This window comes from Streptomyces torulosus (assembly GCF_001419765.1).
GTDB lineage: Bacteria > Actinomycetota > Actinomycetes > Streptomycetales > Streptomycetaceae > Streptomyces > Streptomyces torulosus.
This window is the reverse complement of record NZ_LIRK01000041.1, coordinates 1-47429: the sequence shown is the minus strand read 5'-3', so window position 1 is coordinate 47429 and position 47429 is coordinate 1. Positions and strand designations below refer to the sequence as shown.

The window sequence follows — 47429 nt, the reverse complement described above, 5'->3', positions numbered from 1 at the left end:
TGACGCGGGGCCTGGCGGCGGGCGACGAGACAAGTCTGGCGGCCGCGTACGAACGCTGGTCGGCGCTGGTGCACGCCCTCGCCCGGCGGAGCCTCGGCGACACCGCGGAGGCGGAGGACGTCACCCAGCAGGTGTTCCTCGGGGTATGGCGCGGGCGCCACGGGTACCGGCCCGAGCGGGGCGCGGTCGGCGCCTGGATCGTGGGCATCACCCGGCGCAGGATCGCCGACGCCCTGTCCGCGCGAACCCGTCGAGCGGACCTGGCCGCCTCCGCGGGCACCGCGCTGGTGCTCGCCGGGCGTCCGGGCCACGGCGAGGACCCCGAGGCCGTTCTCGACCGCGTACTGATCCGCTCCGAGCTGGCCCGACTGCCCGCACCGCAGCGGCGGGTCCTCCACCTGGCCTTCTACGAGGACCTCACCCAGACGCAGATCGCGGAACGCACGGGCCTGCCCCTGGGCACGGTCAAGAGCCACACCCGGCGCGGGCTGAGACGCCTGCACGGACGCCTGACCGAGGACGACCGTATGTGACCTTCACGCGACCATCCTCATTCGCTATATGAACGATGCAGACCGATCCGGCTGGTCGGCGCGCATTCCTGCATCCGGACCGCCGGCCGCACCGGAAGTACATGCGGCGGGGTCGAACGACGCACCGCCACCCCCGGTCGCTCGACCGCCTCTGACTGCTCGACGACATCTACACATAAAGGAGAAATAAGAGCAGAATGAGCGTACGCGGCCCTTTCCGCGCACCCCGTCGGACGCGGTCAGGCTGCCGAGTTCAAAGGAGTCGAGTCATGGCCAACGTCTCACACAGGAGTGACATCACCAGCCACCCTGATGTAACCGAAATGCGGGCCCGGTACGACCGCATGCTCGGTGGTCGCGATGTGGCGCTCGTCGACGGACCGGTGTTCCTGCTCGGTCTGTACTGCGCCGTTTCCCCGTGGATACTCCACTACACGACGAGCCAGCCCTCGCTGGTGCCCCACAACCTGATCGTGGGCATCGCGATCGGTTTCCTGGCCCTCGGCTTCACCGCAGCGCCGGAGAGGATGTACGGCCTGAGCTGGGCCATGTGCGCCCTCGGAGTCTGGATGATCATCGCGCCGTGGATCGTGGGCGACAGCCCCGACGCCGGTGTCGTGGTCAACAACATCATCATCGGCGCCCTCGCTCTGGTCCTCGGACTGCTGTGCGCCGGCGCATCGGCGAAGGGCGGCTCCCGCGCCTCCCGTACTCCGCCGATGTAGAACAGAAGACCCGCGAGGGGTACTGACGGCCGATCCGCCCCGGCGGGTCGGCCGTCGCCGTACGGGGAGCCGCGCGCGTGGCCGAGCGGGGGGGCCCGCGTGGGTGCCCGCGCAACGCCCTTCTCCCCGGCCGATATTCGTTCGCCCGGGGCCCACCCGCGCCCCCACACTGGCGCCCGTGAGTCGAACCGTCAGCGCCTGGGTGACCTCGGGCAGCAACTTCCTCGGGGTCACCGGTCCGTTCCCCGTCGACGTCCCCTGGTGGGCCGAGGTCGAGCAGGTCGTGCGGCACCTGGAGCGGACCCTCCACGTGCCCGTACTGGTGCTGCGTCTCCTCTCCGTCGACGGGGGCGAGGGCGGGCGGGACGGCCATGTGACCTACCACGTCGAGGCGTCCGAGCCGCCGAGGCCCGGCGCGTTGGAGCAGCGGCAGGTGGACCGAGCGCTGTGGAGCGGCGACGAGCCCCTCCGCTCACCGTGGGCACGGGCCGACGGGCTGCGGGAGTTGCTCGACTGGGCCCGGCGGACACTGTCCGACCAGGGGCGGCCGGTGACGGGGCCGGCCGAGCAGCGGCGGACCTGGAACCTGGCGGGACTGTTCCGGCTGCCCACCGGACGCGGTCCGGTCTGGCTCAAGGCCACCCCTCGTTTCGCCTCCGACGAGGGGACCGTCATCGCCGCGTTCGCCGAGGTCGCCCCGGGGCTCGTCCCCACTGTGCTCGGCGCCGCCGAAGGGCGCGTCCTGCTGGAGCACATCCCCGGCGAGGACTGCTGGAACGCCGATGCCCGCACCGTCGAGGCCGGGGTGCGCCGCTTCGTCGCAGCCCAGGCCGCACTGGCCGACAGACGGCCGCACGGACTACGGGACCGGCGCGACGCGACGCTCGCCGGTCTCGCGCGCCGCCTCCTGGACGGCACCGTCCCGCTGGAGATCAGCGCGCGGGAACGGGACACGGCACGGGAGTTGACGGACCGCTGGGACCTGCTCGCGGCCTGCGGGCTGCCCGACACACTGGTCCACGCCGACTTCCATCCCGGCAACTGGCGCGGCGACGGCGGCCCGCCCGTCATCGTGGACTTCGCCGACGCCCACTGGGGCAATCCGGTCCTGGACTGTCTGCGCCTGCACGACTATCTCCCGGAGGCCGTGCGGGCGACGGCCGTCCACACCTGGGTGGACGCCTGGCGGTCCCACGCCCCCATGAGCGACCCCGCGCGTGCGCTCGCGCTCGCCGAACCCTTGGCGCATCTGACGTACGCCGTGCGCTACCAGGAGTTCCTGGACGGCATCGAGCCCTCGGAGCGGCCGTACCACGAGGGCGACCCGGCCACGGCGATCCGGACGGCGGTGCGATGTGCCGCGCGTCCGGGCGGTTCGTGAAGAACCTGAAACCGAAACGGAGTGCACTCGCGTTCGAAGGGCACTCGCATGCCGCGGGGGTCACGACGAAGGGGCGGAGAGCAGATGGAGATCGACGGCATCATCAGTGCCATCATCATCGGCATTGTGATCGGTGTCCTGGGACGGCTGGTCGTCCCGGGCCGGCAGCGCATCGGCATCCTGCTGACGATTCTCGTCGGCATCGTCGCCGCGCTCATCGGATCCGCGATCGCCGCGGGGATCGGCGTGGCCGACACCGACGGCGTCGACTGGGTCGAGTGGCTCATCCAGATCGGACTCGCGGCACTGGGCGTCGTGGCACTGGACCGCGCCAAGGCCCGACGCTGAGGCGACGTCGGGCAAGGGCAGCGGAACCCGGCGCGACGACGCGGGCGGAACCGGGGCGGCAGCGGCATGACAGCCGCCCCGGCGCCGCCGCGCGTTGCAGCCGCCGGTGACGCATGCGCCGCAGCGGTGGGTGCCGGGGTCGGCCGTAATTCCGTTGCGGGGCGGCAGTTACCCCGGCTAGCGTGCCCCGACTCGGCAGCCGGGGTCACCCGGTTCGGCGCCCGGCCGCCGATCAGCTTCGGAGCCCTCTTGCCCCCGCGCATCACCCCGCTCGCCGACCTCTCCCCCACCCCGTCCAGTCGCCGGTTGGCCTGGCTGGCCTGCGGGACCGACGGTGAGCCCCTCGGCTCGGCCTTCCTGCGGCTGTTCACCAAGGAGGGCCAGACGCATCTGGCCGAACTCGAACTCACCGTGCACCCGACCGAGCGGCGGCGCGGTGTGGGCACGGCTCTGCTCGACGCGGCGGTCGGCGCTGCCAGGAGCGAGCGCCGCCGGACGGTCGTCGCACAGGCCCGCCAGGGCTCCCCCGGTGACACGTTCCTCGCGGCGCGCGGCTTCCGCGACGTACTGACGCTGACGTACGCCCGCCTGGACCTCGCGGACCTGGACCTCGACCACGTCCGCCGCGTCGCGGAACAGCCACGGCCCGGCTACCACCTGACCGCCTGGGCGGGTGTCGTGCCCGCCGATCTGGCCGAAACCTATGCGGCCTCTCGCCGCGCGATGGACGACATGCCGATGGGCGACACCGACTACGGGGCGGTGGTCTGGGACGTCGAGCGGCTCGTGGCGGCCGCCGAAACCATCGAGAAGCGCGGCGACTCGCTCCACACGGTCGCGGCGGTGGACTCGTCGGACGGCACGATCGTCGGTTTCTCGGAGCTCGTCCTGCCCGCCGACGGCGAGGGCGACGGGCAGCACTACGGCACGGCGGTCCTGCCCGAGCACCGGGGCCACGGGCTGGCGTTGAAGATGAAGGCGGAGGCCGTCCTCCACGCCCACAGCCTGTACCCGGGCATCGCCCTGCTCACCGACACGGCGGAGGACAACGCGCCGATGCGCCGCGTCAACGACCGGCTCGGCTACCGGCCCACACACCGGGCGGTGGAGTACCAGCTCGACCTGTGACGGACGCGGGGCGGCGTCACACCGCCGCGGCCCCGCCCACGGCGTACTCGTGCGGTGTCGTCGTCGTGAGCGGCTCGAAGCCGAGGCGGGCCAGGATCGGGCGGCTGCGGGCGAGGGCATCGACCTGGACGTAGCGGTAGCCGCGGTCGGCGGCGACCCGGGCGCGATGGGCGACGAGGGCCCGGTAGACGCCCCGGCCACGCCAGTTCTCCACCGTGCCGCCGCCCCACAGGCCGGCGAAACGGGTGCCCGGGAGCAGCTCCATGCGGGCGGCGCTCACCGGTTCGTCACCGGCGAGGGCCACGACCGCCACGACCGTGTCGGTGTCCCCGCCGAGCTGGGCGAGAAGCTGGTTCCGCATGCGGGAGCTGTCCGTGCCGAACGCCTTCTCGTGGACGTCGGCCACCATCGCCACGCCCTCGGCGTCGGTGACGGGCAGGATGCGAACGCCCTCGGGCGGGTCGACGTCGAGGGTGAGGTCGGCGACCTCGGCGACCATCAGCGTCTCTTCCGGAGCGGCGGTGAATCCGGCCGCGCGGAGTCTTCGCCCCAGGTCCACGGGCAGGTCGTGTCCGTACAGCTTCCACTCGAAGTCACGGCCGAGGCCGGAGAAGTAGCGGATCTGCTCGGCGATGGCCGCGTCGGCGCCCGCCTCGTCCAGATCGGACCAGACGACTCCGCTCCAGCCGATCTCGGAGCCGACCTGACGCACCACCCCGCCCACGCGCTCGATCCGGGCTCCGGGGCTGTCGGGGCGGGCGCCCTCGCGCATGTCCCGGTCGAACAGTGCCAGCACAGCAGCGTGATCCATACGGTCACTCCATCATCACTCGTTCGCCCTGGCAACGGGTGTCACCCGCGGAAAGGGGTGTGATTCAGACACACGACGTAGGGTGCACCCCGCGCAGTGCGTCCGAACGGTCCCGAGGAGGGCGCGTACGAACATGGTGGACGAATCCGAACTGGCCTACCTGCGGCGGTGTGTGGAGCTTGCGACGGAGGCGTTGGAGGCCGGTGACGAACCGTTCGGCTCGGTGCTCGTCGGGGCCGACGGCACGGTGCTGGCGGAGGACCACAACCGGGTGGCCGGAGGCGACCGCACCCGTCACCCGGAGTTCGAACCGGCCCGCTGGTCCGCCGCCCGGCTCACCCCCGAGGAACGGGCCGCGGCGACCGTCCACACCTCCGGAGAGCACTGCCCGATGTGCGCGGCCGCCCATGCCTGGGTGGGCCTCTGACGCATCGTGTACATCGCCTCCTCCGAGCAACTCGCCGGGTGGCTCGGCGCCTTGGGGGTGCCCGCGCCGCCCGTGCGGACCCTTCCCGTGCGGGACGTCGCGCCGGGGGTGGTGGTCGAGGGCCTGGTGCCGGAGCTGGTCGAGGAGGTGCACGCCCTGCACCGCAGGTTTCACACGGGAAAGGTGGGCGTCACCGACGACGACTGAGACGGCCGGAACGGCGACGACTGAGACGGCCGGAACGGGGCAGGCGGTCCGCGTCCGTCGTCGTTGACCGGAGAACTTCTTTCGATGCCTGAAGACGTGGCGCAGCACTCCCGTCCCGCCCCGGCGGCCCCGTCCGACCGGGTCGGACCCTCGGTGGGGCGCGGGTCGCGGGACCCGTACTTCGACAACGCGAAGTACCTCACCATCGTCCTGGTGGCGTGCGGGCACGCCTGGGAGCCGCTGACGTACGGCAGCCGGGCCGCGACGGCCGCGTATCTGACGGTCTACGCCTTCCACATGCCGGCCTTCGCCCTGGTCTCCGGCTACTTCTCGCGGAGCTTCGACATGGCGCCCGGCCGGCTGAGGCGGCTGCTGACCGGGGTGGTCCTGCCGTACGTGGTGTTCGAGACGGCGTACACGCTGTTCTACCGGTGGGCGCAGGACGATCCGGGGTATCCGCTGAGCCTACTGGACCCCTGGTACGTGATGTGGTTCCTGGTCGCGCTGTTCGTCTGGCGGGTGACCACCCCTGTGTGGCTGGCGCTGCGGCACCCGGTGCCGGTCGCGCTCGGTCTGGCGACGCTCGCGGCGGTCTCGCCGGACCTCGGCGGGGACATCTCCATCCAGCGTGTCCTGGGGTTCCTGCCGTTCTTCGTGGTGGGGCTGACCCTGCGTCCCGAGCACTTCGAGCGGCTCCGCACCCGCCGGGTGCGCCTCGGGGCGCTCGTCGTGGGCGTGGGGGCGCTCGTGGCGGCGTACGGGGTGGCCCCGTGGTTCGACGCGGGCTGGTTCTACCACCGGGGCAGCGTCACCGGGCAGGGCGCCTCCCGCTGGGCGGGGCTGCTCACCACGCCCGCGCTGTTCGGTCTGGCGGTGCTGCTGACGGCCTGCTTCCTGGCCTGGGTGCCGCGCCGTCATCTGTGGTTCACGGCGCTGGGCGCGGGCACGATGTACGGCTATCTGCTGCACGGTTTCGTGATCAAGTGGGCCCGCTTCCGGGACTGGTACGCCGCCGAGTGGCTGCACACCCCGCTCGGGGAGCTCGCGGTCACGGCCGTCGCGGTCGCCGGCATCACCCTGCTGTGCACGTCCCCCGTACGAGCCGTGCTGCGCTGCGTCGTCGAGCCGCGCATGGAGTGGGCGTTCAAGCGGCCGGCCGCGGCGGAACCGTCGGCGGCGGGGGCGGCAGCCGCGTCGGGGGCGGATGCGGCGTCTGCACCGTCCTCGGAACGGGCGACCGCCTCGGCCGCTAGCCGAGCTCCAGAGTCGTGACCCCGAAGACACGGTCGCGGGCGTACGGCCGGATCGGGCCCGTGTACATGCGGGCCGTCTCGAAGGACGGCGTCAGCCCGTACTCCTCGGCCAGGGCGACCGCCGCCGTGTTCTCCTCGGGAATGTCGACGGCGAACACCCGGCCCGCGGCCTCGGCCGCCAGGCCCGCGAGGAGCGCCCGGGCGTCCGCGGCGGTGTCCGCGAACAGCGGGCCGACGCGCAGCGCGTCCCGGCCGGGCCGGATGACGCCGTAGCCGGTGAGCCGTCCGTCGACGACCCGGGCCAGGGCCCGGTGCCCCTCGGTGGTCAGCCACCGCTCCAGGAAGCGGGGACGGTCGGCGGCGCAGCAGGCGCTGTCGTACGCGGCGACGGTCCGCGGGTCCTCGACGGGCCGGACGTCGGCGGGCACCTCCGCCCGGGGGGCCGTTCCCGTGTAGCGGAAGGTGCGGTAGGCGAACTCGAAACCGGACTGCCGGTAGTTGCCCTGCTGCGCGACCACCCCGTCCAGCCCGACAGTGCGGCCCTCGGCGTGGGCGAGGGCGGTCTTCCACGTGGTGAGGCCGTAGCCGCGGCCGCGCTGGTCGGGGCGGACGAGGTAGAAGCCGAGGAAGGCGTAGTCGGCGTCGTAGGTGACGACGGAGACGGACGACACCGGCTCCCCGTCGATCCTGCCGATGAAGAAACCGTCCGGGTCCTGGGCGAAGAAGCACGGGGCGTCCGAGAGCCCCGGGTTCCAGCCCTCCTCCCCCGCCCATGCGGCGACCACCGCCCAGTCGTCGAGCGTGGCCCGGCTGACGACGAGGTCCTGAGCCCCCGAAGTGGTCATCTGCGCGCTCCGTTCGATGAGGTCGCGAGTGCGGTGGTCGGCCGCACGCCCGCAGCATCCTGGTCGAATCCGGTGGCCGTCGCGACGCGGGATACGGACGAGATCGGTCGGCCATCGGGCTTCGCGGCGGCCGGATTCACGCGGACGGGTGAGAGGCGCCCGCCCGGGTGCCGACCGGTGTCGTCCGGTGTCGCGGCGCAGACTACGGCAGGTCAAGGCGGGCCGCCCGCCGGGAGGCGTGGGCGCGGGGGCCCGCCTATCGTGATCCGGGGGTCGTCCCCGGTCGCCCCTGGCCGGGTGCCCCTGGAGGCACGCATGCGGTCCACGCGCAGACGGCGTCCGTTCAGCGGAGCCGCGGTCATGGTGCTGGCCCTGCTGGGGGCCGGGCTGCCGGCCGCGGCGGCGGGCGCCGACGAGCAGGACGACAAGCAGCCCGACCTGTCCCGCTTCTACGACCAGAAGATCAAGTGGCGCAGATGCACGGGCGTGGAGATGCCCAAGGATCTGCGCTGCGGCAAGGTCACCGTGCCCCTCGACTACGCGCGGCCCGGGAAGGGGACGCTCGACCTGGCGTTGGCCCGCTACCGGGCGACGGGCGACTCGCGGGGCAGCCTGCTGCTGAACTTCGGTGGCCCCGGCGGCCCGGGCGTCCCCGAACTGGCCTATGGCGGCGCGGATTTCATGGCCCTCACCAAGGGCTACGACGTCGTCTCCTTCGATCCGCGCGGCGTCGGCCGCTCCTCACCCGTGAGCTGCGGCGAGGGCACCGACGAAGCCATGGAGGCGACGGACGACGGCAACGACGCGAACGACCCCCAGGTCGCGCTCAAGCAGTTGAAGAAGGCCGCCGCGGCCTGCGGCAGGCACTCCGGTCCGGTGCTGCCGCACATCGGCACGATCAACGCCTCCCGCGACCTGGACGTGATGCGCGCCGCCCTCGGTGACAAGAAGCTCAACTACCTCGGCTTCTCCTACGGGACCCGGCTCGGCGCGGTGTACGCGGCGCAGTTCCCGAAGAAGGTGGGCCGCATGGTGCTCGACGGCGTCGACACCCTCACCGAGCCGCTGGCGGAGCAGGGCCTCGTCGGCGCCCAGGGTCAGCAGACCGCGCTGGAGGACTATCTCGACGCGTGTGCCGAGCAACTGACCTGCCCGTTCGGGCAGGACGCCCGGTCGGCCCGGGAACAGGTCGTCGACCTCGTCGAGTCGCTGGACGAGTATCCCGTACCGACGGACTTCGGGCCGGAGTTCTCCGGGCAGGACCTGGTGGGCGCCATCAGCCAGGCCCTCTACAGCGAGCAGATGTGGCCCGCGCTGACGCAGGCCCTCAACATGCTCGTCCACGACGGCGACACCCGGGGCGTCGTGGCGCTCGCGGGTGGTGGCATGAGCAAGCCTCCCCGGTCCGCCACCCCGAGCCCGAGCGGCGGACTCGTCGACGAGGAGGACGTGCCGCTCGACAACGTCCCCGCCGCGCTGATGGCGATCAACTGCGCCGACGACCCCGACCGGCCCACCGCCGGCGGGATCACGGAGGAGATCGCGGACCTGCGCGCCGCGTACGAGGACGCCTCCCCGGTGTTCGGCAAGTACCGCCTCACGCAGGTGCTGATGTGCTACGGCCGCCCGAAGGGCACCGACTTCATCCGCGAGGAGGTGCGGGACGTGGACACCCCGAGGATGCTGCTGGTGGGTACCCGGGGCGACCCCGCGACGCCGTACCGCTGGACCGTGGAGACGGCGAAGCGCCTCGGCTCCTCGGCGGTCGTCCTCGACCACAAGGGGAAGGGGCACACCGGGTACGCGTCGTCGAAGTGCGTGCGCGAGACGGTCGACGAGTTCCTGCTGTACGGCTCGCTGCCCGACGACGGAAGTTCCTGCGGAGCCGACGATTGAGCATCAGGCGTGTAACACGGGCAGCTCGGCTACAACCCCGCCCGCACCTCGCGCGTCACACTGGGTGTGCGTCGCATTTCACGCGACCCGCACTCGTATGTGACCGAACCTGGGGGAATACACCGATGCGTATCCGTTCCGTCCTCACCGTCTCGACCGTGGCGACCGCCGGCGCCGCGCTGCTCCTCGCGGCCGCGCCGCAGGGTCTGGCCGCCCAGCCTGCCGCCAAGGTCCCCGTCTGCAAGGCGAAGGTCCTCAAGATCGGCGCCAAGCAGGCGAAGGACACGAGGATCGTGCACATCACGGTCAAGAACACCGGCACCCGTACCTGCACGATCGACCGCCTGCCCGTGGTCACGTTCGGCGACCTGGACGGGTCGGCCCAGCCGGTGCCGTCGGGCGAGAGCGGGCCGTACAAGCTGGTCGCCGGCAAGACTGCGTACGCGACGGTCCGTACGATCGCCGACCTCAAGGACCCCGAGGCGCGCCGCGTCGACTCGATCGGCGTGTCGGCCAACCCGAACCTCGGCGGCCGTCTGTTCACGCTGAAGCAGCTGGGCGCGACCAAGAAGGTGAAGGTCTGGGAGCCGGTGACGACCTGGTGGAAGGCGTCCCAGGCCGCCGCGGACAAGTCGCTGAAGAAGGAAGTCGGCTGACGCGCACGGCGGGCACCCGCCGCCGCTGAACGACCGAGTCGGGCCCGTCGGGCGCGCACCCTCACCGGTGTGCGGCGGCGGGCCCGACCCGTGCTCGCCGCCGGCCCGACCGCCCCTAACTCGCGCCCCGGTCCGGACTTCGGCCCGCCGCGACGGTTGACCCGAATACCCCAAATGCCCCACGCGCGAATCAGTCCTATCGTGAAGTCATGGAGCATGCCCTCAGCCCCGCGACCCTCACCGAGCTGCGCCGTCCGCGGCCCTACCCCGCCGTGTCGGTACTGACGCCGACGCATCGGCGGGAACCGGAGAACGCCCAGGATCCGGTCCGGCTCCGCAATGTGCTCGCCGAGGCGAAGAAGCAGCTGGACCACGATCCCGCGGTCACCCGTGAGCGGCGCAACGACGTCGTCGAGCAGTTGGACCGCGCGCTGGCCGAGGTGGACCTGACGCACGCCGAGGACGGTTTGGTGATCTTCGCGGCGCCGGGCGAGCACCAGGTGTGGTCACTGGCCCGGCCGGTACCGGAGCGCGTGGTGCTCGCGGACACCTTCCTGACCCGGAACCTGGTGGCCGCGCAGGCCGCTGAGCGCCCCTTCTGGGTGCTGTCGGTCTCCTCCGACCGGGTCGCGCTGTGGAACGGCGGCGGCGACCGGGTCGTGCCCGCGCGCACCGGTGGGTTCCCGCTCACCCGGGACCGCGACAACTTCGACGCGGAACGGCAGCAGCGGATCGGCGACATGCCGAGCGCCTTCCGGGACGAGGACACCCGGCACTTCCTGCGGGACGCCGACACGGCGATGAGCCGGGTGCTGCGTACGCATCCGCGGCCCCTGTACGTGACGGGCGAGACGGCGGCGCTGTCCCTCCTGGACGAGATCGGCACCGTCACCAAGGACGCCACCCACATTCCGCACGGCGGTCTGGCGCACGGCACCCCGGACGCGGTGTGGCAGGCGATCGGCCCGATGATCGAGGCCGAGAACCGCAGGAACGTCGACACGGTGGCCCGGCGGCTGGAGGCGGCCCGCGGCAGCAAGGCGTTCGCGGCCGGCGTCGACGAGGTCCGGCAGAACGCGGAGCAGGGCCGCGTCCAGCTCCTGGCCGTCGAGGAGAACTACCGGGCGACCGTCCGCGCCGACGGCGGGGTCCACCTCGTCCCGGCGGAGAGCGGCGAGCTGGACGCCCGCGAGGACATCGTGGACGAGATCGTCGAACGGTGCCTCGACACCGGGGCCGAGGTGCGGTTCGTGCCCGACGGCACCCTCGGCGACGCGCGCGGCATCGCGGGCGTCCTGCGCTACTGAGCCCGCCGCCCTGCGTTACCGAACGCGCCGCCCCGCACTACTGAGCCCGCCGTCCCGCGCCACCGGGCACGCCACCGGTCAGACACCGTCGAAGAGGGCCGTCAGGCCCCGGTCGACGGCCCGCCCGACCGGCTCGCTGCCGGAGCCGACGACGGCGAAGGTGCGCACCAGGAAGCGCCGTAGGGCGGCGGTGTCGAACCGCAGCAGGGCCATGCCGTGCGGCGAGTGCAGCTCCACGACCGTGCGGGTGCGCCCGCAGGGCCAGATGTGCACGTCCCCGGTTCCGGCTGGCCCCCGCAGCCCCTCGTCGAGCAGCTCGCGGGCGAACGTCCAGGTCACCATGGAGCCGCTGAGCGAGATGTCCGCGGGGAAGTCGAGATGCACGGCCAGCGGGTCGTCGGAGGTGTAGCGCAGCGTGGTGGGCACCGGCAGCTCGCGGTCCTCGGCCGTGACCAGGAGGACTCGTGCGGGCTGTTCCAGTGTGACGGTCATGCGCGCTCTCCGTTTCGGATCCGGGTCGGCCCTGCGCCGACATGCCTCATCGGCCTCGCGAAGGGCATTCGCGCGCCACGCTTTCCTGGATTCACCACTGTGAGCCAAGTCACCCGTTTCCCCCGTACCCGAGACCCTCACCCCCCGGCGGACGCCGGTTCTCCTCGGATGTACCGACACCGCTCCACAGGATCAAAGCGGCTCGCACAAACGACCCTCGAACACGGGCTTGAAAGCGGCTCGGAGCAGACCCGACAATCCATCAAGTCGCGTACGCTGCCTACGACTTGCCCCCTCGGGGCACGTAGCGAGATGTCGTGGCGGACCCGGTCCGCGAGGACAGCGGCATATGCCGGAAGCACCACCGTATCGTGTCTTGCCAAATCCCTTACAGCGCGTCGCGGGCTGTGCGACAGTCGTAACCGGCCCATCCGTCAGCGCTGGTCGTACCGTCCCCCCTCGGAGTACGTGATGCCGTCCCATCTCTCTGCGGATCGCCCCGCCCAGCCGCCCCGACGCGGCACGGTCGACGCGCTCATCTCGCAGACGCGCCGGCTGCGCGGCGACATGGACGCCGTACGGCGTGACGCCGCCGCCGACGGGACGGACGCCGAGGGCCGGTGGCAGCGCGCTCTGTACGACCTGGCGCTCCATCAACTGAACGATCTGGACGAGCACTTGGCCCAGCTGCGGGACGGCCCCGATGTCCCGGCGGCCGACGCGGACGACGCCGACGCTCCCGCCGAACCGGTCGCGGCCCGCCCGCGCGGGTCGCTGCTCAGCCGGGTCGGCAGCGCCGAGTGGAACCTCCTCACGGACGAGGCGAGCTGGTCCGGGGAGCTGTACGAGATCCTCGGCCGCGATCCGTCCACCCCGGCACTCACACTCGACGAGCTGCCGTCGCTGGTGCTGGAGGAGGACCGGCCGCAGCTGACGGCGATGGTGACGGACTGTCTGATCGACGCCCGGCGCATCGACGGTGAGTTCCGGATCGAGCTCCCCGACGGGGTGGTCCGCACCGTGCACATGATGGGCGAGCCCGTACTCGACGACGACGGCAGCACCGCCTCCATGTGGGCGGTGCTACGCGACGTCAGCGAACTGCGGCGCAGCCAGCGTGCGGTGAGCGACACCCGTGACTCGCTCGAACGCCGACGGCACATCGCGCGGGCCGAGCACCGGATCGCGGTCGAGCTCCAGGAGGCCGTGCTGCCGCCGTGGCGTGGCGCCCTGCGGCTCCCGCACCGGGGCCCCGAGACCCTGGACGTGGCGGCCCGCTATCTCCCCTGCTCGTCAACGGCGCTGATCGGCGGCGACTGGTACGACGCGCTCGAACTGCCCGGCGGCGACAGCCTGTTGAGCGTCGGCGACCTCACCGGCCACGGAGTGACCGTCACCTCGGGCATGGCGACGCTGATCGGCGCGGTCCGCGGGATGGCCATGGCCGGTACCGAACCGGGGCAGCTGATGGCCTGCCTCAACCAGTTACTCGACGCGGCCGGGCAACCGGCCCTCGGTAGCGCCGTGTGCTGCCGCTACCGGCCGGCGACCCGCACCCTGGTGTGGGCACAGGCGGGGCACCCCGCCCCGCTGCTGTTCCGCGACGGGACGGGGCGCGTGCTGCCGACGCCGGACGGCGTCCTGCTCGGCGCGACCTCGGGCGCCGTCTACGGGCAGGCCGAGGTGACGCTCCGACCGGGTGATCTCCTGCTCCTGCACACCGATGGGCTGGTGCCCGGGGGCATGGCAGCCGTCCAGCGGCTGCTGGACCTGGCCCCGCGGTTCGCCGAGGCGCGGACGGCCAGGGACGGTGTACGGGCGGTGGTGGAGGAGTTCGGCGAGGGCGAGCGCGAGGACGACGCCTGCGTGCTCGTCGCCAGGGTCCTCGCCTGACGTCAGGGTCCTGGCCTGACCTCAGGATCGTCGTCCGACGGGGAGAAGGGGTGACTTCCTGATGCCGAAGCGGTGACCTCCTGATGCCATGGGGTACCGCCGGCCGGCGGTCACGCCGGTGCGATGTCGCCCCTGTTCCTCGACTGCGGCTTCGGCAGGGCGAGTTTGATCTCCTCCCGAAGGTCCTGGATCTTCGGATAGCTGGAGTACTGACCGGTGAGCCGGTACATCTGACGCAGCCGGTCCCAGGTGCGTCCCGACGAGTTCGACCCCATCGACATCAGGGCCAGCCGGGCGTACCGGTTCGCCTGCTCGGGGTCGTCCGCGATGAAGCAGGCCGACGCCATGGAGAGATGGTCGAAGATCTTCGACCGTTCCCGGCCGTCGTTGCGCAGGGCCAGGGCCTTCTCCGCGTAGTGCTGGGCGTGCGCGGCCGCGCCGGGCTCGAACTCGGCGAGGGTGCGGTAGGCGAGGGCCTGCATGCCGTACAGATCCTCGTCCTTGAAGGTCTGCATCCAACTCGGCGGCGGTGTGTCGCCCTTGTCGGAGACGAAGAGGTCCTCCGCCTGCCCCAGGGTGCGGCGCATGGCCTGGCCCTTGCCCATGGACGCCTGCGCCCACGCCTCGATGGTGTGGAACATGGCCTTGGTGCGGGGCAGCACCCGCTCGCCGGAGCCGGACTGGGCTAGTTTCATGAGGTCGAGCGCCTCGTCGGGTTTGCCGAGGTGCACCAGTTGCCGGGCCGCCCGGGAGAGGGCCTCGCCGGCGCGGGGCCGGTCACCGCCCTCCCGGGCGGCGTGGGCGGCGATGATGAAGTACTTCTGGGCGGTGGGTTCGAGGCCGACGTCGTGCGACATCCATCCCGCGAGGACGGCGAGGTTTGCGGCGACGCCCCACAGACGCTGCTGGAGGTGTTCGGGGTGGCGGTAGGAGAGCATGCCTCCCACCTCGTTGAGCTGTCCCACGACAGCCTTGCGTTGCAGCCCGCCGCCACGGGCCGCGTCCCAGGCCCGGAACACCTCGACGGAGCGCTCCAGTTCCTCGATCTCCTGCGATCCGATGGGGGCGGCCTCATAGCGGTCGAACCCAGCGGGGTCGGCGTGCAGGGGGTTGTCGAGGTCGGGAGCGTCGGCCTTGAGCGTCGGGTCGGTGTGCAGCCAGTCGTGCATGGCGCTGCTGAGTGCTGATCCCGCGGTGAGCGCGACGCCCGCACCCACCAAGCCGCGTCGGTTGAGCATGAGGTCCATTCCCGTGAATTCGGTGAGGACCGCGGCAGTCCGTTCGGGCGCCCACGGCACACCGTCGGGATGCTCCGCATTCCCGCCGCCCTGCCGTTTCCCCGTACGCCCGTGCCGGACCAGACCGAGGTCCTCGATGGTCACGACACGGCCGAGACGCTCGGTGAACAGCGCCGCCAGCACCCGCGGCACGGGATCGCGCGGGATCTCTCCCATGTCGATCCACCGCCGCACCCGTGAGGTGTCGGTCGCCAGCTGCGGGTGGCCCATGGCCGCCGCCTGCCGGTTGACCAGCCTCGCGAGCTCGCCCTTCGACCAGCCGGCCAGGCCGAACAGGTCTGCGAGTCGGGTGTTGGGTTGTCCGCTCACGTCAAGCCCCCAGGTTCTCGGCTGAGTTGAATGTAGCCCGCTGTCAGTTGCTGGGGGACTATTCGCCAGGCTTCGCCAGGGTGCGCTACATGGTGTGCCACGGGCCATCCGGTGTCAGGTAGGAAAGCGCCACCCCGGCCCGGTCGCCCGACAGGCACTCCCCAGGGTGTCCCCGGTCGGCCGGGGCGGGTGGCGCGTGACATCGCAGGCACACGAAGGGATCTGTATTCGCCCATGTACGCAGCATCGTCCTCCGTGTCCGCTCCGCCCCGGCCGCTCGCACCCCGCCAGCCGGGCGGTGGCGGCCCCTATCTCGACCCCACCCGTTCCGTGGCCCCCGGACTCGGTGCCGGCCGGGCCCGGCGCGTTCCGGGGCTCGGCCCCCAACCGCTCAGCGGGAGACTCGACTTGTCCGGCCCTCAGGGCGCGCAGCTGCGCACGGCGATCGCCTCGGTGCATCGCATCTGTCCGGAGTTCGCTCCGGTCCAGGTGCTGCGCCGCAGCGGCCGCTCGGTGCTGCTCGTCGGTACGACAGGGCGCAGCACGGCCGTCGCCAAGTGTTTACTGGACCACTCCTCCATCTGGGAGGAGCGGCTCCGGCACGAAATAGCCGCTTACCGCTCGTTCGTCCGGCACCGCCCCCCGGTGCGGGTGCCGAGGTTGATCGCGGCGGACCCGGACAACTGCACCCTGGTCGTCGAGCGGATGCCGGGCCGGGTGGCCGCGCTGCAGCGGCATCCGGTGGAGGCGCCGCCGCGCGCCGACATCCGGGCGGCGCTCGGCGCGATCTGCCGGCTGAACGCGTGGCGGCCACCGGCGGGCACGTTCGACGCCCCGCTGGACTACGCGGAGCGGATCTCCCGATTCCATGAGCTGGGTCTGCTCACCGACCGGGACATGGGCGATCTGCAGAAGCTCCTGCACGGCATCGCGCACGCGGCGGGCCGTCAGGGCATGGGCCAGTTCTGCCACGGCGACGCCCTGCTGTCGAACATCCTGCTCTCACCGGCCGGTCCAGTGCTGGTGGACTGGGAGCACGCGGGGTGGTATCTGCCGGGCTACGACCTGGCGACGCTGTGGGCGGTGCTCGGGGACGCTCCCGTGGCGCGGCGTCAGATCAGTCAACTGGCGCAGTCCGCGGGCCCTGCCTCGCGGGACGCGTTCCTGGTGAATCTGATGCTCGTACTGACCCGTGAGATCCGTACCTACGAGACGGCCGTGCAGCGTTCGATGCACGACACGACCCCGGCGGCACCGGGCCCGGCCCACCCGGCTGCTGCGCCGTCCGGCGAGGAACAGCGGCTGCTGCTCAGGCGGCTGCACGACGACTGCCAGCTGGCCCGCAAGGCCGTACGGGCGGCGGTCGGCACTCGCTGAGGGGAAACGAAGGCCCGCGGCGCGCCCCGCACACCGGCGCACCGCGGGCCTTCGTCATGTCAGCCCTTGCAGTAGTTGTCGCGCTCAACCACCGCCGCGCCACGGGCAGATAGGCAGGCAGGCGGGTCTTGACTCCTGTTGTGGCTGGGGCGGATCGTGGACAGAGAGGCTGTAGCAGAGCAGTCCTGGCAGGTGATCTTTGTGCAGGCTGTCATCCGTAAGCGCACTGCCGTCACCACATGCGGCTTCCTCCTCTGCGGAGTGCTCGCCGCACCAGCGGTCGCGGATGTGGTCTCGGCCCTTACCGACCACAGCGAGCAGACCCAGGTCGACGCCGTGCGGAAGAAGCCGAAGAAGCCCCCGCGGCACTAGGAGGACACTTCACAGCAGCCACTGGTCCCGTTGCCCCGTACCCATGGTCTGGGGTGGCCGGGGCCAGCTGGTCCCTCGCACGACTCATCGCTTGCCCTTCGGCGGCGGTCATGGATGCAATGTGCGTCATGATCACGCACATGCGCTCGCCGGGGCGGAGTGAGAGGGACCCGTCGGCCGTCCGGATCGGTGTACTCGTCCCGCTGAGCCCGCCCGGCTGGGTGGAGGCGGGTCGGCACTTGCTGGCCGGCCTCGAACTCGCCGCCGACGAGGTCAACGACGGCGGTGGAATGGACGGAAGACCCCTGGTACTGCTGGTCCGGGACACCGTGGCCGATCCGCGGAGGGCCGCGGCGGCCGTGGACGAGCTGGCTCGGCTGGGTGTGGCCGCCCTGGCCGGGGAGTACCACAGCGTTGTCGCGCGCTCCGCCGCCGCGCGGGCGGACGCCCTCGGTCTGCCGTTCCTGTGCTCGTCGGCGGTCCTCGACGCGCTCACCGACCGGCCGACATATCGGGTGGCGCGCCTGTGCCCGGCCCAGTCCCACGGCTGGCGGATCTACGCCGACCACCTCCTCGACGCGGGCCACCGGCGGGTCGCCGTGGCGGCCCAGTCGAGCGTGTACTGGGCGGCCGGGACCCGCCTACTGCGCGACCACCTCGCCCCGCACGGAGGCTCCGTCGCCGAACTCGACATGGGCCTGCTCGACCCCACGGCCGTGTGCGACGAACTCGTCCGCCTGCGAACGACGGCCCTGCTGCTGCTCACGGGCCACCCGGAGCCGGCGGTGTCGATCGTCAGGGCCGTCCGCCGCGACCAGCGGCTCGCCGACGTCCTGGTCGGTGCCCCGGCCGGGCAACCGGAGCTCCCCTCGTGGGCGGCTCTGCTGGGCGGCGACGGTTCGGGGGTCCCGTTCCTGCGCTATCTGCCCGAGCGTCTCGGTGCCCTCGGCACACGTGTCGAGGCGGCCCTGCGCGAGCGGCTCGGCGAGGCCCCCTCGTTCGTCGCCTTCGAGGGCTACGACACGATCGCCGTCCTCGCCGACGTACTGCGCTCCCAGGGCACGGACCGGGCACGGATCGCCGCCTCCTGGCCGCCTGTCGTGGTCGAGGGGTCCCGGGGGGAGATCCGATTCTCCCGAACACCGGGCGTCGGTGTCTGGCAGTGGGCCTGGCCGCCGGTGCAGGTCGTCGATCGGGATCCGGCGGAGCCCGATCGCTTCCGGATCCTCCGGAACGGGTGAGCGAGAAGCGGGAGGGTGGCAAGCGAGGTCGGGGGGAGACGGCTGTCCGCCGTTCCACGCGCCACGGGCCGTCATGGCCGGTGACCGGGCCTCCGGGCGGGCATGATTGACGGATCGTCGGCCGACCGATAGCACTGGTGCACGTTCGGCCCCGCATGCCCCGCCAACGCCCCACCGTTCCAGGAGGCCGCCTTGCGAGGATCCCCCACCGACCGCAGGCCCACCACCCGTCGCAGACGTCTTCGCGGCACGGCGGTCGCCGCCACCCCGGCGGTGCTGATGCTGCCGCTGCTGGGCGCGGCCCCGCCCGAGAGCCAGTCGTCGTCCTCGGCCCGGCTGCAGGGCGCCTTCGCGGCCGCCGCCGCGGAGTACCAGGTCCCCCGCAGTGTGCTGCTGGGTGTGTCGTATCTTCAGTCCCGCTGGGACGCGCACGGCGGTGCCCCCAGCGTCACCGGTGGCTACGGCCCCATGCACCTCACGGACGCGCGTACGGCGCTGGCCGAGGCCCCGCACCACAGTGAGGGTGCGGAGGACCCGCGCGGTGACGGCTCCCGTCCGCCGCTGCGACCCGAGGCGGTCCTGCCCGAGAACGCCGAACTCCCGCCCCGGCTGCGGACCTTGCCGCGGGCGGCCGAGCTGACGGGACTGCCGGCCGAGTCACTGCGCACGGACGCCGAGGCCAATGTGGCCGGCGGCGCGGCACTGCTCGCCGCCGCGCAACGGGAGCTGGGCCGCGAGCCGAGCGCCGACCCCGCCGACTGGTACGGGGCGGTGGCGCGGTTCTCCGGCGCCGACGACCGGGCCACGGCGGCGGCGTACGCGAACGAGGTCTTCGCGGTGATCCGGGACGGCGTCCACCGGGTCACCGACGCCGGTCAGCGGGTGACGCTCCCCGCCGAGCCGCGACTGGCCCCCCACACCGGGCAGTTGACGCGGGCCGGGCTGCGCGCCGCCGCGGCGGCCGGCACCGAGTGCCCGAGGACGGTGTCGTGCGAGTGGATCCCGGCACCGTACGAGGAGTTCGGCGACAAGGACTACGGCAACCACGACCTGGCCGACCGGCCCACGTCCCAGAGCATCCGGTACATCGTCGTCCACGACACCGAGGCCACCTGGGACACCACGTTGAAGCTGGTCCAGGACCCGACGTACGTGTCCTGGCACTACTCGCTGCGCTCCACGGACGGGCACATCGCCCAGCATGTGAAGAACAAGGACGTGGCCTGGCACGCCGGCAACTGGTACGTCAACGCCAAGTCGATCGGCCTGGAGCACGAGGGTTTCCTCGCCTCGCCGGACGCCTGGTACACGGAGGCGATGTACCGGACGTCGGCACGGCTGGTGAAGTACCTGGCCGCCAAGTACCGCGTCCCGCTGGACCGCCGGCACATCCTCGGCCACGACACCGTGCCCGGCCCGACGACGGCGACGATCCCGGGCATGCACACCGACCCCGGCCCGTATTGGGACTGGCGGCACTACTTCGAGCTGCTCGGCAGGCCCTTCGGCCCGACCGCCGGACAGAACAGCCGTCTCGTCACCATCCTCCCCGACTACGCGGACAACCGGCCCGAGTTCACCGGCTGTGTGAGCGGCGGGCAGCCGTGCGCCGTGCACGGCTCCAGTGCCGTACGCCTGTACAGCGAGCCCGACACGGCCTCGCCGCTCATCAAGGACATCGGCCTGCGGCCGGACGGGAGCCCCTCCACGATCGATGTGAACGACCTCGGTTCGCGGGTCTCCACCGGCCAGCAGTACGCGGTCGCCGAGCGGCGCGGCGCGTGGACGGCGATCTGGTACCTCGGGCAGAAGGCGTGGTTCCGCAACCCGGCGGCACAGCCCACGGCGGTCGGCGCGGCCGGGCTGGTCGTGACACCCCGGAAGGATCTCGCGGAGATCCCCGTGTACGGCAGGGCCTACCCGGAGAAGGAGGCCTATCCGACGGACGTCCCGGCCCAGGCGGTGTCGCCGCTGCCGTACAAGCTCCTCAAGGGGCAGCGCTATGTGGTCGGTGACCGGCTGAAGGGCGAGTACTACTACGCCGTCTCCTTCGACACGTCCGGGCACAAGGTCGTGAGGGGGGACGACGTCTACTACGAGATCCAGTTCGGACACCGGGTGGCGTTCGTGCGGGCGGCGGACGTGCGGGTGCTGCCGGCGATCTGAGGGGTGCCTTGTAGCTCGGGGCCGGGGTTCGTCGGCGGGTGCGGGTGAGTGGGGGCCGTTCGCGCAGTTCCCCGCGCCCCTGAAAAGCGACCGGGGCTGCGCCCCGTGCTTTTCATGGGGAGGGCGGGCCGCAGGCCCGTCCCTCCATGGGCGCGGGGAACTGCGCGACAAGCCCGCCGCTCGGCTACCTGGACCAGACGTGGCGCCGGCCGGCGACCGCCCGGAAGGTCAGTTCCCCTCCGGGCAACAGGGTGCTCCGGACGGTGAGTTCGCGGTTGCGCTCGGCGGTGAGGGCGATCCGGGTCGCGGTGCCCGAGGACCACGTGATGTCGACGGTCGCGCCGCCACGGGCGCGCAGACCGCGGACGGCGCCGTGGGGCCAGGCGGCGGGCAGGGCCGGGAGGATCTCGATCACGTCGTGCTGGCTCTGCAGGAGCATCTCGACGACTCCGGAGGTGGCGCCGAAGTTCCCGTCGATCTGGAACGGGGGGTGGGTGTCCCAGAGGTTCGGCAGTGTCGACGACTTGAGCTGTTCGCCGAGCATCCGGTGGGCGTGGTCGCCGTCGCGGAGCCGCGCCCAGAAGTTGATCTTCCAGGCCTTGGACCAGCCGGTGCCGCCGTCGCCGCGCGCCGTGAGGGAGACCTTCGCCGCCTCGGCCCAGGCGCTGCCGGGTTCGATCTGGCGGCCGGGGTGGAGGGCGAACAGATGGGAGACGTGGCGGTGTTCGTCGTCCGGGTCGTCGAGGTCGGCCTTCCACTCCTGGAGCTGACCCCAGGAGCCGATGCGGAGCCCGGGGTCCAACCGCCGCCGGGTGTAGGCGAGTTGCTCGCGGAAGGCGGGGCTGTCGTCGAGGACGCGGGCGGCTTCCAGGGTGTTGGTGAACAGGTCGTGCACGATCTGCTGGGACATGGCCGAGCCCGCCGTGAAGTCGCCGTGCTCCGGGGAGTAGCTGGGCGTCACGACGAGGGTGCCGTCGCGGGGGTCGGTGCGCAGGTTGTCCAGCCAGAACTCGGCGACCTCCTTCATCACCGGGTACGCGGTGGAGCGCAGATACCGAGTGGAGCCCCCGAAGCGGTAGTGCTCGTACATCTGCTGGGTGAGCCAGGCGGCGGCCTCGGGGAACCAGAAGGCGGTCGCCCAGTCGTGCACACCGGTGAAGCCGTACGGGTTGGTCTCGTTGTGGACGACCCAGCCGCGTGACCCGAACATCTCCCGCGCGGTGCGTCGGCCGGGCGCGCGCAGCGCTTCGACGAAGCGGTCGTAGGGGGCCGTCGTCTCGGCGAGGTTGGCGGCCTCGGCGGGCCAGTAGTTCATCTGGATGTTGATGTTGGTGTGGTAGTCCGCCGACCAGGGCGGGCTGGTGCTGTTGTTCCAGACGCCTTGGAGGTTCGCGGGGAGGGATCCCGCGCGCGAGGAGGCGATGAGGAGGTAACGGCCGTACTGGAAGTACAGGGCTTCGAGGGCGCGGTCGGCGGGGGTCGTGCCACCGGTGTACGCCGCGAGCTGTTCGTTCGTGGGCGTGTCCGGTGCCTCGCCGCCGATGTCGAGTGCCACACGGTCGAAGAGGGCGCGGTGGTCGCGGACATGGCGGGAGCGCAGCTTCCGGTACCCCTTGCGGAACGCCTCGTCGACCGTGCTGGTGACGGTGGTGTGCGGGTCGTCGCCGCGGTAGTCCGGGTAGGTGTCGGCGTGGTCGGTGCCCGCCGCGAGGACGAACCAGACGCTGTCGGCGTCGGTGACGGTGAGCGTGCCGTCGGGGTTCGCGGTGAGGGTGCCGCCCGTGTGGGCGACACGGATCTGCGCTTCGAACTTCAGCCCGTTGTCGGCGAGTTCACCGCGCACGGTGATCCGGTCGCTGGTGGCGGTAGCGGTGAAGTCGGAGCGGGGCGAGGTGTGGCGCAGGGTGAGGGTGATGCCTCCGGTGAGGCGGCCGACGAGGACACCGTCGGGGTGGGAGGCGAAGAACTCCCGTGTGTGGCGCCGCTGTCGGTGCGTGTACGTCACGCTCGCCACCGCTTCGCTCAGGTCGAGGCCGCGGCGGTAGTCGGCCGGGACGGTGTCGGGGGCTCCGGGCAGGTCGAGGCGGAGGTCGCCGAACGTCTGGTGGTGGCCGTAGCCGACGCGCCGCTGGCCGAGTCGTGCGGTGACGGCGTCGGGGGCGACCTTCGTCTCGGCGTCGATGCGGTCCTGGACGGCGGAGATCGCGCCGGGGCGGGGCTCGGTCCAGTTGCCGTGGTCGTAGCCCTGGGCGGAGCCGGGGCCGCCGGTCCAGAGGGTCTTCTCGTTGAACTGGAGCCGCTCGGAGGCGAGCGTGCCGAAGACGGTGGCGCCGAGGGCGCCGCCGCCGATGGGCAGGGCCTCGCGCTCCCAGTCGGCGGCGGGGGCGGTGTACCAGAGCGTGAGGGGCGTCTGTCGTGGTGCCCGCGCCTCGTGCGGGGCCTGCTGTGACTCGGCCCCCGATCCGGACACATCGGAGGAATCAGTGGCGCTTGCGGACTGCCCTAAGGGTCCTGCGGCCAGGGCGAGTGCGCTCGCACCGGCCAAGGCGGTCCTCAGGGTCTCTCTGCGGGAGATCTCTGGGGGCATGCACCGGACCGTAATGGTCCGATCACTCGGTCAACAAGAGGCATGACAAAACCCGCGGACGGCGTGTCCGCGGGTCGGTGGGGCCCGGCCGGGGGTCAGCCCTGCTGGAACAGCTCGGCGGGGAGCGGCTTCAGCAGCGCGTACAGGTCGTCGGTGATGGGGCGGTCCCAGGCGGCGATGGTCACCAGGACGTTGTCGCTGCGGTCGAACTGGACGCAGGAGATCCGGGACTCGGAGAGCTTGAGGCGGCGGACGATCAGGAGGTTGTCGCCCTGCATCACCGGCATGTCCTCGGTGCCGACGACGGTGATGTCCTCCTCGTTCTCCAGCGCCAGCAGCAGCTGGGCCACCTCGAAGGGGATCTCACCGTCGGCGACCTCGCGGGCCGGGGAGCCTTCCGGGAGGTTGCCGATGATCATCGCGGGGCCGCGGCCGCCGTACAGGTCGTAGCGCAGGAAGACACCCTGGCAACTTCCGTCGGGTGCGGGCAGCAGACCCGCGCCGAGATTGCCCGGCCAGTCGCCCGGGTCCATGGCCAGTACGTCGAATTCGGGCCCGGCAGGGGTGGCACTGCGGCGGCGGAGGAAGGACATGCCGCCATGGTACGTGTCCGAAGGTGGTCGCTGCCGGGTGGGCGAGGCGATTCCCGGGACGGAGGGGAAGGTGCTCGTCACCGTCCGGTGGACGCCTTGTGGCGCTCGTGGTGGCGGGCCACCCGGGCCCGGTTGCCGCAGGCCGGTTTGCACCACTCCTGGCGGGGGTGCTCCTTCAGGAAGTAGCGCACGCAGCGGGGTGCGTGGCAGGCCCGAAGCCGCTGCCGTTCGGGGCTCGCGAGGAAGGCGATGGCGGCCCGGGCGAGGGCCGCGGTGAGCGGGTCGCCGCCGGTCGCGGGCTCCTGGCGCAGGACGGGGTCGGCGCTCGGGGACCAGGTCAGCACCGGGACGGTCGGGGCCTGGGCCGCGGCCCGGTTGAGGTGCTCCAGGGCTTCGGGGAGGGGCAGCAGCCGGGCGGCGTCGGCCGGGCTGGGCTCGGCGGGGCTGACGGCACGGGCGAACAGGGCGCGGACGGCCCCCCGGAGATCGCGTACGGCGGCGAGGGCGGTCTCGTCGGCGGTGAGGCCGGCGGCGCCCGGCAGGAGATCGGCGTGGGCGCGGACCCAGCTGGCGAGCCCGGCGGGCTCGGCCAGGTCGTCGGCCACACCGCCGTCGCCGTCGTGGCGCACGGTGAGGGCGAGGTCGAGGGCGAGCCGCGCGTCCGCGCTGATCGAGTACTCCATGACGTTAATGATAGGCGAGTCGGCATCCATTAGATGGAGTCGGCGTCCCGATTCCCTCCACTAGCCCCCGCGCAAGGCGTGCACGCCGCACGGCGATGTCACCGCGGCTGGTGTTGCTCCTCGGGCTCGGCCGGGTGATGCGCCGTCACGGCGCCGGCCGGCGTCACGACGGAGCCGGTTCGCGCGGGCTCCGAGGCGGCCGGGGTGGAGGCGGTGGGGCGGCGGTCCAGCCAGAGCAGCAGGAGACCGAGTGTGCAGGCGAGCGCCGACCAGTAGACGTAGCGGTAGTTCGTCGCCGGCATGATGGGCAGGTATCCGAGCACGTAGGCCATCGAGCTGACGCCCAGCGCCCGGATGGGCAGGGAGAACCGCCCCCTGCCGGGGCGGACGGTGAGGAAGAGGGCGACGGCGAGCCAGAACCAGCCCCGGAAGAGCGGCCGGAGATCCGCGCCCATGCCCCCGATGTACGCGCCGAGGCCGGCCGCCAGCCGGGGGTGGGCGACCTCGATGCCGAGGTCGTTGGGGAAGACCCCTGCCTGGTACGGGTAGCCGGTCTCGAAGAGCAGCCCGGTGAAGAGCCGCAGCCGGTACTGGAGATAGCCGGGGGCGTGGGAGCCCATCTCGCTCAGCCACAGGGAGGTGATGCCGTCCGCGTCCCTGGCCATCCCGTCCGGCCGACGTTCGTAGCAGGCCCAGTACGCGTCAGAGAGGGCACCGACGCTGCGGCACTTCTCGGCGGCCGCGACCAGGCGGTTCCGGAGGTCCGGCGGGACGTCCGCCGACCGCAGTTCCTCCACGGTCAGGACGTGGACCAGGTCGTCGAGCATGATCTGCGCGCCCTGTCGCGTCTCCACGGGATGGGCGATCCGGGAGATCGCGACGGCGGGCACGACGAGCGCGGCCACGAGCGCCGCCACGCACAGCGCCCAGATGCGGCGGCCGGGTGCGCGCCACAGCGCGAGAACCAGCAGGACGAACAGGGGGATCGCCGCGAGGAACACGTTCTTGCGGACGAGCATGGCGTAGGCGAGGAAGAGCACGCCCAGCCCGAACAGACCCCAGCGCATGGCGGGGGGCACGTCGCGCCCCCGCAGCCGCAGTCCCACGAACGCCACCGCGCACGCGGCGAGCAGTGCGGCGGCCGCGTGGACGTCCTTCCACACCACGCCGACGAAGGTCAGTACGGGAGGAGTCAGCCCGATGCCGAGGACGGCGAGCGAACCGGCGCGGCTCGCGGTCAGGTCCCAGACACACCAGGCGACCACCCACAGCGCGCCCCAGAAGACGACGGACTGGAGGACGGCCATGGACGAGGGCGTACCGGTGACGGCGATGAGCGCACGCCACACCAGGCTCAGGACGGGCGGGTGCCAGTCGGTGAGCGGTGTCCTGCCCATCGCCTGCCGGAGCTGCTCGATGCTGTCGGGACTCATGTACCCCGGGGCGAACACGACGGTCGTGCCCAGGCAGCACACCACGGCGACAGCGGCCAGCCCCCAGCTCCAGAGCTTTTCACCCTGAAACCACGTATTTCGTCCCATGCGGCGGATGCTAACAGCGGCGACGGGACCGTACGGATCAGGGCGCGACGAAGACGTAGCGCCGGTAGGCGAAGAAGCGGAACAGGGTGGCGAGGACCCAGCCGAAGACGCGCGCGACGTTGTCGCTGAGCACCGAGTCCAGGCCGAGCAGATGCCGTGAGGCGTAGACCGTGCCCGCCGTGATGGCGACGCCGACGAGGTTCGCCAGCAGGAAGAGGGCCAACTCCTGGGTCAGCTTCTCGCGATGCCGGTGGCGGTAGGTCCAGTAGCGGTTCCCCGCCCAGCTGAGGAGCGCGGCGGCACCCGTCGCGAGGACGGACGCCTGGACGGGCAGCTCCCGCATCACCCCGCCCTCGGAGCCGCCGGGCAGCCCGAACACCAGCAGGTTGTAGCCGCCGTTGTCCACGACGAAGGCCAGCGCTCCGACCACCCCGAACTTGGTGACCTCGCGCCAGACACCCCTGACGGCGTCACGCGCACGGAGCGCCACAGACGCGAGGACCGACACCCCGCGAGAGTAACGACACGGCGCGCCCCCGCTCCCTGGACGCGCCCATATCGCATGATTTCCACCTCATGTGTCGCCGATTCGGACAGGGAGTGGACATGCCACCGACCATCGCGTGTGTCGTGCCGTGTCACAACGAGGAGGCGGCCGTCGGGAAGGTGGTGCGCGACTTGAGGGCCACGCTCCCGGAGGCGGACATCTATGTGTACGACAACGCCTCGACCGACCGGACCGTGGAGGTCGCCCGTGAGGCGGGCGCGATCGTCCGGGAGGAACGGCGCAAGGGGAAGGGCAATGTCATCCGGCGCGCCTTCGCCGATGTCGACGCCGACGCCCTGCTCATCATCGACGGTGACGACACCTATGACGCGTCCCGGGCGCGGGACCTGGTGGACCTGCTCTTCGAGGGACCGTACGACCAGGTGGTCGGGGCACGCCGGGAGACGGCCAGCGCCGCCTACCGGGCGGGGCACGCGTTCGGCAACAGACTGCTCACGGGCGTCGTGGGGTCCCTGTTCGGCAATGACGTGACGGACATGCTGAGCGGGTACCGCGTCTTCTCACGCCGCTTCGTGAAGTCCTTCCCGGCGCTCGCCCGCCAGTTCGAGACCGAGACCGAGATGACCATCCACGCGCTCCATCTCCGGCTTCCCACGGCGGAGCTGGAGGTCGACTACCGGGTCAGGCCCGCCGGGAGCGAGAGCAAACTGCGCACCTTCCGGGACGGCTGGCACATCCTGCGGGTCATCCTCGATCTGGCGCGGCGGGAGCGGCCCTCGCTCGTCCACACCGCGGTCGCGGGGCTGCTGGCTCTCGTCTCGGTCGTCCTCGGCATCCCCGTCATCGCCGACTTCATCCGCACGGGCACGGTCCCGCGCATCCCCACGGCGATCCTCGCCGCGGCGGTCATGACGATCGCGGCGCTCGTCCTCCTGGTCGGGTACATCCTGGAATCGCTCATGCACATGCGTCAGGAGCAGTCCCGGCTCGTGCATCTCGCGTACGCGGCGCCGACCCGCTCGCCGCGCTACACCACGCATCACTTGGGGACCGGCCGGGTCCGCGTGCGGAACGTCTCCGGTGGCCTGTGACCCGCCCGGGCCACGACCGCCCCGGCCGACGAGAGTCGGGGGCGGGCAGGTCGGTGAGCGGCTCGGGCGCCCACCGACGGCCGTCGCCGGGGCGGTTCTAGGTCAGGTCGAACTCGCCCTCCCTGGCCCCCGACACGAAGGCACCCCACTCCGCGGGGGTGAAGATCAGTGAAGGGCTCTCGGGGCGGCGGCTGTTGCGCATGGCGATGAAGCCTTCGACGAAGGCGATCTGGACGTCTCCCCGCCCTCGGCTGCTGGACCGCCAGTCCGCGTTGCTCAGGTCGAGCTCCGCCGGCTTGTGCCAGCCGTCGAGCGATCGCTGCTGCTCCATGGTGCTCTCGGCCACGTCCGTGCTCCTCCCGGTTCGTCGTCCGCCCGCCAGACTAGCGATCGGTCCCCGCCGCGGACAGGCCACGTGAGGAGGAGGTTCAGGAGGTGGGTGGCTCGGCGCCGACCAGCCACATCGCGAAGAACTGCGAACCACCGCCGTAGGCGTGCCCGAGGACCCGGCGGGCGCCGTCGACCTGGTGCTCCCCGGCGAGGCCCCGTACCTGGAGCGCCGCCTCCGCGAAGCGGATCATCCCGGAGGCGCCGATGGGGTTGGTGGACAGCACCCCGCCGGACATGTCGACGGGGAGGTCGCCGTCCAGTTCGGTGACGCCCGACTCGGTGAGCTTCCAGCCCTCCCCCTCGGCGGCGAAGCCGAGGTTCTCCAGCCACATCGGCTCGTACCAGGAGAACGGCACGTACATCTCCACCGCGTCGATGTCCCGGCGCGGATCGGCGATGCCCGCCTGCCGGTACACGTCGGCGGCGCAGTCGCGGCCCGCGCGAGGCGACACGCAGTCCTTGCCCGCGAACAGGGTCGGCTCGCTGCGCATCGCCCCGCCGTGCATCCACGCGGCGGGCCGCGGCGCGCGGGCGGCCCCCGCGCGGTCGGTGAGGACCATCGCGCAGGCCCCGTCGGAGGACGGGCAGGTCTCCGAGTAGCGGATCGGGTCCCACAGCATGGGTGACGCCTGGACCTTCTCCAGCGTGATGTCGTGCTCGTGGAGGTGCGCGTACGGGTTCTTCAGGGCGTTGCGGCGGTTCTTGTACGCGACGAGGGAACCGACGGTGTCGGGGGCGCCGCTGCGCCGCATGTACGCGCGGACGTGCGGGGCGAAGAAGCCGCCGGCGCCGGCCAACAGCGGCTGCTGGAAGGGGATCGGCAGGGACAGGCCCCACATGGCGTTGGACTCGGACTGCTTCTCGAACGCCAGCGTGAGGACGGTGCCGTGGACGCGGGCGGCGACCAGGCTCGCGGCGACCAGCGCGGTCGATCCGCCGACGGAACCCGCCGTGTGCACCCGCATCATGGGTTTGCCGACCGCGCCGAGCGCGTCGGCGAGGTACAGCTCGGGCATCATGACGCCCTCGAAGAAGTCGGGCGCCTTGCCGATGACGACGGCGTCGATGTCGGCCCACGTCAACTCGGCGTCGTCGAGGGCGCGTCGAGCGGCCTCGCGGACGAGTCCGGCGATCGACACGTCCCTCCGGGCCGCGACGTGCTTGGTCTGGCCGACGCCTATGACGGCCACAGGCTCCTTGCTCATCGGGGATCCCCTTCGAGTACGGCGACCAGGTTCTGCTGCAGACAGGGCCCGGAGGTGGCGTGGGCGAGGGCGCGGTCGGACTCGCCCCGGTGGATGCGGGCGGCGGCCTCGCCGATGCGGATCAGTCCGGCGGCCATCACCGGGTTCGCGGCGAGGGCGCCGCCCGACGGGTTGACCCGCACGCCGTCGTCGAGTCGCAGCGCCTCGCGCAGGACGATCTCCTGGGAGCTGAACGGGGCGTGCAACTCGGCGGTGTCCACGGGGCGTTCGAAGGCTCCGGCGCGTTCGGCGGCGAGGCGGGTGGAGGGCGAGTCGGTGAGATCGCGGACGCCGATGCCGTGGGCCTCGATGCGGTGGTCGATGCCCCGGATCCACGCGGGCCGCTCGCACAGGTCACGGGCCCGCTCCCCCGCCGCGAGGATCACGGCCGCGGCCCCGTCGCCGATGGGCGGGCAGTCGCCGGTGCGCAGCGGCCGTACGAGGTACTCGCCCTGCGACACCGAGCCCCTGAGCTGGGCGTGGGGGTTGGTCTCGGCGTCGGCGCGGCTGCGGGCTCCGACCGCCGCGAGGGCCGGCTCGTCGGTGCGGCCCGCGTCGATGAGCGCCTGGGCCTGGAGGGCGGCGAGGGCGACGGAGTCGGGCCACAAGGGGGCCACGTAGTACGGGTCGAGCTGGCGGGTCAGTACGTCGCGCACGGAGCCGGGTGAGGACTTGCCGTAGGAGTAGACGAGGGCGGTGTCGGCGTCGCCCGTCTGGAGTTTCACCCATGCCTCGTACAGGGCCCAGGCGCCGTCCATCTCGACGTGCGACTCGGAGATCGGGGGCCAGGCGCCGACGCCGTCGAGGGCGAGGGTGAAGGAGAAGGCCCGGCCGGCGAGGTAGTCGCTGGACCCGGAGCAGGTGAAGCCGATGTCGGCGGTCTTCAGCCCGGTCCGTGCCAGGACCTCGTGCAGCACCGGCATGAGCATCTCCACCTCGGAGGACTCGTCGCTGGTGCGGCGGTGGTCGGTCTGGGCGAAGGCGACGACGGCGATCTCCCGGTTCACAGCAGCTCCTTGTACGTGTCGTACGCGGCGTCCGGCTCGCCGGTGGGCCGGTAGTGGTCGGGGTAGCGGCCTCCCTCCGTCCAGACGGGTTCGACGCGCAGCCCCATCCGCACCTGGTCGTAGGGGATGCCGGCGATCCGGCCGTGCAGGGCGAGGCCGGCGCCGTCCAAGGCGATGTGGGCGTAGACGTAGGGGACTTCGATGTCGAGGTTCTTCGCCTTGATGTTGACGATGCAGAACGTGGTGACCGTGCCGCCGGGGCCGACCTCGACCTGCTCGGCCGTGGCCACGCCGCAGGTGGGGCAGGCGCCCCTCGGCGGCACGTACACCTTCCGGCAGGACGGGCAGCGCTCGCCGACCATGCGGCGTCCGGCGAGGGCGTGCAGGTATCCGGTGGTGGCGCGGCCGGGCGAGTAGGTGTAGTCGAGGCGGGCCGGGGCGACGATCCCGGTCACCGCGTCGACGAACTCACCGCTGTGGCCCGTCGGTTCGGCGCGCTCTGCGTCGTACGGCTCGAAGCAGGCGATGTCGGTGATGGCGCCGGTGCGTTCCCCGGCCCACCGGACCCGGACGCGCATTCCGGTGTGCACGGCGTCGGGGCCGGGGGCGTCGAGGGCGTGCAGGAGGGCGGTGTCGGCGCCGTCGAGCCGTACGAGCACCCAGGCGAAGGGGGTGGTCAGGGGCTGTCCGCGCCGGGGGGCGTGGTTCCAGGCCCAGGTGGTGACGGTGCCGGTGGGGGCGACCTCGACGAGGTCGCGGATCTCCTCGGCGGTGACGGGGTCGTACTCGACGGGTGGGACGAGGGTCCGTCCGTCGCCGGTGCGCACGCCGAGGATCACACGTTCGCGCAGCCCGGTGAGGAAGGCGCTCTGCACGGGCCCGAGGGATCGGGTGAAGGGGAACTCGACGGTCAGGGGTGCCTTGAGGACTGCGGACATCGGCGGGGTTACTCCTTCGGAAAGGGGGCGACGCGTCCGGGACGCGGGAGTGAGACTCCACGGGGCTCCACCGGGGGTGCGAGAGGCCGGGCACTCCACGCGGCTCCACCGTGGGGCGCAGAGCGGCCGGGAGCCGCCCCCGGCGGGCCGCTCACGCCCGTTTGTAGACGGGGGGCCGTTTCTCGGCGAAGGCTCGGGCCCCTTCCTTGGCGTCGTCCGTGTCGAAGATCGGCCATCCCCGTTTCAGCTCGGCGGCCAGTCCGTCCGTCTCGCTCATCTCGGCCGTCTCGTACACGGACGCCTTGACGGCCTCCACGGCGAGCGGGCCGCACGCGTTGATCCGCTCGGCGATCTCCAGGGCCTTCCCCAGGGCGTCGCCGTCGGGCACGACCTGCCCGATCAGTCCGATGCCCGCGGCCTCGCGGGCGGAGTACGGGCGGCCGGTGAGCAGCATCTCCAGCGCGTGGGTGCGGGGGATCTGCCGCTGGAGGCGGACCGTGGAGCCGCCGATCGGGAAGAGGCCGCGCCGCACCTCGAAGAGGCCGAAGGTGGCCGACTCCCCCGCGACGCGGATGTCCGTGCCCTGGAGGATCTCGGTGCCGCCCGCGACGCAGTGGCCCTCGACGGCGGCGATCACGGGTTTGCGGGGCCGGTGATGGCGGAGCATCGCCTTCCAGTGGAGGTCGGGATCGGCCTTGAGCCGCTCCCGGTGCTGCTCGCCCTCCATGCCCCTGCCCGCGAGCGCCTTGAGGTCCATCCCGGCGCAGAAGGAGCCGCCGGAGCCGGTGAGGACGACCGAGCGGACCTCGTCGTCCGCGTCGGCGGCGAGCCAGCCGTCGTACAGGCCGACGAGCATCGACAGTGAGAGCGCGTTCTTGGCCTCGGGCCGGTTGAGCGTGAGCACCAGTGTGGCGCCTTCGCGCCGCACGGTGAGGTGTTCCGTGCCACTCATCGCTTCCTCCCGTGGGGCAGGGCGAGAACAGGTTCCGTCTGCGGAACGAGAACAGGTTGCAGGAGGCGCGGAGCCAGTACAAGAGTTTTCTGACAGTCAGTCAGATTTCTTCTGCGCGAGCCCTTCACAGTCACGGCCCCCTTTGCTCTGATGACCGGCAACCGACGGATGGCAGCCACCCGCCAGGCGCGCCCGGGGTCAGGAGGAGCACGGTGGAGTACAACCTTGCCGACCTGTTCGAGTCGGTGGTCGACGTCGTCCCGGACCGGGCGGCGCTCGCGTACCTCGACATCCCCGGTACGGGCGCGGACCGGCGGCTCACCTACGCGGAGCTGGACGCGGCGGCGAACCGGATCGGCCACCATCTGCTGGACAGCGGGCTGCGACCCGGCGAGCACGTGGGCCTGCATCTGTACAACGGCGTCGAGTACCTCCAGACCGCGCTGGGCTGCCTCAAGGCGCGGCTCGTACCGGTGAACGTCAACTACCGGTATGTCGAGGAGGAGTTGGTCTACCTCTACCGCGACGCGGATCTGACGGGCCTGGTGTTCGACGCGGAGTTCAGCGGGCGCGTGGCGAAGGCCGTGCCGCGGACGGAGAAGCTGCGGCATCTGGTGCGGGTGGGGACCCCCGCGCCGGACGCGCCCGAGCTGCCCGCGACCGACTTCGCCGACGCGGAGGCCTCCGGGTCGGCCGGGCGGGGTTTCCCGGCCCGCTCGGGCGACGATCTGTTCATCATCTACACCGGCGGCACGACGGGCATGCCCAAGGGTGTGATGTGGCGTCAGGAGGACCTGTTCTTTTCGGGGTTGGGCGGCGGGGCACCGACCGGGGAGCCTGTGAAGGCACCGCAGGAGTTGGCCGAGCGGGTCGCGGCGGGCGGTGACGGGATCACCTTCTTCCCCACCGCGCCGCTGATGCACGGCACGTCGACGCTCACGGCGTTCATCGGGTTCAACTTCGGCCAACGGGTCGTCATCCACCGCAAGTTCGTGCCCGAGGAGGTGCTGCGGACGATCGAGCGGGAGCGGGTCACCAGTGTGTCGCTGGTGGGCGACGCGATGCTGCGTCCGCTGATCGACGCGCTGAACGGCCCGATGAAGGGCACGGACTGCTCGTCGCTGTTCAGCGTGTCGTCGTCCGGCGCGATCATGTCGGAGACGGTGCGGCGGCAGTTCCAGGCCCTGGTGCCGAACGTGATGCTGCTCAACAACTTCGGCTCGTCGGAGTCCGGCTTCAACGGCACGGCGACCGACGACTCGGGGGCGGGCGACGGCTTCAGGATCCGCGTCCACGCCCGTACCCAGGTGGTGGACCCGGCGACGTACGAGCCCGTCGAGGTCGGCGTGCCGGGCCGGGTCGCCCAGCGCGGCCATGTGCCCATCGGCTACTACAACGACCCGCGGAAAACCGCCGAGACCTTCTTCGAGAAGGACGGCGAGCGCTGGGTGCTCCTCGGCGACATGGCGACCGTCGACGAGGAGGGCGTGGTCACCGTCCTCGGCCGGGGTTCACAGTGCATCAACACCGGCGGCGAGAAGGTGTACCCGGAGGAGGTCGAGCAGGCGCTCAAGGCCCACCCCGATGTGTACGACGCGCTGGTCGCCGGGGTGCCGGACGCCCGCTGGGGCAACCATGTGGCGGCCGTGGTGCAGCTCCGCGAGGGCGCGGCCCGCCCGACCCTGGAGGACATCCAGACCCACTGCCGCACCCGCCTCGCCGGGTACAAGATCCCCCGCCAGCTCGTCCTCACCGACACCATCCAGCGCTCCCCCAGCGGCAAGGCGGACTACCGATGGGCCCGGTCGGTGGCGGTGTCGGCGGACGGGTGAGAGCCCCCGGATTCTCGGCGCGGGGCCGTCCCGGCTACTTCGAGGGGCTGTCGGCCGGCTCCGGCCACGGCCCCTCGACGGCGGGACCGCAGTCGTCCGGCAGGTGTGCGACGACGAGCGCGGCGGCCTCCTCCGGGGTGGCCGTCTCGCCGAGGACGTCGGCGGACCGGGCGGCGTACACCAGGTAGCCGGTGAAGCCGGTGGCTATGTAGGGCAGGTCGCTGCGCCAGGGGAAGTCGGTGTTGCGTTGGAAGAACAGGGCGCCGTGGCTGGGGAACGGGTACAGCTGGCGGAGTCTCGGCTCGGCGAACGCCGCCTCGATCACCTCGGGACAGCCCCGGCGCGCCTCGGGGTGCCCCTCCCGCAGCATGCGCCAGGTCCGCTCCACCACCGACTCGTCACCGGCGAGGAAGGTCGTGACACGGCGCACGAACCACTCCGGGTCGTCGAGCCAGGGGAAGTGCCCGGCGCCCGGCTGGATCGAGTACTCCCCCTCGGGGAAGAGGCCGGCCGCCTGCCGCACGAGCCCCGGGGTCGGGCCGGTGTCGAGCGCGCCGCCGAGGTAGAGGACGGGGGCGGTCAGTTCGGTGAGGGCGGCTCGGGTGGCCTCGGGGTCGTACGCGCCGGCGGAGCCGTAGGCATCGGCGGCGGCGTCGTTGGTCTGCGTCACCTCGGCGGCCATGTGGGCCTCGGCGGCGGCGTCCCAGCGGCCGTAGAAGAACGGCATCATCTCGTCGTCGAAGGGGCCGCGTCCGGTCCAGGCGGCCTCGAAGTGTGGGTACGCGTCGGCGAACCAGGGCTCGTCCTCGCGGAGGCGGGCGGCCGCGAGCCGGTCCTCGACGGTCACGGGCAGGCCCAGCGCCCAGGGGGTGGCGGTGATCAGGGCCAGTCGGGAGACCCGGTGCGGGTGGCGGGCCGCGTACAGAATGGCGAGGTTGCCGCCGGCCGAGTGGGCGAGGACGTCCATGCGGTCCAGGCCCAGGTGCGCGCGCAGGGCCTCCACGTCGTCCACCTGCCGGTCGCACCGGTACGTCGCCGGGTCGGCCGGAACCGCCGAGTCGCCCGTGCCGCGCAGGTCCAGCAGGATCAGGCGACGGTTGGCGGCGAGTCCGCCCAGGTCGCCCAGGTAGGCGGAGGCGCGCATGGGGCCGCCGGGGAGGACGATCAGCGGATCGCCCTCGCCCCGCACGTGGTAGGCGAGTTCGGTTCCGTCGGGTGCGGTGAGGCGTGGCATGGAGCCGATCTTGCTGGCTGGGGCCGTGCGACGCAACGGAGTTCGAGGGGAACGGCGCGGGAGCGGGGCTCAGGGTCGCGCGTACCGGTCCCTCAGTTCCCGCTTGAGGATCTTCCCGCTCGCGTTGCGCGGCAGTTCGTCCACGAAGAGCACCTTCTTCGGTGCCTTGAAGTGCGGGAGCTTCTCCCGTGCGTGGGCGACGAGTTCGGCCTCCGTGACGTCGCCACGGGGGACGACGACCGCGGTGACGGCCTCGATCCAGTGGTCGTCGGGCAGTCCGACGACGGCGACCTCGGCGACCTGGTCATGGGTGTAGAGGGCGTCCTCGACCTGACGGGAGGCGATGAGGACGCCGCCGGAGTTGATGACGTCCTTGACGCGGTCGACGATGGTGAAGAACCCGTCGGCGTCGCGGACCGCGAGGTCACCGGAGTGGAACCAGCCGTCGCGGAACGCGGCGGCGGTCTCCTCGGGCTTGTCCCAGTAGCCCTCGCACAGCTGCGGGGACTGGTAGACGATCTCACCGGGGGTGCCGTCGGGCACGTCCGCGCCCTTGTCGTCGACGACCCTGGCCTCGACGAACATGACGGGGCGCCCGCAGGAATCCATGCGGCCCTTGTGCTCGTAGGGGCCGAGGACCATGGCGAGGGGGCCGATCTCGCTCTGGCCGAAGCAGTTGTGGAAGGCGAGCTTCGGCAGGCGTTCCTTGAGGCGCTCCAGGACGGGCACCGGCATGATGGACGCCCCGTAGTACGCCTTGCGCAGGCCGCTGAGGTCGCGGGTGTCGAAGTCGGGACGGTTCGACAGCGCGATCCACACGGTGGGCGGGGCGAAGAGGCTGTCGGCGTCGCCCGACTCGACGAGGTCGAGGATCCGGTCGCCGTCGGGCGTGTCGAGGATGGTGTTGGTGGCGCCGACGGCGAGGTAGGGCACCAGGAAGACGTGCATCTGCGCGGAGTGGTACAGCGGCAGGGAGTGCACCGGCCGGTCACCGGCGGAGAGGTCGAGGGCGGTGATGGCGCTGAGGTACTCGTGGACCAGCGCGCGGTGCGTCATCATCGCGCCCTTGGGCAGGGCGGTGGTGCCGGAGGTGTAGAGCAGCTGGACGAGGTCCTCGGCCTTCGGCTCCTCGCCGTCGTACGGCTCGGTGGCGGCGAGCCGGGCGAGCAGTGAGTCGTCCGCGTCGCGCAGCGGGAGCGTGCGGGTCGCGTCGGGGAGGTTCCCGGCGAGGTCCGGGTCGGTGAGGACGAGGGTGCTGCCGGACTGGTCGAGGAGGTACGCCAGGTCGTCGCCGGTGAGGTGCTGGTTGACCGGGACATGGACGAGGCCGGCGCGGGCGGAGGCCAGGAACGCGATCAGATAGGCGTCCGAGTTGTGGCCGTAGGCGGCGACCCGGTCGCCCGGCCCCAGTCCGGTGTCGCGCAGGGCGCGGGCGGCGCGGGAGACGGCGTCGTCCAGTTCGGCGTACGTCCAGGAGCGTTCGCCGTAGCGGATCGCGACACGGGCCGGGGTCCGCCGGGCACTGCGCCGCAGCACCCCGTCGACCGTCACATTGCGTCCAGCCGTCATGATCCGCCCCTTCGTCCACCGGTTCCCGGCGTGATCCTCGTTCGGCCGCGCGAGCGGGGTCAAGCGTGCCGCGCACATGGCCGGAATCCGGTCCGCACGGCGTGAAACGGCTCAACTCCGCTCCCTGGTACAAGAGTCAACCAGGGTGAAGATCAACGCACACCTGGACTACGTACGAACGCACTGTCAGGCTCAACCGTTTCTTCCCCCCATGACGCCGGGAGGCCCCCATGCGCACCCGTCTGAGACAGCTCGTCGTCTCGGCCGTCGCTCTGCTCACCGCCTCGGCCGCCTTACCCTCGGCCACCGCCGCTGACGGCGACCGCGGCGGTCACCATCCCTCCCACGGCGGGCTGTCCGCCGTGATCCGCTACACCGAGTACGGCATTCCGCACATCGTCGCCGAGGACTACGCGGACCTCGGCTTCGGCACCGGCTGGGCGCAGGCCGCCGACCAGGTGTGCGTACTGGCCGACGGGTTCGTGACCGTGCGCGGCGAGCGGTCGCGCCACTTCGGGCCGGACACCGCGCCCGACTTCTCGCTCTCCTCGGCGACGAGGAACCTCACGAGTGACCTGTACTTCCGGGGCGTCCGGGACACCCGCTCCGTGAAGCGGCTGCTGGAGCGGCCCGCGCCGGTCGGCCCGAGCCGTGAGGTGAAGGAGCTGATGCGCGGCTGGGCGGCCGGCTACAACGCCTGGCTGAGGAAGAACCGGATCACCGACCCCGCGTGCAGGGGCGCCGCCTGGGTGCGGCCGGTGACCACGCTCGACGTGTTCTCCCGCGCGTACGCCCTGGCCGTCCTCGGCGGCGAGGGGCGGTTCGTGGACGCCATCGCCACCGCCCAGCCGCCCGCCCCCGGAGCGGCGCCGAAGGCCGTGGCGCCGGACGGGAAGGCCGCCGCGCGGGCCGCGAGCGAGCTGTTCTCCAGCGGCGACGCCGACATGGGCTCCAACGCGGTCGCCTTCCGCGGCGACACCACGGCGAACGGGCGCGGTCTGCTGCTGGGCAACCCGCACTACCCGTGGGCCGGGGGCCGCCGCTTCTGGCAGGCGCAGCAGACGATCCCCGGCGAGCTGAACGTCTCCGGCGGTTCGCTGCTCGGCTCGCCGATCACCCAGATCGGGTTCAACGCGAAGGTGGCGTGGAGCCACACGGTCGCGACCGGCACCCCGATGAACCTGCACCAGCTGACCCTGGATCCGGCCGACCCGACGACGTACCTGGTCGACGGCAAGGCGGAACGGATGACGAAGCGGAGCGTCACCGTCGCCGTGAAGGAAGGCCGGCCGGTCACCCGCACCCAGTGGTGGACCCGGTACGGGCCCGTCGTCACCTCACTGGGCAGTGACCTCTCGCTGCCATGGACGGCCGGCACGGCGTACGCGCTGGCCGACCCGAACACGGCGAACCTGCGGTTCGCCGACACCTCCCTCGGCTTCGCCAAGGCACGTGGTACGGCCGACGTCCTGAAGGCCCTCGGCCGACACCAGGGGCTGCCCTGGGTGAACACCGTGGCCGCGGACTCCGCCGGGCACACCCTGTTCACCCAGTCCCAGGTGCTGCCCCGGATCACCGACGAGCTGGCGGCGCGCTGCTCCACGCCGCTGGGCCGGGCCACGTACCCGGCGGCCGGTGTCGCCGTCCTCGACGGCTCGCGCGGCGACTGTGCGCCCGGCAGCGATCCCGACGCCCTCCAGCCGGGGGTCTTCGGGCCGGCGAAGATGCCGACGCTCAAGGACGCCCCGTACGCGGAGAACTCCAACGACAGCGCGTGGCTGGCCAACGCGGACCGGCCGCTCACCGGCTACGAGCGGGTCTTCGGCAACCTCGGCACCCAGCGGTCGATGCGCACGCGCGGCGCGGTCGAGGACGTGGCGGCGATGGCCGGCAAGGGCGGGCTGACCGTACGGGACCTGCAGAAGCAGCAGTTCGCGAACCGGGTGCCCGCGGCCGATCTGGCCGCCGACGACGCGGCGCGGGCATGTGCCGCGCTGCCGGGCGGCACGGCGACGGGCAGTGACGGCACGGCCGTCGACGTGTCCGAGGCCTGCCGGGTCCTCGCGGCGTGGGACCGGACCGTGGACACCTCCAGCCGGGGCGCGCTGCTCTACGACCGGTTCTGGCGCAAGCTGACCCGGGCCGTGCCGAACGCGCAGCTGTGGAAGGTGCCGTTCTCGGCGGCCGACCCGGTGCGGACGCCGCACACGCTGAACACGGCCGTGCCCGGCTTCGCCACGGCGCTCGCGGACACGGTGACGGAGCTTCGGGCGGCGGGCGTCGCCCTGGACGCGAAGCTCGGGGACCACCAGTTCGTCGTCCGTGGGGACCGGCGCATCCCGGTGCACGGCGGCACGGAGTCGCTGGGCGTCTGGAACAAGATCGAGGCGCCCTGGAACGCCGCTGCCGGCGGTTATGCCGAGGTGTCGTCGGGTTCCAGCCACATCCAGGCGGTCGGCTGGGACGGCAGCCGCTGCCCGGTGGCCCGCACGCTCCTGACGTACTCGCAGTCCTCCAACCCGAACTCACCCCATCACCTCGACCAGACCCGGCTGTTCTCGGCCGAGAAGTGGGTGACGTCGCGGTTCTGCGAGAAGGACATCCGGTCGTCGCCGAAGCTCAAGGTGGTGCGCGTGAGCCAATGATCCGGGGAGGTGTGGTGCCGTCCCCCTGCGGGACGGCACCATGCCGTTGGCATATAACCCCTTCCCCGTAGGAGGCGATCCGGTGGCGCAGGACTCGTTACGCCCGGAGACCGACGCTCTCGCCAAGATCGACACGACGGTGCCGCACTCGGCCCGGATCTGGAACTACTGGCTCGGCGGCAAGGACAACTACCCCGTCGACCATGAGGCGGGCGACGCGTTCCGCGCGGTGTTCCCCGGCATCACCGACCTCGCCCGTGACTCCCGCGCCTTCCTCGGCCGGGCGGTGCGCTTCCTCGCCGGTGAGGCGGGCGTGCGCCAGTTCCTCGACATCGGAACGGGGTTGCCGACGGCGGACAACACCCATCAGATCGCCCAGCGGGTGGCGCCCGAGGCGCGGATCGTCTACGTCGACAACGACCCGCTGGTCCTGACGCACGCACGGGCCCTGCTCACCAGCACACCCGAGGGCACGACCGACTACGTGGACGCCGACCTCCACGACCCCGCGACCGTGCTGCGCGAGGCGGCGCGGACGCTCGACCTGACCCGGCCGGTCGCGCTGACGATGATGCAGGTCTCCGGGCACATCGCGGACTACGACCGGGCCCGCGCCATCATCGGCACCCTGTTGGACGCCCTGCCCTCCGGCAGCTGGTTCGCCTTCAACGACAGTGTCGACACGCACAAGGCCAACGCCGAGGCCACCCGGCAGTACAACGAGAGCGGCGCGGTCCCGTACTTCCTGCGCGGCCCGGAGGAACTCGCCGGGTTCTTCGACGGGTTGGAGCTGCTGGAGCCGGGGGTCGTCCCGCTGAACGACTGGCGCCCCGATCCGGGGAAGGGCCCCGGCGGGTCCGGTGAGGTGATCGCGCTGGGTGGGGTGGCGCGCAAGCCGTGACGCTCACACGGTCCGCTGCCGCCCCTCCCAGTACGGTTCGCGCAGCCGCCGCTTGTAGAGCTTGCCGTTGGGGTCGCGGGGCATCGCGTCGGTGAAGTCCACGGTCTTCGGCCGCTTGTACCCGGCGAGTTCGCGGGCGCAGTGGGCGAGGATCTCCTCGGCGAGCGCGGGCCCGGCGGTGAAGCCGGGGGCCGGTTCGACGACGGCCTTCACCTCCTCGCCCCAGTCGTCGTGCGGGATGCCGAAGGCGGCGGCGTCGGCGACGGCCGGGTGGGTGAGGAGGGCGGCCTCGATCTCGGCGGGGTAGATGTTGACGCCGCCGGAGATGATGAGGTCGATCTTGCGGTCGCGAAGGAAGAGATAGCCGTCCTCGTCGAGGAGACCGAGGTCGCCGACGGTGAAGAAGTCACCGATGCGGTTCTTGCGCGTCTTGCCCTCGTCCTTGTGGTACGAGAATCCGCCGGTGCTCATCTTCATGTACACGGTGCCGAGTTCACCCGGGGGCAGCCGGTTGCCGTCGTCGTCGAAGATCGCGAGTTCGCTGATGGGCCAGGCCTTGCCGACGGTGCCGGGCTTCTTCAGCCAGTCCTCGGCGGTGGCGAACGCTCCCCCACCCTCGCTGGCCGCGTAGTACTCCTCGACGCTGTGCCCCCACCACTCGATCATGGCCCGCTTCACATGGTCCGGGCAGGGGGCGGCGCCATGGATGGCGTGCCGCATGGACGACACGTCGTAGCGGGCGCGCACCTCCCCGGGGAGCGCGAGGAGCCGGTGGAACTGGGTGGGGACCATGTGGGTGTGGGTGCAGCGGTGGGTGTCGATGGCGCGGAGCATGCCCTCGGGGGTCCACTTGTCCATCACCACCAGCCGGTGCCCGATGTGCAGGGACGCGCCCGCGAACTGCAGGACGGCCGTGTGGTAGAGCGGCGAGCACACCAGGTGGACGTTGCCGTCGAACGGCCTGATGCCGAAGATGCCGAGGAAACCGCCGAGGTACGACTCCTCGGGGAGTTTGCCGGGCAGGGGGCGGCGGATGCCGCGCGGGCGGCCCGTGGTGCCCGAGGTGTAGTTCATCACCCAGCCGAGGGTGCGGCCCTCGGGCGGTGACTCCGGTCGCCCGTAGAGGAGTTCGGGGTACGGGCGGAATCCGTCCACCTCACCGACCGCGTACCGGTGGCTGCCGGGGAGGCCGGCCTCGTCGGCGGCGTGGCGCGCGGCCCCGGCGAACCGTTCGTGGGCGATGAGCACCTTGGCGCCCGAGTCGGAGACGATCCAGGCGATCTCGGGGCCCACGAGGTGGTGGTTGACGGGGACGAGGTAGAAGCCGGCCTGGCTGGCGGCGAGGTAGGCGGTGAGGAACTCGACGCCGTTGGGCAGGACGACGGCGAAGGCGTCGCCGCGTTCGAGACCGGCCGCGCGCAGTCCGTGCACCAGCCGGTTGGCGGCGCCGTGCAGACGTCCGGCGGTCCATTCCTCGCCGTCGGGGGCAACGAGCACGGGGCGGTCGGGGTCGGCGGTCGCCTGGGCCCAGAACCCCTGCGGGGCCTGCGCCTGCGCGGCGTGCTGCTGAAGGGCTTGGCTCACTGTTCCTCGCTCCTTCCGGCGATCCGGTTGACGCGGTCCACGGCCCGCTCGAAGCCTCGGGTGAGGTCGTCGAAGACGGCCTGGACGCTGCGCTCGCTGGTCATGCGGCCGACGATCTGCCCGACCGGGGTGCCGAGGAGCGGCTCCACCTCGTACTTCTGGATGCGGGAGACCGCGTCGGCGACGAGCAGTCCTTGCAGGGGCATGGGGAGGGCGCCGGGGCCCTGCGGGTCGTCCCAGGCGTCGGTCCATTCGGTGCGGAGCTGGCGTGCGGGTTTGCCGGTGAGGGCGCGGGAGCGGACGGTGTCGCCGGAGCCGGCGGCGAGGAGCTTCTCGATCAGGCGCGGCGAGGGCAGTTCGGCCTCGGTGGTGGTGAGCCACAGCGACCCCAGCCACACGCCCTGCGCGCCGAGCGCGAACGCGGCGGCGATCTGCTGCCCGCTGCCGATGCCGCCGGCCGCGAGCACGGGCAACGGGGCGACGGCGTCCACGACTTCGGGGGTGAGCACCATGGAGGCGATCTCACCGGTGTGGCCGCCGGCCTCGTAGCCCTGGGCGACGACGATGTCGATTCCGGCGTCGGCGTGCTTGCGGGCGTGGCGGGCGCTGCCGGCGAGCGCGGCGACCAGTACGTCCTGCTCGTGGGCGCGGTCGATGACGTCGGCGGGCGGGGAGCCGAGGGCGTTGGCGAGCAGTCGGATCGGGTAGTCGAAGGCGACGTCCAGCTGGGTGCGGGCGACCTCTTCCATCCAGCCGGTGATGCGCCAGCCGGAGGCCTCGCCCTCGGCGAGTTCCGGGACGCCGTACTGGGCGAGGGTGTCCTTGACGAACTGACGGTGCCCTTCGGGGATCATCGCCTCGACGTCCGCCTCGGTGACGCCCTCCACCTTCTTGGCCGGCATGACGACGTCCAGCCCGTAAGGCTTGCCGTCGACGTGGGCCTCGATCCAGTCGAGGTCGCGCTTGAGGTCGTCGGGGGCCGTGTAGCGGACCGCGCCGAGCACACCGAAACCGCCGGCCCGGCTGATGGCTGCGGCGACGGCGGGGAACGGCGTGAAGCCGAAGACGGCGTACTCGACTCCGAGTTTTCTGCTCAGCTCCGTCTGCATGGTGCGCAGGATGCCGCAGTCCTCCGGACGAGGGAAGAGCTTTTCTGATGCACCGTCAGTTTTTTGTGCGGCGCCGGCGTGCGAGGGCCGCCCAGGGGGTGAGGTGCGGGATGACGGGCGGGTGCTGGTCTGTGGGGGCTGGTCGCGCGGTTCCCCGCGCCCCTTGGGTCGGCTGCCGTCACGGGCAGGCGTAAGTGAAGCGCTTCGTGGTCTTGTGGTCGGTGGGGGTGAGGATGTGGAGGTCGACCCGGGCCGTCTGGCGGCCCTTGCCCTCGAAGGTCCACAGGAGGTGGAGCCGGGCCCTGGTCTGGCCCCGGACCATCACCTCGCGCAGGACGCCCGATTCGGTGCCGTCACTCCGGGTCCAGCGGTAGGTGAGGGTGCCGGGGCGGCCGTCGGTGGTGACCAGGCCGACGATGTCCACCGTCTTGTCGCAGCCCAGCACCGCCGGCCGGGCCTTGACCGCCACCGTGCGCACCTCGACGGAGGGGCCGAGACGCTGCCAGGCGAGGAAGGCGATGACGCAGAGCAGCACGAACGCGGGCAGCGCGTGGCGGCGCAGGCGGCGTCGGCGCGGGGGCGCGGGGAGCGGCGGCATCGTCGGCAGCGTCCGGTGGGTGCGCTGCGCGACGGTGGCCGTCACACCGGGGCCGAAACGGAGCACGGTGCCGTCGGTGCGGTCCGGCTGCGGCAGCGGCGCCTCCGCACCGGACGGGCCGACCAGCGTGGTGTCCGGCCTCACGAGGGTCGTGTCCGGCTTGACGAGGGTCACGTCCGGTTCGGCCGGTGTCAGGTCCGGTTCGGCCCGCGTGCTGCCGGGCTCGACGAAGGTGCCGTCCGGGCCGAAGGCGACCGGGGCCGCCCCGGCAGGGGTGGCGTCCCGCGGTTCCGGCGTGCTGGTGTCGGGCTCGATCAGCGTCGTGTCCGGGTCGGGCCGCTGGATCCACTGGCTGCCGAGGACGGTGGCGCTGTAGTCGGGGTCGTCGTAGCCGGACGGGTCGTGCGGGGCGGCGCGGCCGGCGGTGTCGAGCACCTGGGTGTACTCGCCGTCCTGGCCCTCGGCGGACGCGGGGTCGCGGTCGTACGGTGCGGTCATCTGATCTCACACTGCCTGGTCAGGAGTTGCTGCGAGGCACCGCCGTCGGCGGAGGCCGGAGTGGTCGTGGCCCGCACCGCCCAGTAGCAGCCCTTGCCCTGGAAGGTGTGAACGACGGTGAGGGTGTACGTGCTGGCTCCGCTGCGCTGGAACGTCTGGGCGGCGCCGTCCGGGGCGAGCTGCCGGATCTCGCCCGACAGCCACGAGACGGTGAGGGAGAACGGCCCGGTGCCGTCCGTGGTGACCTGGATCGTCGCCGTGGCGGTGGTCAGGCCCGTCTGCCGGAAACCCGTCACCGTGATGTCCTTGACGGCGGGCGCGCTCGGGGCGCTGGGGGACGCGCTCGTCGGTGTCGCCTCGGTGGTGGTCTCCGTCGGCGGTGTCGTCTCCGTCGGCGGAGCGGTGGTGGTGTCGGACGGGGACGGATCCCCCGTGTCGGTGCTCTCCGATGCCGATGCCGAGGCCGATGCCGACGGGCTGGTGGACTCGCTGGGGGTCGTCGACGCCGAGGACGAGGGGGTCCCGGTCGGATCGGCGGTCCCCGACGACCCGGCGCCGGGCTCGAAGCTGGTGGTGGCCAGGGCCTGCGCCGCCTCCTGCGGGGTCACCGGCGTGTGCTGCACGCCGTAGGTGAGGAACGCGCCCAGGAGCAGCGCGGCGCCGGACACCGCGAGGCCCGGCCGGCCGGGGCGCCACGAGCGGGCCCAGTCGCGGCGCGGTCCCTGGCTCAGGACGGTGCGGGCGGTGTCGGTGGTGGTCTCCGGGGTGCTGCGGGCCGAGGGCAGCAGCAGGGCCAGCAGCGCCACCAGCGCGGCGAGCCGGCCACGGCCGCGTTCCTCCCAGTCGGGCCCGTAGGCGGCACCGGCGACCGCCTCCAGGTCGGCGACGAACTCCTCGGCGTGCGACGGGCGGTCCCCCGGGTTCTTGGCGAGACCGCGCCGGACGAGGTCCCGCACCGGCTCGGGGACCTCCTCGGCGGGGACGGGCGCGTCGACGTGCTGGAGCGCGAGGGCGGCGAGATTGTCGCCCGCGTAGGGCTTGTGGCCGGTCAGGCACTCGAAGAACGTGGCCGTGGCCGCGTACACGTCGGCGGCCGGCGAGGCGGGCGCGCCGGTCCACTGCTCCGGCGCCATGTAGGAGGGAGTGCCGGCCGCACCGGCCTTGGTGCCGGCGTCCGCTGCGATCCCGAAGTCGACGAGCTTGGACGCCCCGTCCGGTACGACCATGACGTTCTCGGGCTTGTAGTCGCGGTGGACGACTCCGACGCGGTGCGCGTCGGCGAGACCGAGCAGCGAGCCCTTCAGGATCACGAGGGCGGCCTCCGCGTCGAGGGGGCCCTCCCTGGTGAGCAGGGTCCGCAACGAGACTCCGTCCACCAGCTCCATCACGATGGCGGCGCCGTCGGTGCTCTCGACGTACTCGTACAGCTCGGCGACGTACGGGCTCTCCAGGCCGGCGAGGAGCCGGGCCTCGGCGCGGAAGTCGCGTACGAAGCCGGGCCGGTCACGCAGTGACTCGCTGAGGTACTTCATCGCGACCGGGACACCGGTCTCCTCGTGCACGGCGAGGACGACCCGCCCGCTCGCCCCCGCCCCGAGCTCCAGTGACTCGGTGTACCCGGGCACCGCCCATGTGTTCATTCCAGCCCCCCAAGGCCGCCGTGCCGCCGGAACCCCCACGCCCCGGAGTAGGACCACGCGTCCTGAGACACATATTCGGCCACTTCGGTTGCGGTCCGACACCCACGGTCCAGCCCGTGGACTTTCGCCGCGGGTGCAACCGAACCGGGGGCTCGCCAGGAACGGATTACATCCGGACACGGCGCGATGGTGGAGGCCCTCGGTGAAAGAAGCGGTGCGTATCGGCAGGCATCCCTCGGCGGAGCCCGACCTCCAGGAACTGGTGGGCCTGGTGGCCCTGGGGGACGAGGAGGCGTTCGCCCGGCTCTATGACTCCGTGGCGAGTCCCGTCCTCGGCGTCGTGGTCTCGGTGCTGCGGGACCGGGCGCAGTCGGAGGAGGTGGCGCAGGAGGTCCTGGTGGAGGTGTGGCGGACCGCGCCCCGCTACCGGTCCGACCGGGGCACGGCCATCAACTGGATCCTCACACTGGCCCACCGGCGGGCGGTGGACCGGGTGCGCTCGGTGGACGCCGCGGCCGCCCGTGACCACAAGGCGGCGCTGCTGGCGCGGCTGCCCGAGTACGACGAGGTGGCGGAGCACGTCGAGGCGCGGCTGGAGCGCGAGCAGGTCCGGCGCTGTCTGCGCACGCTGACCGAGGTCCAGCACCAGGCCGTCACCCTGGCGTACTACCGGGGCCTCACCCACCGTGAGGTGGCCGAGGCGCTCGCGGTGCCGCTGGGAACCGTCAAGACCAGGCTGCGCGACGGCCTCATCCGGCTGCGCGACTGCCTGGGGGTGACCGCATGAGGACCGTCGACCCGCACCGTCTGACCGGGGCCTACGCGCTGCACGCCCTGTCCCCGGAGGAGACCGTGCGGTTCGAGCGTCACCTCGCGGGCTGCGACGCCTGCGCGCAGGAGACGGCCGAGCTGTCGGCGACGGCGGCCCGGCTGGGACTCGCCGTCGCCACGGCGACCACGCCGGGCATGCGGGACCAGGTGCTGCGCCGGATCACCACCGTGCGGCAGGAGACACCCGGCGGGCCGGGGCAGGGACGCCGTGGTCGGGCGGGACCGCGGGCCCGGCCGGTCTCCCGCTGGGCCCTGGCCGCCTGCCTCGCGGCGGCCTCGGCTCTGGGCGGGACGGCCGTGTGGCAGCACGAGCGGGCGGAGGACGCCCGCGCTGAGGCGCGGAGTGCCGCGCGGACGGCGAACGAGATCGCCGCCGTGCTGGCCGCGCCGGACGCCAAGGTGCGGGCGGCCCAGCTGGCCGGCGGCGCGTACGGTGCCGTCGTCGTCTCCCGCGACCAGGACCGGGCCGTGTTCGTCACCTCGGGGATGACGCGCCCGCCGGGCGGCAAGGTCTATCAGCTCTGGTTCGACGACCGTGGCGGCATGCGGTCGGCCGGTCTGATGGACCCGGGCCGCGCCGACCAGACCGTGCTGATGCGCGGCGCGGTCGACGGCGCGTCCGGGATGGGCATCACCCTGGAACCCGAGGGTGGCTCCGACCACCCCACCTCCGCCCCGCTCGCCCAGGTGCCGTTCCCCGTCTGACCGGGGACGGCTGACCACCCGCGCACACGTAGAGGAGGCCCGCTCCCAACATGGGGAGTACGACGGGCCTCCTCTACGTGTGCG

At 72.2% G+C, this 47429-nt stretch carries 40 protein-coding genes and 2 pseudogenes; 21 read left to right on the top strand and 21 right to left on the bottom strand.

Going from position 1 to position 47429, the window contains the following annotated elements:
- The 5 genes from AOK23_RS04370 to AOK23_RS04350 form a co-directional block, all read left to right on the top strand.
- Nucleotides 1-533: sigma-70 family RNA polymerase sigma factor (locus AOK23_RS04370; protein WP_055711421.1), on the top strand; the 533-nt coding region annotated here is incomplete at its 5' end.
- A gap of 269 nt (nucleotides 534-802) precedes the next feature.
- Nucleotides 803-1258, top strand: a complete 456-nt coding sequence (locus tag AOK23_RS04365) for an SPW repeat protein (RefSeq protein WP_055711420.1) — start codon at nucleotides 803-805, stop codon at nucleotides 1256-1258.
- A 178-nt stretch (nucleotides 1259-1436) separates the two neighbouring features.
- Complete coding sequence (locus AOK23_RS04360; RefSeq protein ID WP_240496243.1) at nucleotides 1437-2639, top strand: aminoglycoside phosphotransferase family protein; 1203 nt, start codon at nucleotides 1437-1439, stop codon at nucleotides 2637-2639.
- Between the two features lie 84 nt (nucleotides 2640-2723).
- Complete coding sequence (locus tag AOK23_RS04355) at nucleotides 2724-2987, top strand: GlsB/YeaQ/YmgE family stress response membrane protein (protein WP_055516009.1); 264 nt, start codon at nucleotides 2724-2726, stop codon at nucleotides 2985-2987.
- Nucleotides 2988-3236: 249 nt separating this feature from the next.
- A complete protein-coding gene (locus AOK23_RS04350; RefSeq protein ID WP_055711418.1) occupies nucleotides 3237-4115 on the top strand; it encodes a GNAT family N-acetyltransferase in 879 nt (292 codons plus the stop codon).
- A gap of 16 nt (nucleotides 4116-4131) precedes the next feature.
- Here the strand turns inward: AOK23_RS04350 and AOK23_RS04345 are convergent, their stop codons facing one another.
- A complete protein-coding gene (locus AOK23_RS04345; protein ID WP_055711417.1) occupies nucleotides 4132-4926 on the bottom strand; it encodes a GNAT family N-acetyltransferase in 795 nt (264 codons plus the stop codon).
- Nucleotides 4927-5059: 133 nt separating this feature from the next.
- Between AOK23_RS04345 and AOK23_RS04340 the strand changes: the two are divergent.
- Nucleotides 5060-5560, top strand: a pseudogene (locus tag AOK23_RS04340) (nucleoside deaminase).
- Between the two features lie 84 nt (nucleotides 5561-5644).
- Nucleotides 5645-6832, top strand: coding sequence for an acyltransferase family protein (locus AOK23_RS04335; protein WP_055711416.1), 1188 nt, complete (start codon nucleotides 5645-5647; stop codon nucleotides 6830-6832).
- Here the strand turns inward: AOK23_RS04335 and AOK23_RS04330 are convergent.
- On the bottom strand, nucleotides 6810-7658 hold the full coding sequence (locus AOK23_RS04330) for a GNAT family N-acetyltransferase (protein ID WP_055711415.1): 849 nt from the start codon (nucleotides 7656-7658) through the stop codon (nucleotides 6810-6812). The two genes, AOK23_RS04335 and AOK23_RS04330, sit on opposite strands and share 23 nt — an antisense overlap.
- 315 nt (nucleotides 7659-7973) lie before the next feature.
- Between AOK23_RS04330 and AOK23_RS04325 the strand changes: the two genes are divergently transcribed.
- The 3 genes from AOK23_RS04325 (at nucleotide 7974) to AOK23_RS04315 (ending at nucleotide 11517) form a co-directional block, all read left to right on the top strand.
- Nucleotides 7974-9554 carry an alpha/beta hydrolase gene (locus AOK23_RS04325; RefSeq protein ID WP_055711414.1) on the top strand — a complete coding sequence of 527 codons (1581 nt, stop codon included), beginning with the start codon at nucleotides 7974-7976 and terminating at the stop codon, nucleotides 9552-9554.
- A gap of 125 nt (nucleotides 9555-9679) precedes the next feature.
- The gene (locus tag AOK23_RS04320; RefSeq protein ID WP_055711413.1) at nucleotides 9680-10210 is read left to right on the top strand and encodes a DUF4232 domain-containing protein; all 531 of its coding nucleotides are present in this window, start codon (nucleotides 9680-9682) and stop codon (nucleotides 10208-10210) included.
- Nucleotides 10211-10419: 209 nt separating this feature from the next.
- Nucleotides 10420-11517, top strand: a complete 1098-nt coding sequence (locus AOK23_RS04315; RefSeq protein ID WP_055711412.1) for a baeRF3 domain-containing protein — start codon at nucleotides 10420-10422, stop codon at nucleotides 11515-11517.
- Between the two features lie 78 nt (nucleotides 11518-11595).
- On the opposite strand, the gene AOK23_RS04310 is transcribed toward AOK23_RS04315, so the two are convergent.
- Nucleotides 11596-12009, bottom strand: coding sequence for an SsgA family sporulation/cell division regulator (locus AOK23_RS04310; RefSeq protein ID WP_055711411.1), 414 nt, complete (start codon nucleotides 12007-12009; stop codon nucleotides 11596-11598).
- 471 nt (nucleotides 12010-12480) lie between these two features.
- Here AOK23_RS04310 and AOK23_RS04305 point away from each other — a divergent pair, with 471 nt between their 5' ends.
- On the top strand, nucleotides 12481-13902 hold the full coding sequence (locus AOK23_RS04305; RefSeq protein WP_055711410.1) for a PP2C family protein-serine/threonine phosphatase: 1422 nt from the start codon (nucleotides 12481-12483) through the stop codon (nucleotides 13900-13902).
- A 110-nt stretch (nucleotides 13903-14012) separates the two neighbouring features.
- Here AOK23_RS04305 and AOK23_RS04300 read toward each other — a convergent pair whose 3' ends face one another.
- Nucleotides 14013-15509 carry a DNA-binding protein NsdB gene (locus AOK23_RS04300; RefSeq protein WP_055711409.1) on the bottom strand — a complete coding sequence of 499 codons (1497 nt, stop codon included), beginning with the start codon at nucleotides 15507-15509 and terminating at the stop codon, nucleotides 14013-14015.
- Between the two features lie 234 nt (nucleotides 15510-15743).
- On the opposite strand from AOK23_RS04300, the gene AOK23_RS04295 reads away from it, so the two are divergent.
- The 4 genes from AOK23_RS04295 to AOK23_RS04280 all read left to right on the top strand — a co-directional run bounded on the left by AOK23_RS04295 (nucleotide 15744) and on the right by AOK23_RS04280 (nucleotide 20665).
- Nucleotides 15744-16886: an aminoglycoside phosphotransferase family protein gene (locus tag AOK23_RS04295; protein ID WP_055711408.1), complete on the top strand. Its 1143-nt coding sequence runs from the start codon at nucleotides 15744-15746 to the stop codon at nucleotides 16884-16886.
- Nucleotides 16887-17087: 201 nt separating this feature from the next.
- A complete protein-coding gene (locus tag AOK23_RS04290; protein WP_157877934.1) occupies nucleotides 17088-17258 on the top strand; it encodes a hypothetical protein in 171 nt (56 codons plus the stop codon).
- 128 nt (nucleotides 17259-17386) lie between these two features.
- A complete protein-coding gene (locus AOK23_RS04285; protein WP_055711425.1) occupies nucleotides 17387-18499 on the top strand; it encodes an ABC transporter substrate-binding protein in 1113 nt (370 codons plus the stop codon).
- A 192-nt stretch (nucleotides 18500-18691) separates the two neighbouring features.
- A complete protein-coding gene (locus AOK23_RS04280; protein ID WP_055711406.1) occupies nucleotides 18692-20665 on the top strand; it encodes an N-acetylmuramoyl-L-alanine amidase in 1974 nt (657 codons plus the stop codon).
- Between the two features lie 184 nt (nucleotides 20666-20849).
- Here the strand turns inward: AOK23_RS04280 and AOK23_RS04275 are convergent, their stop codons facing one another.
- The 5 genes from AOK23_RS04275 to AOK23_RS04255 form a co-directional block, all read right to left on the bottom strand.
- Nucleotides 20850-23222, bottom strand: a complete 2373-nt coding sequence (locus tag AOK23_RS04275) for a glycoside hydrolase family 95 protein (protein ID WP_055711424.1) — start codon at nucleotides 23220-23222, stop codon at nucleotides 20850-20852.
- A gap of 125 nt (nucleotides 23223-23347) precedes the next feature.
- On the bottom strand, nucleotides 23348-23845 hold the full coding sequence (locus tag AOK23_RS04270; protein WP_055513004.1) for a hypothetical protein: 498 nt from the start codon (nucleotides 23843-23845) through the stop codon (nucleotides 23348-23350).
- A 77-nt stretch (nucleotides 23846-23922) separates the two neighbouring features.
- Nucleotides 23923-24528, bottom strand: coding sequence for a CGNR zinc finger domain-containing protein (locus AOK23_RS04265; RefSeq protein WP_079049285.1), 606 nt, complete (start codon nucleotides 24526-24528; stop codon nucleotides 23923-23925).
- Nucleotides 24529-24626: 98 nt separating this feature from the next.
- Nucleotides 24627-26069: a hypothetical protein gene (locus AOK23_RS04260; RefSeq protein ID WP_055711404.1), complete on the bottom strand. Its 1443-nt coding sequence runs from the start codon at nucleotides 26067-26069 to the stop codon at nucleotides 24627-24629.
- A 37-nt stretch (nucleotides 26070-26106) separates the two neighbouring features.
- Complete coding sequence (locus AOK23_RS04255) at nucleotides 26107-26577, bottom strand: GtrA family protein (RefSeq protein WP_055711403.1); 471 nt, start codon at nucleotides 26575-26577, stop codon at nucleotides 26107-26109.
- 98 nt (nucleotides 26578-26675) lie between these two features.
- Here AOK23_RS04255 and AOK23_RS04250 point away from each other — a divergent pair, with 98 nt between their 5' ends.
- Entirely contained in the window at nucleotides 26676-27668 is a 993-nt protein-coding gene (locus AOK23_RS04250; protein WP_240496242.1) for a glycosyltransferase family 2 protein, read from the top strand.
- A 97-nt stretch (nucleotides 27669-27765) separates the two neighbouring features.
- Here the strand turns inward: AOK23_RS04250 and AOK23_RS04245 are convergent, their stop codons facing one another.
- The 5 genes from AOK23_RS04245 to AOK23_RS04225 form a co-directional block, all read right to left on the bottom strand.
- On the bottom strand, nucleotides 27766-28014 hold the full coding sequence (locus AOK23_RS04245) for a DUF397 domain-containing protein (RefSeq protein ID WP_055711401.1): 249 nt from the start codon (nucleotides 28012-28014) through the stop codon (nucleotides 27766-27768).
- 82 nt (nucleotides 28015-28096) lie between these two features.
- Complete coding sequence (locus AOK23_RS04240; protein ID WP_055512991.1) at nucleotides 28097-29263, bottom strand: thiolase domain-containing protein; 1167 nt, start codon at nucleotides 29261-29263, stop codon at nucleotides 28097-28099.
- Nucleotides 29260-30309, bottom strand: a complete 1050-nt coding sequence (locus AOK23_RS04235) for a thiolase domain-containing protein (RefSeq protein WP_055711400.1) — start codon at nucleotides 30307-30309, stop codon at nucleotides 29260-29262. The genes AOK23_RS04240 and AOK23_RS04235 overlap by 4 nt, the downstream gene beginning before the upstream one ends.
- The gene (locus AOK23_RS04230) at nucleotides 30306-31247 is read right to left on the bottom strand and encodes a Zn-ribbon domain-containing OB-fold protein (RefSeq protein WP_055711399.1); all 942 of its coding nucleotides are present in this window, start codon (nucleotides 31245-31247) and stop codon (nucleotides 30306-30308) included. Before AOK23_RS04230 ends, AOK23_RS04235 begins: the two co-directional genes overlap by 4 nt.
- A 151-nt stretch (nucleotides 31248-31398) precedes the next feature.
- On the bottom strand, nucleotides 31399-32199 hold the full coding sequence (locus AOK23_RS04225; protein ID WP_055711398.1) for a crotonase/enoyl-CoA hydratase family protein: 801 nt from the start codon (nucleotides 32197-32199) through the stop codon (nucleotides 31399-31401).
- 212 nt (nucleotides 32200-32411) lie between these two features.
- Here AOK23_RS04225 and AOK23_RS04220 point away from each other — a divergent pair, with 212 nt between their 5' ends.
- Nucleotides 32412-34031 (top strand): acyl-CoA synthetase, encoded by a 1620-nt coding sequence (locus AOK23_RS04220; protein WP_055711397.1) that lies wholly within the window; start codon nucleotides 32412-32414, stop codon nucleotides 34029-34031.
- A gap of 34 nt (nucleotides 34032-34065) precedes the next feature.
- Here the strand turns inward: AOK23_RS04220 and AOK23_RS49360 are convergent, their stop codons facing one another.
- The 3 genes and pseudogenes from AOK23_RS49360 to AOK23_RS04210 all read right to left on the bottom strand — a co-directional run bounded on the left by AOK23_RS49360 (nucleotide 34066) and on the right by AOK23_RS04210 (nucleotide 36834).
- The gene (locus AOK23_RS49360; RefSeq protein WP_276205710.1) at nucleotides 34066-34419 is read right to left on the bottom strand and encodes a DUF6193 family natural product biosynthesis protein; all 354 of its coding nucleotides are present in this window, start codon (nucleotides 34417-34419) and stop codon (nucleotides 34066-34068) included.
- A 12-nt stretch (nucleotides 34420-34431) separates the two neighbouring features.
- A pseudogene (locus AOK23_RS04215) lies at nucleotides 34432-35265 on the bottom strand (alpha/beta fold hydrolase); the annotation flags it as partial.
- A gap of 69 nt (nucleotides 35266-35334) precedes the next feature.
- Nucleotides 35335-36834, bottom strand: a complete 1500-nt coding sequence (locus tag AOK23_RS04210) for an acyl-CoA synthetase (protein WP_055711423.1) — start codon at nucleotides 36832-36834, stop codon at nucleotides 35335-35337.
- Between the two features lie 230 nt (nucleotides 36835-37064).
- Here AOK23_RS04210 and AOK23_RS04205 point away from each other — a divergent pair, with 230 nt between their 5' ends.
- On the top strand, nucleotides 37065-39479 hold the full coding sequence (locus AOK23_RS04205; protein WP_055711396.1) for a penicillin acylase family protein: 2415 nt from the start codon (nucleotides 37065-37067) through the stop codon (nucleotides 39477-39479).
- An 82-nt stretch (nucleotides 39480-39561) separates the two neighbouring features.
- Nucleotides 39562-40380 carry an SAM-dependent methyltransferase gene (locus tag AOK23_RS04200; RefSeq protein ID WP_055711395.1) on the top strand — a complete coding sequence of 273 codons (819 nt, stop codon included), beginning with the start codon at nucleotides 39562-39564 and terminating at the stop codon, nucleotides 40378-40380.
- Nucleotides 40381-40383: 3 nt separating this feature from the next.
- Here AOK23_RS04200 and AOK23_RS04195 read toward each other — a convergent pair whose 3' ends face one another.
- From AOK23_RS04195 to AOK23_RS04180, 4 genes are all read right to left on the bottom strand, one after another.
- Nucleotides 40384-41964, bottom strand: coding sequence for an acyl-CoA synthetase (locus tag AOK23_RS04195; RefSeq protein ID WP_079049283.1), 1581 nt, complete (start codon nucleotides 41962-41964; stop codon nucleotides 40384-40386).
- On the bottom strand, nucleotides 41961-43073 hold the full coding sequence (locus AOK23_RS04190) for an NAD(P)H-dependent flavin oxidoreductase (protein ID WP_055711394.1): 1113 nt from the start codon (nucleotides 43071-43073) through the stop codon (nucleotides 41961-41963). The genes AOK23_RS04195 and AOK23_RS04190 overlap by 4 nt, the downstream gene beginning before the upstream one ends.
- 178 nt (nucleotides 43074-43251) lie before the next feature.
- Nucleotides 43252-44169 carry a hypothetical protein gene (locus AOK23_RS49355; protein ID WP_240496241.1) on the bottom strand — a complete coding sequence of 306 codons (918 nt, stop codon included), beginning with the start codon at nucleotides 44167-44169 and terminating at the stop codon, nucleotides 43252-43254.
- On the bottom strand, nucleotides 44166-45809 hold the full coding sequence (locus AOK23_RS04180) for a serine/threonine-protein kinase (protein WP_055711393.1): 1644 nt from the start codon (nucleotides 45807-45809) through the stop codon (nucleotides 44166-44168). Before AOK23_RS04180 ends, AOK23_RS49355 begins: the two co-directional genes overlap by 4 nt.
- Nucleotides 45810-46011: 202 nt before the next feature.
- On the opposite strand from AOK23_RS04180, the gene sigK reads away from it, so the two are divergent.
- A complete protein-coding gene (gene sigK, locus AOK23_RS04175; protein WP_055711392.1) occupies nucleotides 46012-46596 on the top strand; it encodes an ECF RNA polymerase sigma factor SigK in 585 nt (194 codons plus the stop codon).
- Entirely contained in the window at nucleotides 46593-47345 is a 753-nt protein-coding gene (locus AOK23_RS04170; protein ID WP_055711391.1) for an anti-sigma factor, read from the top strand. The genes sigK and AOK23_RS04170 overlap by 4 nt, the downstream gene beginning before the upstream one ends.
- The last annotated feature ends 84 nt before the right edge of the window (nucleotides 47346-47429 follow it).

Coding starts and splice junctions, on each gene's coding strand:
- AOK23_RS04365 (WP_055711420.1), top strand. CDS start 803: ATGGCCAACGTCTCACACAGGAGTGACATCACCAGCCACCCTGATGTA.
- AOK23_RS04355 (WP_055516009.1), top strand. CDS start 2,724: ATGGAGATCGACGGCATCATCAGTGCCATCATCATCGGCATTGTGATC.
- AOK23_RS04345 (WP_055711417.1), bottom strand. CDS start 4,926: ATGGATCACGCTGCTGTGCTGGCACTGTTCGACCGGGACATGCGCGAG.
- AOK23_RS04335 (WP_055711416.1), top strand. CDS start 5,645: ATGCCTGAAGACGTGGCGCAGCACTCCCGTCCCGCCCCGGCGGCCCCG.
- AOK23_RS04330 (WP_055711415.1), bottom strand. CDS start 7,658: ATGACCACTTCGGGGGCTCAGGACCTCGTCGTCAGCCGGGCCACGCTC.
- AOK23_RS04325 (WP_055711414.1), top strand. CDS start 7,974: ATGCGGTCCACGCGCAGACGGCGTCCGTTCAGCGGAGCCGCGGTCATG.
- AOK23_RS04320 (WP_055711413.1), top strand. CDS start 9,680: ATGCGTATCCGTTCCGTCCTCACCGTCTCGACCGTGGCGACCGCCGGC.
- AOK23_RS04315 (WP_055711412.1), top strand. CDS start 10,420: ATGGAGCATGCCCTCAGCCCCGCGACCCTCACCGAGCTGCGCCGTCCG.
- AOK23_RS04310 (WP_055711411.1), bottom strand. CDS start 12,009: ATGACCGTCACACTGGAACAGCCCGCACGAGTCCTCCTGGTCACGGCC.
- AOK23_RS04305 (WP_055711410.1), top strand. CDS start 12,481: ATGCCGTCCCATCTCTCTGCGGATCGCCCCGCCCAGCCGCCCCGACGC.
- AOK23_RS04295 (WP_055711408.1), top strand. CDS start 15,744: ATGTACGCAGCATCGTCCTCCGTGTCCGCTCCGCCCCGGCCGCTCGCA.
- AOK23_RS04285 (WP_055711425.1), top strand. CDS start 17,387: ATGATCACGCACATGCGCTCGCCGGGGCGGAGTGAGAGGGACCCGTCG.
- AOK23_RS04270 (WP_055513004.1), bottom strand. CDS start 23,845: ATGTCCTTCCTCCGCCGCCGCAGTGCCACCCCTGCCGGGCCCGAATTC.
- AOK23_RS04265 (WP_079049285.1), bottom strand. CDS start 24,528: ATGGAGTACTCGATCAGCGCGGACGCGCGGCTCGCCCTCGACCTCGCC.
- AOK23_RS04260 (WP_055711404.1), bottom strand. CDS start 26,069: ATGGGACGAAATACGTGGTTTCAGGGTGAAAAGCTCTGGAGCTGGGGG.
- AOK23_RS04250 (WP_240496242.1), top strand. CDS start 26,676: ATGCCACCGACCATCGCGTGTGTCGTGCCGTGTCACAACGAGGAGGCG.
- AOK23_RS04240 (WP_055512991.1), bottom strand. CDS start 29,263: ATGAGCAAGGAGCCTGTGGCCGTCATAGGCGTCGGCCAGACCAAGCAC.
- AOK23_RS04230 (WP_055711399.1), bottom strand. CDS start 31,247: ATGTCCGCAGTCCTCAAGGCACCCCTGACCGTCGAGTTCCCCTTCACC.
- AOK23_RS04225 (WP_055711398.1), bottom strand. CDS start 32,199: ATGAGTGGCACGGAACACCTCACCGTGCGGCGCGAAGGCGCCACACTG.
- AOK23_RS04210 (WP_055711423.1), bottom strand. CDS start 36,834: ATGACGGCTGGACGCAATGTGACGGTCGACGGGGTGCTGCGGCGCAGT.
- AOK23_RS04205 (WP_055711396.1), top strand. CDS start 37,065: ATGCGCACCCGTCTGAGACAGCTCGTCGTCTCGGCCGTCGCTCTGCTC.
- AOK23_RS04190 (WP_055711394.1), bottom strand. CDS start 43,073: ATGCAGACGGAGCTGAGCAGAAAACTCGGAGTCGAGTACGCCGTCTTC.
- AOK23_RS49355 (WP_240496241.1), bottom strand. CDS start 44,169: ATGACCGCACCGTACGACCGCGACCCCGCGTCCGCCGAGGGCCAGGAC.
- AOK23_RS04180 (WP_055711393.1), bottom strand. CDS start 45,809: ATGAACACATGGGCGGTGCCCGGGTACACCGAGTCACTGGAGCTCGGG.
- AOK23_RS04170 (WP_055711391.1), top strand. CDS start 46,593: ATGAGGACCGTCGACCCGCACCGTCTGACCGGGGCCTACGCGCTGCAC.